The 57671-nt window shown below is 51.8% G+C and carries 54 protein-coding genes and 1 pseudogene (2 of these 55 only partly in view); 36 read left to right on the forward strand and 19 right to left on the reverse strand.

Translation table 11 applies throughout. The features are described from left to right. The 6 genes in view from BB497_12440 to BB497_12465 are tightly spaced (at most 48 nt apart) and all read left to right on the forward strand, a layout consistent with a single transcriptional unit that may run on beyond the window. Positions 1-585: the 3' end of a UDP-glucose 6-dehydrogenase gene (locus BB497_12440; GenBank protein ID AVI63448.1), read on the forward strand. It extends 714 nt beyond the left edge of the window; the window shows 585 of its 1299 coding nt (coding positions 715-1299); its start codon lies beyond the left edge, outside the window; it ends in the stop codon at positions 583-585. A gap of 2 nt (positions 586-587) precedes the next feature. Continuing rightward, positions 588-1421 (forward strand): hypothetical protein, encoded by an 834-nt coding sequence (locus tag BB497_12445; GenBank protein ID AVI63449.1) that lies wholly within the window; start codon positions 588-590, stop codon positions 1419-1421. Positions 1422-1463: 42 nt separating this feature from the next. Then, positions 1464-3320, forward strand: a complete 1857-nt coding sequence (locus tag BB497_12450) for a hypothetical protein (GenBank protein AVI63450.1) — start codon at positions 1464-1466, stop codon at positions 3318-3320. 48 nt (positions 3321-3368) lie between these two features. Then, positions 3369-7340 carry a hypothetical protein gene (locus BB497_12455; GenBank protein ID AVI64351.1) on the forward strand — a complete coding sequence of 1324 codons (3972 nt, stop codon included), beginning with the start codon at positions 3369-3371 and terminating at the stop codon, positions 7338-7340. A gap of 12 nt (positions 7341-7352) precedes the next feature. Next, positions 7353-7973 (forward strand): peptide-methionine (S)-S-oxide reductase, encoded by a 621-nt coding sequence (locus BB497_12460; protein ID AVI63451.1) that lies wholly within the window; start codon positions 7353-7355, stop codon positions 7971-7973. 17 nt (positions 7974-7990) lie between these two features. Continuing rightward, entirely contained in the window at positions 7991-8503 is a 513-nt protein-coding gene (locus tag BB497_12465) for a cytochrome C (GenBank protein ID AVI63452.1), read from the forward strand. 108 nt (positions 8504-8611) lie between these two features. Here BB497_12465 and BB497_12470 read toward each other — a convergent pair whose 3' ends face one another. Then, positions 8612-9259 carry a carbonic anhydrase gene (locus BB497_12470; GenBank protein AVI63453.1) on the reverse strand — a complete coding sequence of 216 codons (648 nt, stop codon included), beginning with the start codon at positions 9257-9259 and terminating at the stop codon, positions 8612-8614. A 160-nt stretch (positions 9260-9419) separates the two neighbouring features. Between BB497_12470 and BB497_12475 the strand changes: the two genes are divergently transcribed. From BB497_12475 to BB497_12490, 4 genes are all read left to right on the forward strand, one after another. Continuing rightward, a complete protein-coding gene (locus BB497_12475; protein AVI63454.1) occupies positions 9420-10796 on the forward strand; it encodes a glutathione-disulfide reductase in 1377 nt (458 codons plus the stop codon). Between the two features lie 234 nt (positions 10797-11030). Continuing rightward, on the forward strand, positions 11031-11609 hold the full coding sequence (locus tag BB497_12480; protein ID AVI63455.1) for a diaminobutyrate acetyltransferase: 579 nt from the start codon (positions 11031-11033) through the stop codon (positions 11607-11609). Between the two features lie 80 nt (positions 11610-11689). Continuing rightward, positions 11690-12958, forward strand: a complete 1269-nt coding sequence (locus tag BB497_12485; protein AVI63456.1) for a diaminobutyrate--2-oxoglutarate transaminase — start codon at positions 11690-11692, stop codon at positions 12956-12958. Positions 12959-13062: 104 nt separating this feature from the next. Then, positions 13063-13455 (forward strand): L-ectoine synthase, encoded by a 393-nt coding sequence (locus BB497_12490; protein ID AVI63457.1) that lies wholly within the window; start codon positions 13063-13065, stop codon positions 13453-13455. A gap of 86 nt (positions 13456-13541) precedes the next feature. On the opposite strand, the gene BB497_12495 is transcribed toward BB497_12490, so the two are convergent. Beyond that, on the reverse strand, positions 13542-14123 hold the full coding sequence (locus BB497_12495) for a hypothetical protein (GenBank protein AVI63458.1): 582 nt from the start codon (positions 14121-14123) through the stop codon (positions 13542-13544). A gap of 223 nt (positions 14124-14346) precedes the next feature. Here BB497_12495 and BB497_12500 point away from each other — a divergent pair, with 223 nt between their 5' ends. The 6 genes from BB497_12500 to BB497_12525 are packed head-to-tail and all read left to right on the forward strand — an operon-like array spanning position 14347 to position 19019. Beyond that, positions 14347-15183, forward strand: coding sequence for an ATP-dependent zinc protease (locus tag BB497_12500; protein AVI63459.1), 837 nt, complete (start codon positions 14347-14349; stop codon positions 15181-15183). Between the two features lie 38 nt (positions 15184-15221). Next, entirely contained in the window at positions 15222-16745 is a 1524-nt protein-coding gene (locus tag BB497_12505; protein AVI63460.1) for a gonadoliberin III, read from the forward strand. Continuing rightward, positions 16742-17740, forward strand: coding sequence for an alpha-L-glutamate ligase-like protein (locus tag BB497_12510; GenBank protein ID AVI63461.1), 999 nt, complete (start codon positions 16742-16744; stop codon positions 17738-17740). Before BB497_12505 ends, BB497_12510 begins: the two co-directional genes overlap by 4 nt. A gap of 30 nt (positions 17741-17770) precedes the next feature. Then, a complete protein-coding gene (locus tag BB497_12515; protein AVI63462.1) occupies positions 17771-18217 on the forward strand; it encodes a transcriptional repressor in 447 nt (148 codons plus the stop codon). 2 nt (positions 18218-18219) lie between these two features. Beyond that, the gene (locus tag BB497_12520; GenBank protein AVI63463.1) at positions 18220-18687 is read left to right on the forward strand and encodes a phosphoribosyl-AMP cyclohydrolase; all 468 of its coding nucleotides are present in this window, start codon (positions 18220-18222) and stop codon (positions 18685-18687) included. Continuing rightward, on the forward strand, positions 18687-19019 hold the full coding sequence (locus BB497_12525) for a membrane protein insertion efficiency factor YidD (protein AVI63464.1): 333 nt from the start codon (positions 18687-18689) through the stop codon (positions 19017-19019). The genes BB497_12520 and BB497_12525 overlap by 1 nt, the downstream gene beginning before the upstream one ends. A 45-nt stretch (positions 19020-19064) precedes the next feature. On the opposite strand, the gene BB497_12530 is transcribed toward BB497_12525, so the two are convergent. Both BB497_12530 and BB497_12535 read right to left on the reverse strand, forming a co-directional pair. Further along, on the reverse strand, positions 19065-19481 hold the full coding sequence (locus BB497_12530) for a Fe-S cluster assembly protein SufE (GenBank protein ID AVI63465.1): 417 nt from the start codon (positions 19479-19481) through the stop codon (positions 19065-19067). Between the two features lie 53 nt (positions 19482-19534). Beyond that, complete coding sequence (locus BB497_12535; GenBank protein AVI63466.1) at positions 19535-20689, reverse strand: integrase; 1155 nt, start codon at positions 20687-20689, stop codon at positions 19535-19537. 211 nt (positions 20690-20900) lie between these two features. Between BB497_12535 and BB497_12540 the strand changes: the two genes are divergently transcribed. After that, positions 20901-21935 carry a hypothetical protein gene (locus BB497_12540; protein ID AVI63467.1) on the forward strand — a complete coding sequence of 345 codons (1035 nt, stop codon included), beginning with the start codon at positions 20901-20903 and terminating at the stop codon, positions 21933-21935. A 53-nt stretch (positions 21936-21988) separates the two neighbouring features. Here BB497_12540 and BB497_12545 read toward each other — a convergent pair whose 3' ends face one another. Beyond that, the gene (locus BB497_12545; GenBank protein ID AVI63468.1) at positions 21989-22594 is read right to left on the reverse strand and encodes a Fe/S biogenesis protein NfuA; all 606 of its coding nucleotides are present in this window, start codon (positions 22592-22594) and stop codon (positions 21989-21991) included. A gap of 270 nt (positions 22595-22864) precedes the next feature. Here BB497_12545 and BB497_12550 point away from each other — a divergent pair, with 270 nt between their 5' ends. The 4 genes from BB497_12550 (at position 22865) to BB497_12565 (ending at position 30207) form a co-directional block, all read left to right on the forward strand. Next, positions 22865-26560, forward strand: a complete 3696-nt coding sequence (locus tag BB497_12550; protein AVI63469.1) for a methionine synthase — start codon at positions 22865-22867, stop codon at positions 26558-26560. Further along, complete coding sequence (locus BB497_12555; protein ID AVI63470.1) at positions 26560-27879, forward strand: MATE family efflux transporter; 1320 nt, start codon at positions 26560-26562, stop codon at positions 27877-27879. The genes BB497_12550 and BB497_12555 overlap by 1 nt, the downstream gene beginning before the upstream one ends. 137 nt (positions 27880-28016) lie before the next feature. Beyond that, positions 28017-29672 carry a sulfite reductase gene (locus tag BB497_12560; GenBank protein AVI63471.1) on the forward strand — a complete coding sequence of 552 codons (1656 nt, stop codon included), beginning with the start codon at positions 28017-28019 and terminating at the stop codon, positions 29670-29672. Next, the gene (locus BB497_12565; protein AVI63472.1) at positions 29662-30207 is read left to right on the forward strand and encodes a hypothetical protein; all 546 of its coding nucleotides are present in this window, start codon (positions 29662-29664) and stop codon (positions 30205-30207) included. The genes BB497_12560 and BB497_12565 overlap by 11 nt, the downstream gene beginning before the upstream one ends. Before the next feature lie 54 nt (positions 30208-30261). Here BB497_12565 and BB497_12570 read toward each other — a convergent pair whose 3' ends face one another. Further along, a complete protein-coding gene (locus tag BB497_12570) occupies positions 30262-30852 on the reverse strand; it encodes a DNA mismatch repair protein MutS (GenBank protein ID AVI63473.1) in 591 nt (196 codons plus the stop codon). 138 nt (positions 30853-30990) lie between these two features. Here BB497_12570 and BB497_12575 point away from each other — a divergent pair, with 138 nt between their 5' ends. Genes BB497_12575 through BB497_12585 form a run of 3 tightly spaced genes read left to right on the forward strand, consistent with a single transcriptional unit; the run spans position 30991 to position 32535 of the window. Beyond that, the gene (locus tag BB497_12575; GenBank protein ID AVI63474.1) at positions 30991-31461 is read left to right on the forward strand and encodes a hypothetical protein; all 471 of its coding nucleotides are present in this window, start codon (positions 30991-30993) and stop codon (positions 31459-31461) included. Positions 31462-31516: 55 nt separating this feature from the next. Continuing rightward, positions 31517-32143 carry an NAD(P)H:quinone oxidoreductase, type IV gene (locus tag BB497_12580; GenBank protein AVI63475.1) on the forward strand — a complete coding sequence of 209 codons (627 nt, stop codon included), beginning with the start codon at positions 31517-31519 and terminating at the stop codon, positions 32141-32143. Continuing rightward, on the forward strand, positions 32140-32535 hold the full coding sequence (locus BB497_12585) for a hypothetical protein (protein AVI63476.1): 396 nt from the start codon (positions 32140-32142) through the stop codon (positions 32533-32535). Before BB497_12580 ends, BB497_12585 begins: the two co-directional genes overlap by 4 nt. Positions 32536-32641: 106 nt before the next feature. Here the strand turns inward: BB497_12585 and BB497_12590 are convergent, their stop codons facing one another. Next, entirely contained in the window at positions 32642-33328 is a 687-nt protein-coding gene (locus tag BB497_12590; GenBank protein ID AVI63477.1) for a cytochrome B, read from the reverse strand. A 164-nt stretch (positions 33329-33492) separates the two neighbouring features. Here BB497_12590 and BB497_12595 point away from each other — a divergent pair, with 164 nt between their 5' ends. Next, the gene (locus BB497_12595; GenBank protein AVI63478.1) at positions 33493-34137 is read left to right on the forward strand and encodes a pyridoxamine 5'-phosphate oxidase; all 645 of its coding nucleotides are present in this window, start codon (positions 33493-33495) and stop codon (positions 34135-34137) included. 57 nt (positions 34138-34194) lie between these two features. Here BB497_12595 and BB497_12600 read toward each other — a convergent pair whose 3' ends face one another. Then, entirely contained in the window at positions 34195-36942 is a 2748-nt protein-coding gene (locus BB497_12600; GenBank protein AVI63479.1) for a CoA-binding protein, read from the reverse strand. A gap of 105 nt (positions 36943-37047) precedes the next feature. Here BB497_12600 and BB497_12605 point away from each other — a divergent pair, with 105 nt between their 5' ends. Continuing rightward, a complete protein-coding gene (locus BB497_12605; protein ID AVI63480.1) occupies positions 37048-37989 on the forward strand; it encodes a deacetylase in 942 nt (313 codons plus the stop codon). 99 nt (positions 37990-38088) lie between these two features. Further along, positions 38089-38721, forward strand: a complete 633-nt coding sequence (locus BB497_12610) for a transcriptional regulator (protein AVI63481.1) — start codon at positions 38089-38091, stop codon at positions 38719-38721. A 43-nt stretch (positions 38722-38764) separates the two neighbouring features. Here BB497_12610 and BB497_12615 read toward each other — a convergent pair whose 3' ends face one another. From BB497_12615 to BB497_12650, 8 genes are all read right to left on the reverse strand, one after another. Then, positions 38765-39115 carry a sulfur relay protein TusE gene (locus tag BB497_12615; protein AVI63482.1) on the reverse strand — a complete coding sequence of 117 codons (351 nt, stop codon included), beginning with the start codon at positions 39113-39115 and terminating at the stop codon, positions 38765-38767. Between the two features lies 1 nt (position 39116). Next, positions 39117-39404: a hypothetical protein gene (locus tag BB497_12620; GenBank protein AVI63483.1), complete on the reverse strand. Its 288-nt coding sequence runs from the start codon at positions 39402-39404 to the stop codon at positions 39117-39119. 13 nt (positions 39405-39417) lie between these two features. Next, entirely contained in the window at positions 39418-39783 is a 366-nt protein-coding gene (locus BB497_12625; GenBank protein ID AVI63484.1) for a tRNA 2-thiouridine(34) synthase TusC, read from the reverse strand. A 9-nt stretch (positions 39784-39792) separates the two neighbouring features. Next, the gene (locus BB497_12630; protein AVI63485.1) at positions 39793-40182 is read right to left on the reverse strand and encodes a tRNA 2-thiouridine(34) synthase TusD; all 390 of its coding nucleotides are present in this window, start codon (positions 40180-40182) and stop codon (positions 39793-39795) included. A 91-nt stretch (positions 40183-40273) separates the two neighbouring features. Then, a complete protein-coding gene (locus BB497_12635) occupies positions 40274-40954 on the reverse strand; it encodes a BAX inhibitor protein (protein AVI63486.1) in 681 nt (226 codons plus the stop codon). 878 nt (positions 40955-41832) lie between these two features. After that, positions 41833-42015 carry a hypothetical protein gene (locus tag BB497_12640; GenBank protein ID AVI63487.1) on the reverse strand — a complete coding sequence of 61 codons (183 nt, stop codon included), beginning with the start codon at positions 42013-42015 and terminating at the stop codon, positions 41833-41835. A gap of 377 nt (positions 42016-42392) precedes the next feature. Next, on the reverse strand, positions 42393-42926 hold the full coding sequence (locus BB497_12645; GenBank protein ID AVI63488.1) for a hypothetical protein: 534 nt from the start codon (positions 42924-42926) through the stop codon (positions 42393-42395). A gap of 287 nt (positions 42927-43213) precedes the next feature. Beyond that, positions 43214-44008 carry a hypothetical protein gene (locus tag BB497_12650; GenBank protein ID AVI63489.1) on the reverse strand — a complete coding sequence of 265 codons (795 nt, stop codon included), beginning with the start codon at positions 44006-44008 and terminating at the stop codon, positions 43214-43216. A 426-nt stretch (positions 44009-44434) separates the two neighbouring features. On the opposite strand from BB497_12650, the gene BB497_12655 reads away from it, so the two are divergent. The 9 genes and pseudogenes from BB497_12655 (at position 44435) to BB497_12695 (ending at position 54988) form a co-directional block, all read left to right on the forward strand. After that, the gene (locus tag BB497_12655) at positions 44435-46153 is read left to right on the forward strand and encodes a diguanylate cyclase (GenBank protein ID AVI64352.1); all 1719 of its coding nucleotides are present in this window, start codon (positions 44435-44437) and stop codon (positions 46151-46153) included. 585 nt (positions 46154-46738) lie between these two features. Beyond that, the gene (locus tag BB497_12660; GenBank protein ID AVI63490.1) at positions 46739-47005 is read left to right on the forward strand and encodes a hypothetical protein; all 267 of its coding nucleotides are present in this window, start codon (positions 46739-46741) and stop codon (positions 47003-47005) included. A 7-nt stretch (positions 47006-47012) separates the two neighbouring features. Then, a pseudogene (locus tag BB497_12665) lies at positions 47013-47905 on the forward strand (4-hydroxytetrahydrobiopterin dehydratase). Between the two features lie 262 nt (positions 47906-48167). Continuing rightward, the gene (locus BB497_12670) at positions 48168-49070 is read left to right on the forward strand and encodes a GTP cyclohydrolase (GenBank protein ID AVI64353.1); all 903 of its coding nucleotides are present in this window, start codon (positions 48168-48170) and stop codon (positions 49068-49070) included. Next, on the forward strand, positions 49046-49480 hold the full coding sequence (locus BB497_12675) for a phosphoribosyl-AMP cyclohydrolase (protein AVI63491.1): 435 nt from the start codon (positions 49046-49048) through the stop codon (positions 49478-49480). Before BB497_12670 ends, BB497_12675 begins: the two co-directional genes overlap by 25 nt. Before the next feature lie 48 nt (positions 49481-49528). Then, positions 49529-50923 carry a cysteine--tRNA ligase gene (locus BB497_12680; GenBank protein AVI63492.1) on the forward strand — a complete coding sequence of 465 codons (1395 nt, stop codon included), beginning with the start codon at positions 49529-49531 and terminating at the stop codon, positions 50921-50923. A gap of 60 nt (positions 50924-50983) precedes the next feature. Then, positions 50984-53005 (forward strand): threonine--tRNA ligase, encoded by a 2022-nt coding sequence (locus BB497_12685; GenBank protein ID AVI63493.1) that lies wholly within the window; start codon positions 50984-50986, stop codon positions 53003-53005. Then, positions 53002-54387, forward strand: a complete 1386-nt coding sequence (locus tag BB497_12690; protein AVI63494.1) for a dihydroorotase — start codon at positions 53002-53004, stop codon at positions 54385-54387. The genes BB497_12685 and BB497_12690 overlap by 4 nt, the downstream gene beginning before the upstream one ends. A 76-nt stretch (positions 54388-54463) precedes the next feature. After that, complete coding sequence (locus BB497_12695) at positions 54464-54988, forward strand: S-ribosylhomocysteine lyase (protein ID AVI63495.1); 525 nt, start codon at positions 54464-54466, stop codon at positions 54986-54988. Positions 54989-55041: 53 nt separating this feature from the next. Here BB497_12695 and BB497_12700 read toward each other — a convergent pair whose 3' ends face one another. The 3 genes from BB497_12700 to BB497_12710 all read right to left on the reverse strand — a co-directional run. Further along, positions 55042-55389 carry a hypothetical protein gene (locus tag BB497_12700; GenBank protein ID AVI63496.1) on the reverse strand — a complete coding sequence of 116 codons (348 nt, stop codon included), beginning with the start codon at positions 55387-55389 and terminating at the stop codon, positions 55042-55044. 886 nt (positions 55390-56275) lie between these two features. Then, a complete protein-coding gene (locus tag BB497_12705) occupies positions 56276-56854 on the reverse strand; it encodes a tellurite resistance protein (GenBank protein ID AVI63497.1) in 579 nt (192 codons plus the stop codon). Between the two features lie 3 nt (positions 56855-56857). Next, positions 56858-57671: the 3' portion of an HNH endonuclease gene (locus BB497_12710; protein AVI63498.1), read on the reverse strand. Its footprint extends 206 nt past the window's final position; only the last 814 of its 1020 coding nucleotides appear in the window; its start codon lies beyond the right edge, outside the window; the stop codon is at positions 56858-56860.

Consider the following 57671-nt stretch of genomic DNA (forward strand, 5'->3'; position numbering starts at 1 on the left):
TTGTACCCAGGCTGTGGTTTCGGTGGGCCTAATTTCTCCCGTGATTTGATGCGCCTAGCAGATGTTCAGTCGGCAAGTGGTAGATATTCAGCGCTGCTTGAGCAGGTAATGGATATTAACGAACAGAAAAAAGAGACGCTGTTCAGAAAACTATGGACTGCCTTTGAAGGCAATTTGGCGGGTAAAACGATCGCCATTTGGGGAGCTGCTTTTAAACCTGGTACTGCGCGTATTGATCATGCACCGGTACTAACTCTGCTTGAAGCTCTTTGGGCACAGGGTGTTAAGGTAAGGCTGCATGACCCCGCGGCTATCCCGGCTTTGTATGCGGCAGTGGGCGAACGTGACGATTTAACCACCTTCGAAGGGGATCCTTATGAAGCCTGTGAGAGCGCTGATGCACTGATGCTCGTCACAGAGTGGAAATCCTATTGGAACCCTGACTGGCATCGTTTAGCCTCATTACTAAGCGCTAAGTTAGTGCTCGATGGGCGTAATATCTACGACCCAGCCTTCGTAGCAAGCTGTGGCTTACGCTATAGAGGGATCGGGCGACGTGCCGACCCGACCACTTTTGAGGAATAACCATGCCTAATAGCTCTTCGTCCCAGCGCATTGTTCCCGATGTGGATCAAAGTTTGACCGCGCGACACTTGCGTCACCGCAGGGGGCCAAGGCTATGGCCATTGTGGCTGGTTATGATAGTGATCATTATTGCGTTGGGTGCAGCTGCCGTCAGCCTTTGGTACGAGCGTGAGCGCTTGTTAAGTGAGTTTAACCGCGTAAGCGGTGAAGTCTCTAACCTTCACGCTAGGCTAGACTCGGGTGACACGGACACCCAGGATACGATAACCTTTGTACAAGCACAGGTGGCAACGCTGTTCCAAGAACAGGAGCAGCTAGCAATGGTAGTGACTAATACGCGTGAAGAGCTCTATGGCTTGTTAACGGCTAATGAAGAACTTGTTTCAAACGATGCAGTGAGTTCGCTTTCGCAGTCACTTGAACAGTTTCGGGAACAGGCAAGCCTTCGTGATGGACAGCTAGCAGCTATTCGTGCGTCCCTAGATGCGCTGGAGCAGTCGGGCACTTCAGGTCGGCAAAACTTACTTGAAGAGGTCTCTCATCTGGAAGAGAACACAGCACAGCGCTTAGCAGCACTTGAGCGCCAGCTGGCGAGCGAAAGCGATGAACTAGAAGCTGAGTTTGCTCGCTGGCGTGAAGCAACTGATCAGCAGTTAAGTACGCTTTCCTCAACCATTGAGAATTTAAGCACTGCGGAGTCGCCGGCAGCGACCCAGGCATCTCTGGAAGAACTAGAGCAGCAGTGGTCACAGCGGATAATTACTTTAGAAAGCGACATTCGGCAAGTACGCCAAGCACAGCTTGCTTTTAGTGCGCAGATGGAAATGCTCCGGTAGAAAATGCCTACCGAATTGCTGATTTAGTTAGGGATGAAAGGTATGGGAAAACAACGGCGATGGCCTGTGGCCAAAAAGGCAGCTTGCTTAGTGATACTGCCACTCTTCACGTTGAGTCCCACCACATGGGCACTAAACGCAGCGATCAGTGGGGTGAGTAGCCCAGTTGAGAACAATATTGATGCTTATTTACAAAGTATTGATGAAGAACAGTACACCGATGTGCGCCTAAGCGGTGAAATTAGGCAGCGTACCCTTGAAGCCATGCGCGTTTTTGGTTACTACGAACCTGATATTACCGTTGAGCTGAACCAAACACCGATCTCGGTGCGTATTGAGCCCGGGCCCCAGGTAAAAATTGAAGTGCTTTCGATTAACGTTGAAGGCGATGCGCAGAACGACCCACCTTTTCAGGCCGCCCTAGATAATTTTCCATTGCGGGAAGGTGATGCCTTACGACATGCGCCATGGGATAGGCTGCGTAATCAGTTTTCGGGCCTAGCCATTGAGCGAGGCTATTTTGATTGGTCGTTTGCTGATCGCAGAATGGAAGTCAGACCTTACCTTGAAAGCGCTCGTCTCTACATGGATTTTAATAGCGGGCCTCGTTATCAATTTGGTGAGACGTCTATTGCCGGTAGTCACATCGAGCCTGAGCGTCTGCGTCAAATGCAGACATTTGAAACCGGCGCTCCTTACTTGGCTGAATCCCTAGCCCGCTATAACCAGCGTCTAGCGGAGACAGGGTGGTTTAGTTCCGTCAGCGTACGTCCCCGGCTAGAAACCGCTCAAGAGCTTACTATCGCGCCCTTTTCTGGCGGTGCTTCTTGGTGGAACGAAGCGACTGCGTCTCAGCCCCAGCGGCCTCGCCTCTCCAGTGCGGCATTAGCCAGCGCCTTGAGCCTCAACCGTCGCGATGAAGACGATACGCGCCTGCCCATTGATGTGAGCGTTGAACCCGCTGATCGCCATCAGTTTGAGGTCGGTATCGGCTTCGCGACGGATGTAGGGCCTCGGTTGCGCTTTGGCTGGCAACAGCCCTGGATTAATCGCTTCGGCCATAGCCTCAATCATGACCTCTATATTTCCGCACCTGAGCAGCGCTTCACGGGTGTCTACAATATCCCTCTGGAAGACCCCATACGCGATAACTATCGCCTTCAATACGGTGTGCGTAACCGAGACGATGGGGATACCCAATCGCTCGAGGGTACGGTTGAAGTAGCGCGACGCTGGGAGTTTGAAAATCGTTGGGTACAAACGCTGTACTTTCGTACCACGTATGAAGACTTCACCCAGGGCGGCATTTCAGATGATGTTTGGTTGTTTTACCCTGGCATCCAGTGGTCTCGAACACGGACTCAGCCCCAACGATTTCCGCTATGGGGCGACCGTCAGCAGCTTTCCATCGAATATTCTGATACCACATGGGGGTCCAGCGCTCACTTTGCCCGGCTGACGGGAGATACAGAGTGGATTCGCACCATTGGAAATGACAACCGATTCTCAGCACGCTTGAGTATCGGTGCTATAGAAACCGATGACTTTGATAAGCTGCCTCCCTCACTACGCTTCTTTGCTGGTGGTGACCGTAGCGTTCGGGGTTACTCTTTTGAGAGTTTATCGCCCAAAAACGAAGAAGGCCGTTTGCGTGGCGGGCAACAATTACTTACGTCAACGCTTGAGTATCAGCGGCGAGTGACAGGAGAGTGGTGGGGAGCAACCTTTGTGGACAGTGGTGACGCCTTCGATAACTGGGGGCCAGAAGATCTCAAAACCGGTGCTGGTGTAGGGGTGCGTTGGATATCACCCGTGGGCCCCATTCGCTTTGATGTCGCTCATCCCTTTGACAATGATGACGACTGGCGTGTGCACTTTTCCATTGGACCGGAATTCTAGGAGAGTATTTTGGCTAAGGTTGAAACACGGGGCCCTGCAAAGCGTCAGTTGCTCTCGCCTAAACGTCGCTTATGGTTAGCGGCGTGGAGCTTTATTCGCTTATTTATCGTTGTGCCCCTTTGGTTATTGGGTCTCGTAGCGCTGCTGCTGGGGGTTGCACTCTCACCTTGGGGCACCGGGCAGCTGTTTTCACAAGGCGAGCAACACGGTTATTTCACCTTTGAACAACAAGAAGGAGCGCTGCTGGATCGATTCACGCTCCAGGGCTTCCAGCTTGCTATCGGTGATACACGCATCCAAATTGATGACTTCGAGCTAGCCTGGGCGGATGACTGTGTCCTTTCGGGACGCTTGTGCTTAGAGACGCTGCGCCTTAAAGGGGCCGATATCCAGCTAAGCAGTGGCGCAGATACTTCGGACGAGGCTGATGATTACTCCTCCGGGCAAGCTCGCATTCAATTGCCATTTCCTATTGAACTGCGTTCCATTGAGATCAGTGACGTTCAAATTCAACTTGAGGATGGCACCCGGCTTAACTGGGATACATTTACCACTTCTGCCGTGGCGGAAGGAAATCAGCTGGCTATTGCACCTACAGCGCTGATACGGCCAACGCTTTATCTGCCTCCATCGCCTGGCGTGCAGCTTACCCAGGGCATCGAAACACCTCTGATGGCTGAAGGTATCGATGGCGCTATCGTTGCTGCACGCCCTATAGGCAATGGCACTTCCGCCGTGGCCCAAACTGCCCCATTGGTATCCGATGAGCGACTAACGCTGCCGGAAATTACTCTGCCCATAGACCTCCATCTTGAAGCCCTAACGGTGACTGATTTCAACTTGGAAGGCGCAGTTGACTACCATGTTGAGCGCCTACTATTAGAAGCTGAAACACAAAATAACCAGATAACGATCAATACCCTTGATGTTTTAACTCCCGACGCTCACGCATCGCTTACAGCTTCGGTCTCTTTAGAAGGGGATTATCCATTGGGGGCACGCTTAACAGCAGAGCTTTTCTTACCAGAGCTGTTCCCAGAGCTTGAGGGAGAAAAAATCGTGCTTGAGCTATCTGGGGATCTTGCTGAGCTTTATGCCGACTTAGCGGTAAGCGGAAAAGTGAATGTAAACCTAGGTGGCCAAGTAGACGTGCTGTCACCGACGGTACCTTTTGAGGCTCGCCTGCGCAGTGAAAATTTACAATGGCCGCTCACTGAAACCGAAGGGGAAGAGCAAGAGGTTTACTCAATCGACGCATTGGATCTTGCGATTACGGGTAGTTTAGAGGCTTATCAACTTTCACTGGCTTTTACCGCCGAAGGGCCTCAGGTGCCTTCCACAAAGGTAAGTATTTCTGGGGACGGAAACCTTACTTCCTTCCGCTGGGAGCCATTAACGCTGCGCATCGATGAGAGCTTACTACGTAGCGAAGGACAAATTAACTGGGCAACACCGCTCCAGATTGATTCACGGATCCGCTTAGAACAGTTTGATCCTTCTCATTTTGTTGATCAGCTGAATGGCAATTTGACGGGGGATATAGCCCTCAACGTTCGCCAGATAGACGACTTATGGGAAGTGAATATTCCTGAGCTGGCCATCGAAGGGGAGCTACAGGAGTACCCGCTGACATTGCAGGCAGCCTTAGAGGCGAATAGTAATCTTGAAGTTGATATTCAAGAGCTACTGTTTACTCAAGGAGAAAACCGCCTGACCGCCCAAGGTCAAGTCAGCCAAGAAGCGATGTCTTTAGACGCTGAAATCGCCCTGCGCCAGCTGCAAACCCTGCATCCAGACTTGGCAGGCACATTAACGGGGCGCGTGCAGGCAAGCGGCAGTTTTTCTCAGCCAGCGCTTATGGCGCGCCTGACTGGGGAAAGGCTACGCTTTGCCGAAAATCGGATAGAGCAGCTGTCACTTGCCGCAGACGTGACGGGGATTGACGATCCAAGCCTTGACGTCGATTTAGATTTACAACAGGTCAACGCGGGAGGGCAGTCGCTTTCTAGTGTAGCGCTGGCGTTAAGTGGTCGCCTTTCCGAGCATACGCTTACGATTAATGCGCAGGGAGAACCCAGCAGCCCACTTAGCCGAGCGCTGCTTGCCATTAATGGCCAATTTGACCAGCAAGCCCAGCAATATCAAGGGCGTTTAATACCGCTGGAAATCGATTCCGAGGCAGGTGATATTCGACTGGAAGCGCCGTTAGACGCGAGCTACAACCTAGCCAGTGGGCAGATACGGCTATCCCCTTTCTGCTTACGGCGAGAGCAAGGTGGGCTAGTGTGTTCCGAAGAAGCCATCGATGGGTCAGCTGAACAAGGACGCGCTGTACTTACTGTGCGCGAAGTGCCCATGGAAATGTTGGAGCCCTTCTTGCCCGAAGAGTGGAGTTTTGAGGGCGATACCACCGCTGATATGGTGGCCTCTTGGCGCCAAGGGGGAGCCCAATGGCAAGCTGATGTACAGCTGCTCAGTGAATTAGCAATTACTGCCGTTAATGATTATGGGCAACCTGTCCAACTGCCGGTCATCAACATAGATGCTCAGATAGACGCTAACCAAGCGAGAGCAGATGCCGATATAGCGCTGTCACTCTCAGAAGCGGGTGAGCTTTCTCTGAACCTATCGGTCAATGACCCTATGGGGCAGGGGGCGCTAAGAGGCGAGCTGCGTGCAAACAACGTCTCACTTGAGCCCTATCGCCCTATGGTGGCGGGAATGGACCGCTTAGAGGGCAACCTTAACGGGAGCGTACAAATAGGTGGCACCACCCGCCAACCAGATTTACAGGGGGAACTTGCCTTACGCAGCATTCGTGTTCATGGGCCAGATATCCCTATTGATATCCAAGATGGCGCCTTGGCAGTTACCTTTGACGGCGAACAGGGAGACATTGATGGCTTCTTAGCCGCCAAGCGCGGCCGACTCAATATCACAGGCGACGCGTACTGGCCCTCTGGTGACAATTGGCGCATTGGAGTTGATCTCAGCGCCACTCAAGAGCCATTGCTCGTGGAGCTACCTCAATTTGGGCGCCTGGAGGCGGCGCCGGATATCCGAATCAGGGTGACCCCAGAACTGTTACAAGTGCGAGGCAATGTCGATATACCCTGGGCACGTTTGAAGATAGGCGACCGAGCCCCCTCAGCGATTTCGCCAAGCGCCGATGAAGTCATCATTACCGAGCGCGATGACCGTGAAGCCGAACGCTTAGCTCAGGAGCGTGCAAGCAGTGATGGCCCCAGTGCCGCCGACGAGTTAGCTCAAACCGGCATGGCGCTAGATGTCCTAATTACGCTCACCCTTGGCCGCGACATGCTGTTTTCGGCCTATGGGCTTGAATCAGGGCTAGGCGGCACGCTGGAAATTCGCCAGGATAGCGGCGCGTTACAGTTATTTGGTGAGGTGAACTTGGTGGATGGACGTTTCCAGGCATTTGGGCAAGATCTGCTAATACGCCGTGGCCAGTTACTATTTAGTGGCCCTCCTGGCCTGCCGGTGTTGGACTTTGAGGCTGTCCGCAATCCTGATGTCACAGAAGACGAGGTTATTGCTGGCCTGCGTGTGACGGGAAATGCCGAAGAACCCAACGTATCAATTTTCTCCGAACCAGCAATGGATGAAACGCGCGCACTCTCTTATCTATTACGTGGACGTGCTCCCGACGCCTCCGGCGGCGGAATAGATAGCGCCTTAACGACGGCACTAATTGGTATGTCGCTTGGTCGTACAGGGGGAGCGGTTGGTTCTATTGGCGAAGCCTTTGGCATTGATGACTTAACGCTAGACACCACGGGTGCTGGCGACGAAAGCCAAGTGGCGGTAAGCGGGCAGCTAACCGACGATATTCGTATTAGCTATGGCGTCGGTATTTTCTCGCCTATTGCCGAGTTAACACTTCGCTATACGCTCTGGCGTAATTTATATGTGCAGGCGGTATCCGGGGCTAATCAAGCGGTGGACTTAATCTATACCTTCACCCGTTCTGGCGATCCCTACATTTACCCACGGGAATGAGAAGAGGGCATTATGGCGCTATTTTCTGACACAACATCGGCACTGCCTGGTCGCGACACGGCGATCGAAACCAGCCAAGTGCACACGATAAACGGCCACTCCCTTCATCCTCCTTTTCCGGAAGGTTATGAAGAAATCGTTCTCGGCATGGGGTGTTTTTGGGGGGTAGAGCGTTTATTTTGGCAGCAACCAGGGGTTTATGTGACGGCGGTGGGTTACGCGGGTGGCACGACCCCTAACCCCACGTATCAAGAAACCTGCACGGGCCGAACAGGGCATACTGAAGTTGTCCGGGTCATCTACGACCCAAAACAAGCGGCACTCGAAACCCTGCTGCAAATTTTCTGGGAGCAGCACGACCCCACTCAAGGTAACCGCCAGGGTAACGATGTGGGTAGCCAATACCGTTCGGCAATTTTCACCACCACCGATACGCAACTCAAGGCGGCTCAAGACAGCGCTGCTGCTTATCAGCAGGCACTTAATCGTTCCGGCAAAGGAGCAATTACCACTGAAATAAAGCCACTGGATACGTTTTATTACGCGGAGGCTTATCATCAGCAGTATTTGGATAAGAATCCAGGCGGTTATTGTGGTTTAAAAGGCACGGGTGTTACTTGCCCCATTGGATAAGTAGGAGCCAATCAATAATGCAATGTTTAGCCCGTTACGCGCTTCTCAGCGGCATAGCCACGGTGAGTATAATGTACTCTGCCGTGGCGCTCTCAGCCGACGAAGAAACTGCAACGCATTTGCCGCACACCGTGGAGGACTCTCCGTTTGCTAGCGAACGTGAAGCCGTTGCGTGGCGGCAGGATGAGCTCAAAGATTTAGAGCGCCTACTGCGCCAGCTCCGGTTCGATCTGGTTAATAATCAGGATGCACGCGGTGCAGCTCCTCGATTAGCTGAGCTGCAGGAGCGTGCAACCCAAGACTATTTTCTGCCTGCCTTTATCAAGGGAACCCATGGGCGCGGCTCTGATGCGCGCCCGGCTATATGGGAGGAGTGGGACGAATTTGCTGCCGGTTTTCAAGATCTAGAGCAAAAGGTGGCCGTGTTAGTAGAAGCCGCCGAGCAGGAAGATTATCGTGCAGCAACGCGAGCTTTTTCAGATGTGAGCCTGAGCTGTCGTAGCTGCCACCGCGCTTACCGTCACAATTAGCCGATGGTTTCATTTCTTAGTCAACCGGCTACTGAGTTTTTCAAAGACTGGTTTTCAAAGACGAGCCTTCAAAGGCTGGGTAAGCACGATTTAGAGGACCGTTAGAGGTCAGTCGCCAGATTGAAGGCGGTCAATACGATACAGCGTTTCTACCTGGTCAAGGCCGCTAATGGTGCATTTTAAATCTTTAACCCGACCATCACTCAACCCGTAGACCCAGCCATGCACTGAGATACGTTGTCCGCGCTGCCATGCAAGTTGGAGTATCTTAGTGCGGCATAGGCTATTAACCTGAGCCTTAACGTTCAATTCACACATGCGGTCGATCTGTTCCGCCATAGGCAGGTGTTTGAGCGCGTCACGGTGGTGGTTATACTGCTCTCTTACAGAGTGAAGCCAGTAATCAACCACACCGCATTCGCCACCTGTCACGGCCGCCTTAATACCACCACAACCATAGTGGCCCACAATCATAATATGGCTGACCTTCAGTACATCAACCGCATACTGCACCACGGAAAGCGCGTTCATATCGGTATGGTGGAGCAGGTTAGCTACATTCCGGTGGACAAACACTTCACCCGGTGGCAGTGAAATAATCTGGTTAGCGGGAACGCGGCTATCAGAACACCCTATCCATAAATAGTCAGGGTTCTGTTGATTGGAGAGGCGCTTGAAATACTCGGGATCCTCTTCGCACATGCGTTCCGCCCAGGCGCGATTGTTTTCGAGAAGTGTCGCAATAGGGTCAGACATTAAATCTCCATAGAATGACATCATCAGGTGGTAGGGCGCTGGACGTGTAATGACAGCGTTGTTTTACAAGAGTAGGAGGTTTTAACCTCCTGAGAATACAAGGTCAATCGCCAGTTTGCCTTTAGCGCGATTAACTAAGCGCCGTAGATAGGAGTCAACTATGTCAGCTGAGTATGAATATGATCTGTTTGTGATTGGAGCGGGGTCTGGTGGCGTCCGAGCTGCCCGTATGGCAGCTTCAACGGGCGCACGCGTCGGCATAGCAGAAGACCGCTATTTGGGCGGCACCTGTGTCAATGTGGGGTGTGTGCCTAAAAAGCTCTACGCCTATGCGTCACATTTTCAAGATAACTTTAGTGATGCTGAGGGCTTTGGGTGGCAAATGGCGGGGCCAGCCACTTTCAATTGGGCCACGTTGCGTGATAACAAAACCAGTGAAATAAGCCGCCTAAACGGCATTTATCAGCGGATGCTTGAAGGCGCTGGGGTAACCTTGTTCAACGCTCGCGCGAGGCTGGTCGATCCACACACCGTTTCGTTAGTTTCCCAAGGAAGCGAGACCCAGGTCACTGCCAAGCAGATTTTATTAGCGACTGGCGGCTGGCCATGGGTGCCTGATTTCCCGGGGTGTGAACACGCCATTAATTCTAATCAAGTGTTTGATTTGCAAAACTTTCCGAATCGCTTTTTAGTGCTGGGCGGCGGCTATATTGCAGTCGAGTTTGCCAGTATTTTTAATGGGTTAGGCAGTGAAACTCACTTAATTTATCGCGGTGAGCTTTTCTTAAAAGGATTCGACCAGGAAGTCCGTGAATTTACCTGCGAAGAGATGGCCAAAAAAGGGGTCAACCTACATTTTAATACCAACATTGAGAGAATTGAGCCCAATGGCACAGCGCTAAATGTGCACCTCACTACAGGAGAGGTGCTGGAAGTAGACGCTGTACTCGCAGCCACAGGGCGTAGGGCTAATACTGAAGGCTTAGGGCTAGAGACTGTGGGGATAACGCTAGATGCTAGTGGAAAAATACCCATCAATGAACGTTATGAAACCCAAGTCCGCTCTGTATTAGCACTGGGCGATTTAACCAATGGGCCTGAATTAACCCCTGTCGCCCTAGCCGAAGCCATGCAACTGGTGGATACGCACTTTAATAAGACCGAGCCCAAACCACTAGATTACGCCACTATTCCTACGGCGGTATTTTGCCATCCGAACATTGGTACCGTGGGGCTTTCAGAGGAAGCTGCGCGGGAAAAACATACCAAAATCCGCGTTTATCGCACTGACTTTAGGTCGATGAAGCACACGCTCTCTGGTAATACGGAGCGTGTGTTGATGAAGCTGATTGTCGATGATGAAACAGATGTCGTCGTAGGTGCACACATGGTGGGGGAAGACGCCGGGGAGCTAATTCAGGGTATAGCAATAGCGGTAAGAGCAGGGCTAACCAAGCGCGATTTTGATTGCACAGTGGGTATTCACCCAACAGGGGCTGAAGAATTTGTCACCATGAGAGAGCCTTCGCGCTATTAAGGTGATTTTTTCTAACCTATTTGGCGAGCTTAGGCTCGCCTTTTTCATCTGGCGCTGCCGAAACGTTGCTCTAAACTTCAACTAGGCATTGCATCAAAAGGCTCAGCTAAAGCGGTTTATGCATTGTCTATAACTAAAAATTATGGAAAATAGACCCGAGGATAATATGGCTTTTGAATTGCTCATAATCAGCTGTTATAATGAACGTCAAATTCGCTACAGCGAAGCATAACCATGAGTACGCCTATAAAGCCTTTTACACCCTCTGCCGACTTAGCACGGCCTACTGTTGCTGATGCGGTAGTCGGTCATGCAGAGACGCCACTGTTTATCCGTAAGCCCAACGCGGATGATGGATGGGGCGTCTTCGAGCTGATTAAAGCTTGCCCACCGCTGGATGTGAACTCAGCCTACGCCTACTTATTATTGGCAACCCAATTTCGTGATACTTGCGCAGTCGCCACTAATGAAGAGGGCGAGATTGTTGGCTTTGTTTCGGGCTATGTAAAAGACAATGCGCCGGATACCTATTTCCTATGGCAGGTAGCTGTAGGTGAAAAGGCACGGGGTACTGGGTTAGCACGCCGCTTGGTGGAAGCCATTATGTCCCGCCCTGAATTGGCAAATGTCCACCATCTGGAAACAACGATTACTCCCGACAACCAAGCCTCTTGGGGCTTGTTTCGTCGTCTTGCCGCACGCTGGCATGCCCCCCTCAATAGTCGTGAATACTTCTCTACCGAGCAACTGGGTGGGGAGCACGACCCGGAAAACCTAGTTCGTATAGGCCCGTTCCAAACCGAAGCGCTCTAACACATTGTTTTTCCTACCATATTGATCTGACTTGTTATAAGTTGGCTCGGCTCAACTATTCAAAAAAAGGAGGTCGCTAAATGCAGACCCAAACGCTTGAACGTTTAGAATCCAATGTACGTACTTATTCGCGCTCGTTTCCCGTGGTGTTTACCAAAGCACAAAATGCGCGTTTAACTGATGAGAATGGTCGCGAGTATATCGATTTTTTAGCGGGCGCCGGCACGCTGAACTACGGTCACAACAACCCCCATTTGAAACAGGCAATGATCGATTACCTCGCAACCGACGGGGTAGTGCACGGCCTGGATATGTGGACAGCTGCGAAGCGTGACTACTTAGAAACCCTTGAAGAGCTAATCCTTAAGCCTCGCGGGCTGGAATATAAAGTCCACTTGCCTGGTCCAACGGGTACTAACGCAGTAGAAGCGGCCATCCGTCTGGCCCGTGTTGCTAAAGGTCGCCATAACATTGTGACCTTTACCAACGGCTTCCACGGCGTCACCATGGGCGCACTGGCCACTACCGGGAATCGTAAATTCCGTGAAGCGACGGGGGGCATACCCACCCAAGGCGCAAGCTTCTTGCCATTCGATGGTTACATGGGCGAGCATGCGGATACTCTTGATTATTTTGAGAAACTACTCAACGATAAATCAGGCGGCTTAGATATCCCCGCAGGCGTCATCGTTGAAACCGTGCAAGGCGAGGGCGGTATCAACGTTGCGAGCCTAGAGTGGCTGAAACGCCTAGAAAGCATTTGCCATGCTCATGACATTTTGCTGATTGTGGACGATATTCAGGCGGGATGTGGACGTACAGGCAAATTCTTTAGCTTTGAGCACGCAGGCATTACGCCCGATATAGTCACTAATTCAAAGTCACTCTCCGGCTTTGGCATGCCGTTTGCTCATGTACTGATGCGCCCAGAATTGGATAAATGGAAGCCAGGCCAATATAACGGCACTTTCCGCGGTTTTAATCTTGCGATGGTGACAGCCACCGCAGCGATGAAAAAATATTGGTCAAATGATATGTTTGAGCGTGACGTTCAGCGCAAAGCGCGTATTGTTGAAGAGCGTTTTCAAAAACTGGCAGCGCTACTCAGTGAAAACGGCATGCCTGCTACCGAACGTGGCCGTGGCCTTATGCGCGGTATCGACGTTGTATCTGGCGACATTGCCGATAAGATTACCAGCAAAGCGTTTGAGCATGGCCTGATTATTGAGACGAGTGGCCAAGATGGTGAAGTAGTGAAATGCCTCTGCCCACTGACGATCACCGATAACGACCTGCTTGAAGCGCTGGATATCCTAGAAGCATCGGTGAAGGCTGTTATCAGCAAGTGAGTTAGCGTTTCGTGACTATGCTACGCACGAGTTTCTCGGCGTATGATACCGATTAAAGAGTAGGCGGCTGGCCAGCGCTAGACGCCTAGTAAAGGAGCATATCTATGATCGTTCGCAACATTGAAGAAGCACGCCAAACTGACCGCTTAGTGACCGCTGAAAACGGCAACTGGGACAGCACACGCTTGGTCTTGGCTAACGACGGTGGCAACTTCTCGTTTCACATTACCCGTATCTTCGAAGGCACTGAGACACACATTCACTACAAGCATCACTACGAGTCTGTGTACTGCATTGAAGGCGAAGGTGAGGTGGAGACCCTGGCCGATGGCAAAATTTGGCCTATTAAGCCAGGCGACATCTACATTCTGGACCAGCACGATGAACACTTGTTGCGTGCCCACAAAACCATGCATTTAGCCTGCGTATTTACGCCGCCTATCACTGGTAATGAAGTGCACCGGGACGATGGTTCTTACGCGCCTGCAGATGAGTAGTTAGCAGGCGCTTAGCGTACAATTACGAAAAAAGCAGCCTAGCTATTGAGCGGGCTGCTTTTTGTTGCTGGACGAGAGGTGTAGCGCTAACCATTAGACTCTTGGGTGGCCAAGTGCTCATTGGCATTGGGTTCAATATCGACCTTTTCAAAAACCAGGGTGATTTCTCCCAAGGTGAGGCCAAATTTGCGCATTGCGGTACGATTAATCACTCGGTTATCTGGCTGTAAATACATCCAATCATCCATCGTAAAGCGTATGCTGCGGCCGCCAACGTCGATAACCAAGGGGTAGCGCATATTAAAGGCATGACCATACTGACGAGCTTCTACCTCGCCATCGACATCGTTGGCAGTCCCTAGCCAGTGGTGTGGGCCAGTGCGCTCAAATACCCAAATGCGCCGATCGGTTTCACCATCGTCAAATAAAAAAGTCTCATCAAGGGTTAGGGTGTCATCTTCAAACGTCCCAGTGATATCGACAGTAAAACGACGCTGAACTTCACCTGAGTAGTCCTGTACCATACCCCAAGCGCGGGTGGTGCCCGTAAAGTATTCGGCGATATCGAAATGCGGTGTGGTACCCGCGTAGTCCTCAACATCCACGCTTGCACAGCCTGCAAGGAGAAAAAGAGAAGCCAAGAGAGGCAGCCATGCTCTACGTTTCATAAGTCTTTCCTGTATATAGTGGATGGCATGTACAATCATTGTAAGAGAATTTTTTCTACAAAAGTAGCCGTGTGTGGTAATAATCGATAACCACTCGAGTTCGCATAATATATATTATGTTAAATCGCATGAACATTAGATGTGAAAACCACTGCTATGTTGGACAACTGGTCTCCCTTCTCCTTATCATTCGTGCTCTTATTATCCAAGGATATCACTCGTTATGCGCCCAGGTGTTTTGTGGTTGTTGGCTGGTTTGTCGCTTACGTTTGCAGGCTGTGCCACCATCCAGCCTGATACTAATGAACCACCACCGCTGAGCGAAGCCTCATTCAATACCCGCATGCTTGAGCTAGAAAATGCTCTTTCACAGCAGTGTGATGCAACATCCTCGCTGCAAGAGCGTCAGCTTAATCAGCAGCAGGTGCTTACAGCCGATGTACGAGAGGTAGGAAGCCTGCTCCGCTTTTTGCGAGACGATATCGCGAACTTAGAGGCTCGAGGTGAAGAGCCCATCATTATCCGTGAAGAGTGCGAAGCTGCGGCTATTGAGGATACCAAGACCATGCTGGGCCGTAATGAGTGGGTAGGGTTACCCAGTATTGGCACTTATTTGAAAGCTAGGGTCGATTCCGGCGCTCATACGTCGTCGCTTTCCGCCTCTAATATCACTCGCTTTGAGCGAGACGGTGAAAACTGGGTGCGCTTTAAGCTTGCGCTAAACGAAGAAGATGTCGTTGTCGAACGTATTCGTGATGAGTGGATTGAAGCGCCTATCATACGTAGGGTGCGTATTGTTCAGGCTTCCGGCGAAGAGTCTCGTCCCGTTATTTCATTGTTAATGACGCTTGGCCCTCTCCGTGAAAACGTTGAATTTACTCTCAATGACCGCACGCATTTAGACTACCCAGTGCTACTGGGGCGTCGTTTTATGATGGATATTGCCACCATTGATGTTGCTCAAACCTATATTCACGAGCGACCTGAGTTTCCTGGCGGTGAGCCAGCCGAGCAAGCTGCTGATGATGAAGCGGCTGATCAAGACGATACCGAAGAGTAACCGCTCTCCCTTGCCGCTTTTCGCTGAAAGGAATCTCCATGTCACGGCTGCCATTTTATTTGATCGTAGGTTTTTTGCTAGTTGCGGGTATTGCTACCAGTATTCATCGGCACATCCAGTTTGAGATCCCCTGGTTTCCTGGTGAACAGCGCCAAGTATGGGAAATTGAAGCGGTTATTAATTTCAATGCGCAAAATGGGCCGGTTCAAGTCGACTTGGCTCTACCTACCCATCAGGCAGGTTTCCGCGTACTTACCGAAAACACCGCCTCCTCTGGTTATGGTTTAGCTTACCTGGCTGACGAGCTTGGCCGTCAGGCGCAATGGACGATTCGCGAGGCCGCCGGTAGCCAGCAGCTGTACTATTCGGTACAAATGCTGGTATCTCCCGATGCTCGCTCTCCCGTACAAACGCCTCCTGGCCTCTCTTCTCCGCCTCCGTGGGAGAGCCCATACGACACGGCGGCTAACCAGCTCATCGAGCGCGCTTGGGGACGCAGTGCCAACAACGCGACCTTTGCTAGGGAGCTGATACTCGACATTAATGGTACCCGGCAAGGCGAAAACGCTCGTTTGCTGCTTACCCAAGAACAGCCTTCTACCTTAGTGGTTCGCTTACTCAATCAAGCGGGTGTTCAAGCACGTGAAGTGAGTGGCTTACTACTTGAAGATGGGCGCAGACGTCAGCTATTAAGCAGCTGGATCCAAGTATTTGATGCATCCACCGAGCGCTGGGCGATATTTAACCCAACCACCGGTGAGCAAGGCAGGCCCGAAAACCTACTGCTATGGGAAACAGGCGGGCGTGCGGTGTTAGAAGTTCAAGGTGGCACCAACTCTCGGGTTAGTTTTTCGATGCTAACCCACCATCAGCCGGCATCGGCTGCGGTGCGCAACCACTATTCTGACGACACCCTACTGAACTTCTCTATTCACAGCTTGCCGCTGGAAGAGCAAGCGCTGTTCCAGACGATTATGCTCATACCGATAGGCGCACTGATGGTGGTCTTTCTGCGGGTACTGGTGGGTGTTAAAACATCGGGCACTTTTATGCCGGTACTTATTGCATTGGCCTTTATTCAAACCACTCTGCTGACCGGCTTAATCGGCTTTCTGTTAATCGTGGCTGTTGGCTTGATCATCCGCAACTACCTCTCTTACCTCAATTTGCTCCTTGTGGCGCGTGTGTCGGCGGTGATCATCACGGTCATCGCCATCATTTCTATCTTTACCGTATTGGCTTATCGCATGGGGTTAAGCGCTGGATTAACGGTTACTTTCTTCCCTATGATTATTTTGGCGTGGACCATCGAACGAATGTCCATTCTGTGGGAAGAAGAAGGCCCTAAACAGGTGTTGATCCAAGGTGGCGGCAGCCTGCTTACTGCTGTATTGGCTTACCTTGCCATGAATAACCCCTGGGTGCGTCACATCACGTTTAATTTCCTAGGCGTCCAGCTAATACTCATGGCTTTGATTCTACTGTTGGGTAATTACACTGGCTACCGGTTGTTTGAGCTACGGCGTTTCAAGCCAATTACAGATGACGAGAAACCCTCATGAGTTGGCTTAAAAACTGGACATGGCCAACTCGGTTGCGAGACAAAGGGATTATCGGCATGAATCGGCGTAACATTCGTTACATCGGTCGCTACAACTCCCGTCGTCTGTACCCGCTGGTGGACGATAAACTTAAAACTAAGCTGCTTGCTCGCCAGTACGGTATTACCACGCCAGAACTCATTGGCACAGTTACCACCCAGTTCGGCGTCAAGCACATTGGCGAAATGCTAACAGGACATAGTGGCTTTGTAATCAAACCTGCCAAAGGGAGTGGCGGGAAAGGCATTCTGGTAATCGAGAAAGTCGAAGACGGGGCTTTTATCAAACCCAGTGGGGTGGGTCAGTCGATTGAGGATATTGAACGCCACGTTTCCAATATTCTTTCCGGGCTTTACTCTTTGGGTGGATCGCCTGATGTGGCGGTCATTGAAACGCTAATCAACTTTGATGAAAGTCTGTTGGCTTACACCTATGAGGGTGTGCCTGATATTCGAGTCATCATTTTTAAAGGCTATCCGGTCATGGCGATGATGCGGCTCTCGACTGCGGCATCCGACGGTAAAGCTAATTTGCACCAAGGGGCGGTAGGCGTAGGGTTAAACATCGCCACCGGCTCAGCTATTCGGGGCGTTCAGTTTGACCGTCCTTGTTTCAGCCACCCTGATACAGGTCACGATTTGGCAAGTCTGGTGGTGCCGCAGTGGGATACGCTGCTCCATTTGGCGGCGGGTTGTTATGAAATGACCGGGCTTGGCTATCTAGGAACCGACATGGTGCTTGATCGCGCACATGGCCCCATGCTGCTGGAGCTCAATGCCCGCCCAGGCTTAGCCATCCAAATGACGAATGGTGAAGGATTACGCCGACGCCTTGACCTAATTGAGCGTCAGCCAGATGGGGTCTCAGTTGAAGAGCGAGTAGCGTTTGCTCAACATCACTTTGCCCGACAAAGCGAGCTGATTGAAAGCCCTGACAGCACTCCGGCTAGCGCGTAGACTACGCTAACGATGTTCAATGAGTTACCTATGACTGAAGCCAATTCGTTACTGTTGCAAGCAGAAACTCAGTGCCACACCCGAGGCGTACGATTTACGCCGATTCGCCGCCGTGTGCTTGAGCTAATTGCTGAGAATGGAGGCGGTTTAAAAGCCTATGACCTGCTGGACAAGCTCTCCACTGAACATGCTGCCGCACGGCCGCCCACGGTTTATCGTGCCCTTGAATTTTTGATCGACCAGGGGTTGGTCCACCGCATTGAGTCGCAAAATGCCTACGTTGCTTGCGCCTGCCCTGAGCATGCTCACGGTTTCCAGCTGCTTATTTGTCGACAGTGTGGCTACGTGGAAGAACTTCACTTAGATGCTATCAGCGATGAGCTGGCGACCTTGGCAAAACGCCAAGGCTTTAACGTTGAGCGCCAAACCATTGAGCTTCAAGGCCTTTGCCAACATTGCCGACAAGCGAGTGCCTAATTATGTCCCGTTTTAATCACTTAGAACCCAGCAGCCTGTTTAAAGCGCTGGAAGCTGCCACTCCCACAGATACGTTACCAGCTACGCAGACGTTGCTGGACGCGGCGCGCTTTAATAAAGATGGACTACTGCCCGCCATTGCCCAGCAACACGATACCGGCGAAGTACTGATGATGGCGTGGATGAACCGAGAAGCCCTGGAAGAGACATTGACGACCCAGCAAGTGTGTTACTACTCTCGCTCTCGTCAAAAACTGTGGCGTAAAGGAGAATCCTCTGGGCAGCAGCAGCGGCTGAAAAGTGCCGCGCTAGATTGCGATGGGGACACTCTACTTCTCCAGGTTGAACAAACAGGTCCCGCTTGCCACACCGGCCGCCGTAGCTGTTTTTACATAAGCATGGACAGGGAGCAGGCAACCATTAATAGCGAGCCATTGATCGACCCTGCCACTCTTTACGGCAAAAAGTGATGCGACGGTTCTTTACTGCGCTGAGCCAAGGCTTGGTGAAGTTAATGGGAGGGGCCATGGTAGGCTTAGTAAAAGTCTACCAATACACCATTAGCCCCCTACTTGGCCCGCGCTGCCGTTTTTGGCCAAGCTGTTCTTCTTACACCATTGAAGCCATTCAAGTGCATGGCCCCTTTAAGGGAGGCTGGATGGCGGCTAAACGTATCGTGAAGTGCCACCCGGGCAACCCTGGCGGCATGGACCCTGTGCCTGGCGGAAGAAGCGAACAGCTTTGCCAAGAAGATGACAGTTCAACACCCCCTACCCACCCCAAATGCAACCACCGGCACTAAAAGCAATAGCCAACAATATTAGTCAACAGCACTTAACGTGCCCTATCAGCCTTGTTTCGCTACCTGGTAAATGCGCTCCAGCATGGCGTGCAGACCGTTACTGCGCGTAGGGGATAAGTGTTTATCCAGGCCAAGGTCTTTCATAAAATGGGGTTCAGTATGGTTAATTTCCTCTGCGCTTCGTTCGCTATAAATCCTCAGCAGCACCGCAATTAAGCCCGATACAATCGCAGCATCAGACGTGGCTTTAAAGATTAGTTTGCCGCCCTCCTCCTCGTGGCGCATCCAAACATTGGATTGGCACCCCTGAATCTTAAACTCGTCTGTTTTGCACGCTTCTGGAAAATCAGGAAGTTGTTTTCCCATATCGATAATGTATTGATAGCGATCCATCCAGTTATCAAACATTTCAAACTCTTCGACCAGCTCTTGCTGGGCTAACTCGGCGCCGGAAGTACTCATGGCGTTTCCCTTTGGGTTAAGTGTCACAGAATGCGATCTATTATACCGGGTCATTACGCTCTTTTGGGATCGTTTCCCCCTAAACGGTGCCGCTGCTGTTCTTGATGCCACTCTGCTTCTTCGCTGTGGAGGTAACGCGTGGTGGTTTCTATTCGAGCGTGACGAGCGCTTTCTGCTAAATAGCGAAGGCTAATACCGGATTGAGCTTGGTGGGTGATCGATGTATGGCGTAGCCAATGGGGAGTTGCTTGGCGAAGAGTGCTGATATAGGCAGGTTTACCACCCTGCTCTTCTAACGCATCGGCTGCATCGAAAAATGTTTTGCGTATCAGTCGGTAGAGCTGGTTATCACTAATACCACGCCGCTTATCTAGTGCACGAATTAGCGACGTTGCTTCATAGTGCTCGGGTAGACCATCCATACCTAGTGCTTCTCGCCACTCGCGCAAACAATCGAGCATGTCACTAGGCAGTGGGATACGCGCTACCTTATTGCCTTTACCTACGACTACCCACCACCAGCGCCCTTCACTCTGCTGAAAATCGCCCATTTGCGCACCCGACATTTCGCTAATACGTGGTGCCAGCAGATAAGCAAAACCAAATATAAAGCGACGGCGGGCATGCTCATATCGTGCGCGCTCACTTTGCTGCTCTTTAGGGGCATTGATCCACCCCCATAACCACTCCCATAACTCGCGCTCTAAATAGCGCTCAATTCGCTGGATTTGGTTGTTGAGTCGGCGTGACTTATCGCGCATCAATACAAACGGATTATGCGTCACCCACCCCGCCTCAACTAGCCAGCTAAACATCCCCTGCAAAATGACTAGGCTTTGACGGCGGCTCGCTGGAGAAAGCCCACCTCGAAAGGGTCGCCATTGCGGGTGATATCGTGGCTTGGCTGGCCCTACCCATTGGGCAGTAGGCTGCGGATTTTCAAGAAACCGTTCAAATTGGCGCAGCGTTTCGCGATTGATATCTTGCAGCTGTTGATGGTGACTTCCTAGCCAGAGCAGCAGGCGTTCTGCCTCACGTCGGTAACACTTCCATGTTTGAGGACTGTCTTGATACTCCGCAAGCCAGGCAGCTACCGCTTCGGCATCATTTTTCGCATCGATACGCCCTAGCTGGCTGATCAAAGGTAATCGACTGTTTTGCAAGCCTTTTTCTTCAGGCAGCAATGTGCTGGCCACACGATGGGGCATGTTTACGTCCTTATCAGCCTTTATAGCGAGCAGATGGATATTCAATGGGCTAAGTGTGGGCTTACGTGCACATAAATTCAAGATAATACGGGTAATCTTGAATTTATACTGATTATAATAAATATTATTACGTTTTATGTATTACGTAATAATTGAAGTTTTAACCAATTCCGGCGAAAATAACGTTTTACTTTTAATAGAGATAAACACCATGGCGCGCAGTGGCATTCAGTACAGTGACGTTCAGCAAGCGATTGATACGCTGCTTGCCCGTGGCGATGCGCCTAGCGTTCAACGTATTCGCGAGGTGCTGGGTACCGGCAGTTTTACGACAATTAGCGAGCATTTTCGGCGATGGCGTATTGAGCGAGAGCAAAATCGCGACGTGCCGCCTCCCAAAGGCGTGCCAGAAGTAGTAGTGAGTGTGGCAAGCGAGCTATGGCTAGAGGCGCAAAATGTCGCCAATCAAGCCCTTGCTCACTACCGAGAAGAGGCTAACCGTCAGGTAGAAACTGCTCAAAAGCAGGCAGCAGAAGCAGCACAACATGCCGCCAACGCCGAGCAGCGGGAAAACGCCCTAGCTGAACATCTTCGCCACACCGAACAGCGGCTAGAAGCCGTAAACCGTGAATTTGCTGCGAGCCAAGCAAAAGAGAACCAGTGGCAGCTGCAGGCAGAAAAAGCAGACCGACAAACGGAGGGGTATCGTCAACAGCTTGCCGAAGCAGAGCAAAACCTTGCCGTACTTAAGACGCATTTTGCCGATGAGCAACAAAAACAGCAGGCCACTTGGCAAGAACGGCTAGCACGGGAAGAACAGCGCAACGAGGCCGCGGAAGGGAAATTAATGGCGCTACTGGATACATTACGACAGGAACGCGCCCAAGAAGAAAAGGCGCTACAAAAGCGCTTACAGCACTGGGAGCAGCGGGCTAACACCCTAGACAAAGAACTGCAGATCAAAAAAGCTGAATTGCAACAGCAACAGTTAGAGAGCAGCACTCAGCAGCAGCGTATTGCTGAACTGGAGTGTGACAATGCAGCACGTGAAGAGCAGTGCGCCAAACTGCAGGGCGAAATAGATAAAGCCCTCTTGGCATTAACACGGCAGCAGCAGCAAACTGCTCAAGACGATGAGTGGCAGCAGCAGCTTTGGCAGCGGATGGAAGACCTGCAGGCACAACTAACTGCCCTACCCGAAACGCTGGCTCCTAAGGCTCAAGAGAGTCATGAGTCAAACAAGTAGGGCAATAAAAAACCCCAGCAGATATCTGCTGGGGTCTTGAGCTACGATCTCGATTAGCGATAATAGGCATTAGAGGTATCGGTGTGATCGGTCACATCACGAATACCCGCAAGCTCAGGGATGCGCTCCATTAAAGTCTTTTCAACGCCGTCTTTAAGCGTTAAATCCACCGCTGCGCAGCCCTGGCAACCCCCACCAAAAGCAAGAATGGCAACTCTGTCTTCCGTCAGCTCCACAAGTTTAATTTCACCACCGTGGGCTGCTAGTCCAGGGTTAATTTCACTGTAAAGCGTGTAGTTAATGCGATCTTCCAAGGGGCTATCGGCATTCACTTTAGGCATTTTTGCGTTGGGCGCTTTAATCGTTAACTGGCCACCCATACGGTCTGCATTGAAATCGACCACCGCTTCTTCCAGGAAGACCAAGCTATTTTTATCGAGAAAAACATTAATTTTCTCAAGCTCTATCTTCATGTCGGTGGGCTCTTCTTCACCTGGACGGCAGTACGCTAAACACGTTTCAGCATAGGGCGTGCCCGGCTGAGTAATAAAAATACGTACTGCAATTCCCTCAACGTTCTGCTTTTCAAGCAGTTCTGCGAGGTAATCTTGTGCGCTTTCGGTAATATCAATACCGGGAGCTTCGATAGTCGTGGTCATGAGGGGTGTTGTCCTCCCGTGGTAGTGGCGCGGCCACTTCACATGTCGTTTGTACCTATGGTAAGCAAAACTGGCCTCTGACACAATCTTGAGTGTTTTAGTCGGCTATTACCACGTCTATGAACGCGCCTAATAAAGATGCTGCAATAACTTCACGCCCGCACTTGCTGCCCTATGGTTTGCCCTTTGCTATGATAAGCGCCGCTCACACTATGACGACGACTATAAAAATATCCTTTTCGACTGAGACGCTGGAGTTTCCCCCCTGCCATGGCTGCTAGTGATTTGACTGCCTCCCTCACCCAACGCCTTACCCAACGCATCCTGATTCTTGATGGCGGTATGGGCACCATGCTGCAGAATGCTGAACTCAGCGAGGAGGATTTTCGCGGTGACCGGTTCAGTGACTGGCCGTCTGACCTAAAAGGTAACAATGATTTATTAGCGCTTACCTGTCCCGATGTCGTTGCGCGTATTCATCGCGACTATTTGGAAGCGGGCGCTGATATTCTTGAAACTAATACGTTTAACAGCACCCGTTTGTCTCAGGCCGATTATGGCATGGAAGAGCTGGTACCAGAACTCAACCGTGAGTCGGCACGTTTGGCTCGGGAAGTATGCGATGCAGTAGCCGCCGAAACTGACATCCCGCGCTACGTCGCGGGCGTGCTTGGCCCAACATCGCGCACTGCCTCCCTCTCGCCGGATGTTAACGACCCCGCTAAACGTAATGTCACTTTTGATGAGCTGCGTGAAAACTATTACGAAGCGGCCAGCTGTTTAATTGAGGGTGGCGCCGATCTCATCATGATCGAAACCATCTTCGATACGCTCAACGCCAAAGCGGCCATCTATGCGCTTGAGGAACTCTTCGATGATTTAGGCCGTCGCCTGCCGGTGATGATTTCTGGCACGATTACCGACGCTTCTGGCCGCACGCTTTCTGGCCAAACGACCGAAGCGTTCTGGAATTCTGTTCGCCATGCCCAGCCGCTTTCCGTAGGGTTGAACTGCGCCCTGGGCGCCGAAGAGCTGCGTCCTTACATTGAAGAGCTTTCTACTAAAGCCAATACCTTTGTTTCTGCCCACCCCAACGCTGGCCTGCCTAATGAGTTTGGTGAATATGACCAAACGCCGGAAGAGATGGCCGCGATAGTCAGCGAGTTCGCTGCAAGCGGGCTGGTTAACATCATCGGTGGTTGCTGTGGGTCAACGCCTGAACATATCCGTGCTATTGCTGACGCCGTGCGCCCCATGACGCCCCGCCAAGTGCCCAAGCGTGACCACGCTTGCCGCCTATCGGGGCTAGAGCCTTTTAACATCCAAGCGGATTCGCTGTTTGTAAACGTGGGTGAGCGGACCAACGTCACTGGCTCCGCACGCTTTAAACGCTTGATCGTTGAAGAGGATTTCACTACCGCCCTAGAGGTAGCGCTTGAGCAGGTGGAGAACGGCGCACAGATCATCGACATCAACATGGATGAAGGCATGCTGGAGTCCCAGGAAGCCATGGTGCGCTTTCTGAACTTAATTGCCGGTGAGCCTGATATTGCTCGTGTGCCGATTATGATCGACTCCTCTAAATGGGACATCATCGAAGCGGGCCTAAAGTGCGTTCAAGGTAAGGCGGTTGTAAACTCGATCTCGCTGAAAGAGGGCGAAGCCGCGTTCCGCGAACAAGCCACTAAATGCCGCCGCTTCGGTGCAGCGATTGTCGTCATGGCGTTTGACGAAGAGGGCCAAGCGGATACCTTTGCCCGCAAAACTGAGATCTGTGAGCGCGCCTACCGCCTGCTAGTTGATGACATTGGCTTCCCCGCAGAAGACATCATTTTCGATCCCAATATTTTCGCCATTGCCACCGGCATTGACGAGCACAATAACTACGCAGTCGATTTTATTGAGGCGACACAGTGGATACGTGACAACCTGCCCCATGCGATGATTTCCGGTGGTGTGTCTAACGTCTCGTTCTCTTTCCGGGGCAATAACCCGGTACGTGAAGCCATCCACTCGGTATTTCTATACCACGCTATTCGCGCTGGCCTTAGCATGGGGATTGTCAACGCAGGGCAGCTTGCGGTCTATGATGACTTGCCCGCTGAGCTTCGCGATGCTGTAGAAGATGTGGTACTCAACCGTCGAAGCGACGGCACCGAGCGATTACTTGAGCTTGCCGATAAGTACAAGGGCGACGGCAGCAGCGCTGCTAAAAAGGAGGACCTGGAGTGGCGCAGCGGGCCAGTCAACAAGCGCATTGAACATGCACTGGTAAAAGGTGTTACCGCGTTTATTGAAGAAGATACCGAGCAAGCCCGTGCCGAAGCGGCCCGCCCCATCGAGGTCATTGAAGGCCCGTTAATGGATGGCATGAACGTGGTGGGCGACCTCTTTGGCGCGGGCAAAATGTTCTTGCCCCAGGTGGTTAAGTCAGCGCGGGTTATGAAGCAGGCCGTTGCCTACTTGATTCCTTATATCGAAGCCGAGAAAAGTGAAGAGACCCAGGCCAAGGGTAAAATTGTTATGGCCACGGTCAAAGGCGATGTTCATGACATCGGCAAAAATATCGTTGGTGTGGTGTTGCAGTGTAATAACTATGAAGTTATCGATCTTGGTGTGATGGTACCCACTGAAAAAATCCTGCAAGCCGCTATTGATCACAATGCCGACATCATTGGCCTTTCCGGCTTAATCACGCCCTCGCTTGATGAAATGGTGCACGTTGCCAAAGAAATGCAGCGCCGCGGGATGAGCCTGCCGCTATTAATTGGCGGGGCGACCACCTCCAAAGCGCATACGGCGGTTAAAATTGAGCCACAATATGAGCATCCAGTGATCTACGTCACCGATGCCTCCCGCGCAGTGGGCGTTGCTGGCAAGCTGCTAGCACCTAATTTAAAGCCCGCCTACGTGGCAGAGATCCGTGAAGAGTATGAAAAAGTGCGCGAGCGTAACGCCAAGCGTCGCCCGAAAGCGGCGGACTTGGACTACACCCAAGCGCGTAAGCGACGCTTTCGCACCGATTGGAACACCCTCACGCCGGCTAAACCTAATACCCTTGGTTTAATCACCTTTGATGACTACGATCTAGAAGAACTGGTAGAGCGGATCGATTGGACACCGTTCTTTATGAGCTGGCAGCTCGCCGGGAAGTACCCCAAAATTCTCGAAGACGACATTGTGGGCGAAGCGGCGCGTAACCTCTTTGCCGACGCAAAGGTTATGTTGCGTAAACTCATCGACGAAAAGCGCGTTCAAGCCCGAGGGGTTATCGGCTTGTGGCCAGCAAATAGCGTAGATGATGATGTCATCGAAGTGTACGCCGATGAAAGTCGCACCGAGGTGGTGGAACACTTGCATCATATTCGTCAACAAACTACCAAAGGCCGCGACGGCATTTGTTATAGCCTTGCAGACTTTATCGCACCCAAAGAGAGCGGCAAAGCCGACTGGATTGGTGGCTTCGCCGTCACAACTGGCCACGGTGTGGATGAGCTTTCCAAAGCCTACGAAGCGGCGGGTGACGACTATAACGCCATTTTAGTCCAGGCACTGACCGACCGGCTGGCTGAAGCCTTTGCTGAACGCATGCACGAGCGGGTGCGTAAAGAGTTTTGGGGCTACGTGCCGGAAGAATCGCTAGATAACGATGCGCTGATTGCCGAGAAGTATCAGGGTATCCGCCCTGCTCCAGGCTACCCGGCCTGCCCGGATCATACCGAAAAAGCCACGCTCTTCCGCCTGCTTAATGCGCCGGAAAACACTGGGCTTACGCTCACGGAAAACTTCGCTATGTGGCCTGCCGCCGCGGTTTCCGGCTGGTATTTCGCCCATCCGCAGTCAAAGTACTTCTCTACCGGAAAAATCACCCGCGACCAAGTTGAGGCTATCGCCGAACGTAAACAGATGCCGTTAGCAGAGATGGAGCGCTGGCTATCCCCTGTACTCTCTTACGACCCTAGCTAATGTCACCTGTGGTACGCCGCCAAAGTAGGGTTATGCGCTTAGCCTTACCTATTATGCTGGGCATGCTTTCCCAAAGCATGCTCAACTTGGTTGATGCTGCGCTGGTAGGGCATTTAGGCCAAGAGGCATTAGCAGGCGTCGGGATCGGCGGCTATACCATGTTTATGATGACGGCGTTGGTCTTTGGCCTCTCTTCCAGCGTACAGTCACAAACCGCACAAGACCTAGGGGCGGGTAAAAAGGCCGTATCTCGTTCGTTAGGCGCTGGGCTTCTTCTTGGTGCTTTGGTGGGAATCCCGCTGTCTTGTATAGCTTGGTGGCAAGCACCGGCACTTATCACGCTACTGTCGCCCGCGGATGATGTATCGCGCATTGCGGTGGAGTACTTCCGCTGGCGGGTTATTGGATTGACAGCCATTGCGCTAACGCTGTGCTTTCGCGGATATTGGAACGGCCTACAACATACGCACCTTTATTTACGCATTATTGTGATCGTGCACGTGTTTAATGTACTGGTCAGTGCTGGGCTCATTTATGGTATTGCTGGCTTGCCCAAGCTGGGTGCCAATGGCGCTGGCATTGGCACCACGCTTTCGTTGCTGCTCGGCCTAGTCATATGGGCCAGTGTCACGGTCAAAAAAAACCGACCCTGGGGTTATCGACTGCCTTCTTTAGGTGCCGTTCGGTCAACGCTTTATCTCGCTTTCCCCCACTCTATGCAACAACTCTGGTTCGCAGCAGGCTACGTTGTACTGTTTTGGCTATTAGGTAGGATAGGGACAGAGAGCGTCGCGGTGGGCCATGTGTTAGTGAATTTATCACTGTTGCTGATTTTGCCGGGCGTTGGGGTGGGCATAGCGGCGATGAGCCTGGTTGGGGAAGCACTGGGTCGCGATGACCAGCAGGCTGCCCACCGCTGGGGTATCGATGCGCTCAGCGTTGCCGGTATGCTGCTGACCGTTTTGGCACTCCCCATGCTGCTGTTTCCTACGACTGTGCTAGCCATTTTCTTTACTGATCATGGGTTGATACAGCTCGGCACCCTACCGCTACAAATTACCGGCTTTATGATTGTGCTAGATGCTGCCGCGCTCGTACTGGCCCAGGCATTAATGGGCGCTGGCGCCCAGCGCACAGTAATGCTGCTGACTTTAAGCATGCAGTGGTTAGTATTTCTACCGCTGGCTTGGTGGGTAGGCATTGGAATGGAGTATGGATTGCTCGGGGTATGGCTTGTGCAGCTATTTTATCGCCTACTAAATTCAGGCAGCTTCTTATGGGTATGGCAGCGTCGACGCTGGTTAGCTCAAACATGTTGACCCAAGCATTCAAATATCATTTGGCGATAAAAAGATAATTATATATTCTTTTGTAGAATATGATCTCCGCGTTAAGGTGGCGGCACATTGCCGTCCGTTTCGACGTGACCACTTCGCTTTTAGCAGGATCGTGCCACATGTACCGTTATGATATTCATGACCAAACCTTGGTTGACGAGCGCGTTGCTCAGTTTCGTGACCAAATGGAACGCTACCAGGCTGGGCGTTTGGGAGAAGAAGAGTTTCGCCCACTGAGGCTGCAAAACGGCCTATATATCCAAAAGCATGCGCCCATGCTGCGCATCGCCATTCCTTACGGCATGCTGGCAGGCAACCAACTGCGTGCGCTGGCGGACATCACCCGACGCTATGACCGGGGCTATGGCCACTTCACGACTCGGCAAAACCTACAACTAAACTGGCCAGCGCTGGAAGACGTGCCTGATATTTTGGGTGAACTCGCCAACGTACAAATGCATGCCATTCAGACCAGCGGTAATTGTATTCGTAATACGACGAGCGATCAGTTTGCTGGCATCGCGGGCGATGAGGTTGAAGACCCACGCCCTTGGTGTGAGTTAATCCGCCAGTGGTCGACGCTGCACCCTGAATTCGCCTACCTGCCCCGCAAATTTAAAATAGCGGTAAGCGGCGCTGCGCAAGACCGTGCCGCTATTCAGGTTCACGATATTGGCCTGCGCCTATGGCATAACGCCGATGGCGAGCTGCGCATTAAAGTGTTGGCAGGCGGTGGCCTTGGCCGCACCCCAATGATTGCCGACGTGGTGCGCGAGGATCTCCCCTGGCAGCACCTGTTAACGTACCTTGAAGCCTGTGTGCGTGTTTACAACCAGTTTGGTCGCCGCGATAACAAGTTCAAGGCACGCATTAAGATTCTGGTTAAAGCGCTAGGCATTGAAGAGTTCCGCCGCCGCGTTGATGAAGAGTGGGCCCACCTTAAAGATGGCCCTCAGACGCTAAATCAGGCAGCGGTTGATGCCGCCAAACGTCATTTCCCTGAACCAGAGCGCCGCCCGGTCGCCGAGAGCGCTGTCGCAGACTTTGAAAAGCTGCGTAGTGAGAATCGCAGCCTCGCCCGCTTTGTGACCAATAACGTCACTGACCACAAAGTACCTGGCTATAAAGCGGTAACGCTTTCCCTGAAGCGTCGTGAACATGCCCCCGGTGATGTGACTGCCGACCAAATGGACGCCGTGGCCGACTTGGCAGATCGTTATAGCTTTGGCGAAGTGCGAGTAACCCATGAGCAGAATTTGGTACTCTCAGATGTACCTGTAGATGAGTTGGAAGCGCTTTGGAAAGAGCTTGATGCTCTGGGCATGGCTAATCCAACGGTGGGTACGCTTAACGACATTATCTGCTGCCCTGGCGGCGACTACTGTGGTTTGGCGAACGCGGTCTCCATTCCAATTGCGCAAGCGCTACAAGAACGCTTCGAGGATTTGGATTTCCTTTACGACCTAGGCCCGCTGGATCTTAATATTTCTGGCTGCATGAACGCCTGCGGCCACCACCATGTCGGGCATATCGGCATTTTGGGGGTCGATAAAAAAGGCGAAGAGTATTACCAAATCTCGATTGGTGGTAACTCAACTGACGATGCGTCACTGGGCAAAATTCTCGGCCCTTCTTTCTTCCGTGAAGACGTGCCCAGCGTGGTCGAGAAGGTCTTGGACGTTTATGTCGCTGAGCGTTATGAAGACGAGCGATTCTTGGACACGTACCGCCGCATTGGCTTGAAACCGTTTAAGGAGCGCGTTTATGCCCAGTAACAGTAATACTCAGAATGACGCAACAGCGTTTGCGCCGGTGCATGTTGACCACCTGATTGCTGATGGTGAACTCGCCCCTGAGAACGCCTGGTGTGTCTCTTACGACGATGAAGCCCTCCCTGAGCAGCGTCCGGCGTTTGTACCCTTAGCGCTATGGCAGGCAAATCAAGATGATATAGAGCTAGCGCCGTTGCTTGCCAGCAACACTGAGTTAACCGCTGAACTTGTTCAGCAATTCAGCACCACTGATACTGTTGCGGTTGATTTCCCAGCATTTACTGATGGCCGCGGCTATACCATCGCACGTTTGCTGCGTGAGCGTTATGGCTATACCGGTGAGATTCGCGCGGTAGGCGATGTACTAGTCGATCAGTTGGACTACATGCGCCGCTGCGGCTTTACCGCCATGGCTTTACGTGACGACCAGCACCCTGATGATGCTATTCGTGCGCTCAATGCGTTCAGCGTGCGCTACCAAACCGATGTAGAAGAGCGTCAGGCACTGTTTGAGCGCCGCTTAACCGCTGGCGAATAAGAAACCGCTATTCAAAAAAACCGACAAAGGCATTTTGCCTTTGTCGGCTTCCCATCACCCCCGCCGTTTTTGCTGGCGCTCACGGTTATTGGCCTTGGCACGGTCACTTTTGCGTAGCATGACCCAGGTGGCGCCAAGCCCACCTTCCGAAGGCTGGGCAGAGACATAGGCCTGAACTTCCTCAAACTGGCATAACCATTTAGCTAGGTAAGAGCGCAGTACGTTGGCGGGGCTATCTAATTCGCGGCCTCTTCCGTGCACAATCAGCACAGAGCGAAGATCGTGTGCATAGGCGTCTTGAACAAAAGGAAAAAGCATCCTCCGGCACTCAGCCAGAGGGCGTCTCAATAGATGTAGTTGCGCCTGAACGCTGTAGCCTCCGTGCTTTAGTTTATCGACCACGCCTTGCTGTATCCCCTCCCGGCGATACTCAATGGGGTCAAATGGCGGCAGAAGATCGACAAAGTCGTCCGATAAAAAATTGCGCTCATCCAGTTGCTCTTCAGCACTTTCACGCCGAGCTAGCTGAGCCTCAGAGGGACGCTGTCGCTGGAAGCCCGTATCTGCTCTATTCCGCTTGGGAAGAGGCTTCACATCACCAATAAACTCACGGAAGTCCGTTTCATCACGAAGCGGCTGGTTCATAGCAGGCTCCTCCGGTAGGGTCGAATGCCTAAAGCATCTTCTGTTTATCCTAGCAAATCCGTAGGAATTGCTTAAGACTTGTGTTCATTTAGTTGGCGAGCCAAGCTTTATTTTTAGCGCACCTAATTAGGAAATAGCATGCCTTTAGTTAAACAGTTGTTGATAGTAAGTTTGGTATTGGTAATAAGCATTGCCGGCTGGTTATGGTTAACCATGCTTAGCCCTTGGTTTTATGATCGCCCTGACCATGTGGCTGATATTGAACAACGCTCACATCAGGTGTTTGTCTACGGCACGCTACGCTACGTGCCTGTTCGTTGGGTGGTAATGCGCGCATCGGGAAACCCACGGCAAGCGGTTCTTGAGGGCTTCGAGCGCAATAATTTGGATTTAGCCCCTAATAAAAATGAACGGGTTGAAGGCTTGCTACTTGAGGTTACACCAGCGCAGCTGGCCCGTTTAGATCGCTATGAGCGTTTGGGCATACGCTATGAGCGCATAAAACAAACCTTAGCCGATGGATCAACTGCCTGGGTGTATGTCCGGCTGCCAACCCTTAGCCAATTATTTTCGAACTCTCCTGACTATCAGGTAGCTCTGGTACCATAGAGGGAAACGCAGCGCCTTCTATGACTCGCTGCCCTTCTCACACTTAGGAAATGTTATGAGTGATTCCACGCCATTTGTGCTGATTCTTTACTATTCACGCTCTGGAGCCACAGCAGATATGGCGCGCCAGATAGCTGCAGGTGTTGAGAGCATATCAGGCATAGAGGCACGACTACGCACGGTGCCGCCTGTTTCCACCACTTGTGAAGCCGTGGACCCAGAGATTCCTGAAGAAGGTGCGGTATATGCGGAGCTGGATGATCTGCGCCACTGCAGCGGATTGGCGTTAGGCAGCCCCACGCGCTTTGGCAATATGGCAGCGCCCCTTAAATACTTTTTGGATAACACCAGCAGTCTCTGGATGAACGGCGCACTAATCGACAAACCCGCCAGTGCCTTCACATCATCATCCAGTTTGCATGGTGGCCAAGAGAGTACGCTTCTGACCATGCTGGTACCTTTACTCCACCATGGCATGGTCTACGCAGGTGTTCCCTACAGTGAGACTGCATTGATTAATACCCAGACAGGCGGCACACCCTACGGTGCAAGCCATGTGGCAGGCGTGCGCAGCGATAGACCAGTGGATGAGCACGAACGAACGCTGTGCGTTGCTCAAGGAAAACGGCTTGCGCGACTGGCATTAGCACTTAATCAAATGCGCGGAGGAAGTGCCTCATGAGGCAGTGGCTAGAGGAGCTTGAAACACGCCATGGGCTCGCTAAATTGACTCATCAGTCGCGACAACTTGTGCTTATCAGCTTTGTTGTCCTATTACTGCTGGTGATTTACCGAGGTTTTTTTATCCAAGAAGATACGTTTAATTGGCGCCCGGTGGTGGCTTTCGTGCTGCCACTGGTGCTGTTTTTACCCTCAATTATTGGACAACGCGCGCGTGGGCATGCATGGCTTGCGTTTGTGAGCCTGCTCTATTTTACACAGGGGGTAATGCTGGCCACCCTGCCAGGACAAGGGCTTCGTGGTGTGTTAGAAGCACTCGTTTCACTCGCCCTTTTTACCGGCTGCATGGCTTATGCACGCTTTCGCAGCCGTCAGCAGCGCCTAGAGAAGTAGGCTGTTATGGTCTTGGCCTTGGCGCTTGCGCTGCTACCAAGGCCATCGCCCCCCCTTCCACATGCCTTGCCCCCGTGTCTACTACCCCTTTTCTTTCAAGACCCTACTAATAGAACCACAGCCAACCAGTGACACCTACCGCAATCAGGAGCGCTGCCCCCGCTTGTACCCGACGAACGCGAATTCTTGCCGACACTAAGTCAACGGGTGGCTGCTGGAAGCGTTTAGCTCCTGTCACCATCGCCGATACCAAGCCCTCTCCAAGCAGTTTATGGGCAACCAATGCCGCCACATGCAAACCAATTAATATGAGTAAAAAGTCGCTGTTGAGAGCATGCAAACTCGCAATCTCTCGACTAATATCACGGCCTACAAAGCTATAAAGCGGCCCCTGAAAAAAAATATCGTCGCTTAAAAAAAGACCGCTCACTGACTGAAAAGCTAATGATAACAGCAACAAAATCACCATCCAGCCACCCAGCGGGTTATGACTGGCATAAGGGGAAGCGCGGCGGATCAGAAGGGCTTTCGCATAAACAGCCGTCTTACTAGGAGGGTATAAAAAAGTACTAAAACGCGCATAAAAACTGCCCACAAAGCCCCAAATAACACGAAAGACCAGCAAGCCTATAATGATGTAACCTGCTTGCGCATGTACTTCGATGGGGAATAAAAAAGGAGCCCCATCTGTTTTGGTGGTGTAGTACGAAAAAGCGACTGCCACTAGCAGTCCCCAATGAAATAAGCGTACTAGCCCATCCCATACCAATACGCGCTGTGTATTACGGAGCATTTAGAGTCCTCTATTGTCATGCTGAGAGAGTTTCTCATTAATCCGCAGCGGCTCCTAGAACAAAACATCTGATGCACCGCTTTCTGATCAATACTTGAGCTTTAACGGCAGACCAGCGAACATGGAAAGCAAAGTTCAACTTTACCGCAAGGGAGCACCATTCAATGACGCGTAACATAGCCGATATTAGGCGTGATTATGAAGGCGGCCGCCTAGATGAGGCGCAAGCCCCCGACAACCCATTCGTACTATTCGACGAATGGTTCAGCCTCGCCCTAGAAAACGAGGGGAAAGACGGCAACGCCATGACCCTTTCAACGGTGGATAGCCAAGGGCGTCCCCATGCACGAGTAGTGTTACTGAAAGGTTTTGATGAACGCGGCATGGTATTCTTTACCAACTATCATAGCCATAAAGGCAGCGAATTAAGCAATGTGCCTTTCGCAGCCTTGACGTTTTGGTGGCCATCGCTATCACGCCAGGTACGTATTGAAGGGCCGGTCGAACAAGTGGCAGCAGACGAGTCCGATGAGTACTTCTCAAGCCGACCACGGGGCAGCCAATTAGGTGCTTGGATTGCCACCCAAAGTGTGGTGATACCTGATCGCAACTGGATCGTAGAGCGCCAAAAACGCTTTGAACAAGCGTACGATGGACAAGACATTCCTCGACCCATTCATTGGGGCGGGTATCGAGTCACACCTGAAATGATTGAATTCTGGCAGGGACAACCCAGCCGCCTTCATGACCGACTGCGTTTCGAGCGGCGTGACGGTGGCGCTTGGAGTCGTTTCCGCCTCGCCCCTTAGCAACTAACACAGATAGCTCTTAACCAGGCCTACATGTTTACTGTAGGCCTGAGGCTATTAGTCAGGCTGGCTCTCCAATCGGTGCAACTGCCACTCACTTTCAGGTTCGTTTAAGCGCAACACGGCATCAACCACCTGCTCTTCCATATTGTATCGACACTTGAAGCCCAAGTGCTTCATCAAAGCCCGCATCGGATGGTTATCAACCATTATCTTCCCAATCATCTCAAGGGTGCCAATGCTGGTGCAGTAGTCGATCATTTTCTTCATCAGAAGGCTACCAATCCCCAGCCCCTGCAAGTCATCGCGAATAATCACCGAGAATTCTGTACGAATATTATCCGGATCATTCCACACTCGCACGACACCTAACATCTCTTTGCTACCGTCATCATGCTGATGCTCGGCAATAAAGGCCATTTGTCGATCGTAGTTAATATGCGAAAGGATCGATAAATCTCGCTGGGTCAGGTTAGATTTATGATGAAAATAGCGAAAGCGAATGCTCTCTTCTGACAGCTGCCGATGGAACGTTGTGATCAATGGCGCATCTTCCGCTCGAATTGGCCTAACCTCTACCTGCCAACCATTTTTCAGCGTTACCCACTCACGAAGTTCTTCTGGGTAAGGCATGATGGCAAAACGAGCGGGCGGTCCAAGATCCATGGCAAAATCTACGGCCAGCATACCATCACGGTTTAACAGCAAGGGGTTAAGCTCTAGGCCGCGTAAATCACCTAAATCAGACGCCATTTGTGACAGTTTCACCAGCAGCTGGCATAAGTGCTGAATGTCCCGTTCAGGATCCGCCGAGTGCTCACGAATCAATGAGGCAGCATGTGTTCTACCCACCACATCGGCAGCCAAGCTCATATTAAGGGGAGGCAAGGCTATTTGACGGTCTGCCAAAACATTGACTTTGTAACCGCCTATACCGAAGACGATAAGCGGCCCAAAAACGGGATCACGGGTAATACCCGCGCAGATCTGCATCGAGTGTTTACCCCGCTGCATCGGCTGCAAACAGTATTCACGGATAGCGTACTCAGGAAATTTTTCGCGCACCTTGTCGCCTAGCTGACGCACGCCCTCCGCTACTTGCTCAGGGGTTTCTAAATCCTGCATTAAGCCGGCAGATATTTTGTGAGGGTGCTTGCGGTAGCGATAAGGTCGACAGTTACCCTCGTGGATGACTTTTAGTGCTTTGGCCCCCGGAAAGTTGTCTGATAATGCCAAAGCATCATCTGGGCTGGATAGGTAAACGCTAGGGGCCGCAGGTATGCCATATGCTTCCAGCACCTGGGCTGTTTCAGAATGAGTAAGCGTTTGTCTACCCTGCTCTTTGGCTTGAGTAATGAGGGCGCGACACTCCGCACGAATGGCCGGGCTGGTAGAGAACGGTAAGCTAGGAGGTATTTCTTGAAGAAGCGCCTGCACTCGCTGGTAATCCACCATATGCATAAACGCCTTAACCGCTTTTTCTGGCGATGTGTAGGTGGGGATACCTGCCACGTTACATTCGTGGCGAGCATTTAAAGCCTCTTTTAGCCCCATCCAACTAGTTAAAAGATTACGTTTAAAAGACTTGCGGTTATCAATCAATGCGTTAGCAGTAACAACCGAAGGCGCTAAACGAGTAGGTGCATGTACCACTAACACGGCATCGACATTAGCATCGTTGGTAACGATGCTCAGCGCTTCAACAAAGCGCTCAGGTGTCGCGTTACCGCCTAAATCCACAGGATTTTCGCCAGGCTTACTCATATCTACGTGGCTTTTATGCAGTGCCGCCTGCGTTTCCTCAGTGAATTCAGCCAGCTTTCCACCCGCGCTAATCAGCTTATCAATAGCGAGCATGGCGGGGCCTAACCCATTAGATACGACTGCCAACCGATCACCGCGCAGCGGTTTCATTCGTGATAGGGTCTCAAGAGCATCTAACAGTTCATCTGAGTCGTTTACCCTCACCACGCCTGCACGGGCAAAAGCGGCGTCAAACACCACGTCACGATTGGCAATGCCTGGGGTCGGCGCCATGCCTGAAATATCTGATTGGGGAGTACGACCACTTTTAATGGCCAGCACAAGCCGGTTACGTGAGGCATCGCGCACTGAGGTCATAAAATGCTGGGCATCAGTGACACGCTCAAGGTGTAAGAGAATTGCCTGAGCAGGCGAAAACTGATTAACGTAATCGATCAAGTCCGGCAACAGAACATCGACACTGTCTCCGACCGTGATTAAATGAGAAAACCCTACGTCTCGCCCCGCTGCCCAGTCAATCATGGCATTGGCTAGCATACCCGACTGCCCCAAGTAAGCTACTCTACCGGCTTTTACAGGCTGGCTTGCATAAGATGCGTTGAGCTTTTTGCCAGGCACAATGAGCCCCATACATTCAGGCCCCAGCACCCGTATTCCAGACTCTCTAGCTGCTTGCAGCATCCGCTGACGAATAGAGCCTTTATTGCCTTTCTCACGATCTAAGTAGGCACCACCAGAAAGCACAAGTGCTGCTTTAACGCCGAAATGGCCGAGTTTTTTGATTAAATTCGCAACGCCTTCTATTGGCGAGCAAATAACGGCTAAGTCAGGAACTTCAGGTAACTCACTGACGTTACGTACACAATCGGCGCCAAAGACAGAGTTGTAACCTTTCAGGTTGACTGCCCAAATTTTTCCTTTAAAGCCACTTTCTTGAAGGTTATTGAGCACCAAACCGCCCAGTGAAGCTGGTTTCTCAGAGGCACCAAACACCGCTATCGTTCGAGGTTCAAAAAAATGATGTAAGAAGCGTGTGCTCACAGACATGTCTCCCTGGGGTGGATAAGCACTGTGTACGACTTATTGAGACTGTCGCGCAAGCACCCGTGGCGATTATGGTAGTTATAATATTAACGGAGCGCTTGCATGATTACTGCCTACCTTACCCATCCTGACTGTTCATTGCACCATATGGGTCCTGAACATCCTGAAAGCCCATTGCGGCTGGAAGCCATACGGGCACGTTTATCTCTTGCTGGCCTACTTCAGCAAACCATGCAGGCTGATGCACTGGGTGCTAGCGAAGAAGCACTCGCAAGAGTGCACCCCTTAAGGCATTTACGGGCGTTAGAAAAGTGCGTGCCATCTGAGGGTATTATCACCCTGGACAGTGACACCATGATGAACCCTGACAGTTTACACGCGGCGCGTGTGGCTGCTGGCGCGGTGGTGCGCGGCGTGGATCAAGTCTTTAAACGCCAAGCTGATAATGTGTTTTGTGCTGTCCGCCCTCCTGGGCACCATGCAGAAGCATCTGATGCGATGGGCTTCTGTTTTTATAATAACGTAGCAGTAGGTGCTGCTCATGCGCGCGCTAAATATGGTGCTAAACGCATTGCCATTCTTGATTTTGATGTTCACCAATGCAATGGCACCATTGATATTTTTAAGAACGATCCGGAAGTATTGATTTGCACCAGCTTTCAGTATCCGTTTTACCCGTGGCGCTACCTGCGCAGCGAATGGCAGAATGTGATCAATACCCCCCTCGAAGTAGGCACCGATAGTGTCGAATTTAGGCGTGTGGTTGAACGGCGCTGGCTACCTGCGCTGCATGCTTTCAAACCAGACTTGGTGATGCTGTCGGCAGGGTTTGATGCCCATAGAGACGATCCTATGGGTGATGTTTGCCTTGAGGACGAAGATTTTTACTGGGTAACTCACTTAGCCATGGAAATTGCCGCTCTTTATGCGGAAAACCGTGTAGTGTCTGTATTAGAAGGTGGGTACAACCTTAAAACGCTTGCGAGTGGCGTTGAAGCACATTTAAAAGCACTGCTGGGTTTACCTTTCAGCACTGCGCCCTAACACTGCATTACCCGATTCATAAGAGCAGCGCCTGTCAGCGTAGTGCAAATAGTATGTGGTACTATGCGGTTTTATTGACGTCTTCTCAACGTGACTTTTATGACCGCGACTTCTGAAGAGCATGCAGCGCTGCGCATTGCATCTGGGCGAAAACCCTTTGTTGAACCCTTGCGTCTTGGAGAGCGGCTCAAGCAAATTCGCCTTGCTAATCAATGGACACTAGAAGATGTAAGCCAGCGCACGGGGCTGGCTCGCTCAACGCTCTCGAAAATCGAGAACGATCAGGTCTCGCCCACTTTTAGCGTGGTTCAAAAGCTCATTACAGGCTTGAACATTGACCTACCCCAATTGTTTACACCACCAAAGCGTGAGCGTTACACCATGGGGCGCAGAGACCTCACACGTAAAGGTAAAGGCCAACTGCACCCTACTCCTACATACGAACATGAACTGCTAGGACACCAGCTGGCTCAAAAGCGCATGATCCCGTTTAAAACCATCGTTCGTGCGCGCAATTTTGAAGAGTATCAGCAATGGGTACGTCACGACGGGGAAGAGTTTCTGATGGTTTTACACGGCGATATTATCCTCTACTCCGAATTTTACGCGCCCTTGGTATTAGCCGAAGGTGACAGCATCTATTTTGATAGCGATATGGGGCATGCGCTGGTGTCTACTAGCACCGATGATGCGATAGTGCTATCGGTATGCACCCACGGGGATATTGTTTAACAATATTTAGAACTTCTTGGGCTGCACCACACCCATTTTTCTCTTATAAGCAGTTAGTTGGCTTAGGTAAGCCAGCCAAGCGCGCAATGCGTTTAGCTGGACTCCCGGGAAACAACATCATCAGATAAACCGAGCGCCCTTTTTCATCGCCTAGCGCCTGCTGTACTGCTTTTACGAGTGGACGCATAGCCGGTGCCATTTCATACCGCGCATAGAAATCACGCACAACACTGATAATCTCCCAATGCTCGACGCTTAACTCAACATCCTCAGCATCGGCTAATAAACGCGCTACCTGCTCATCCCACTGCTCATGATCAACAAGAAATCCCTCTGGGTCGATTTTGACTTTTTTTTCCGCATCAAGATAACGGTATAAAGGTTGATCTGCCATATTAGTACCACGTGACAATTTGTTCATTCTGCTCAGTCAGTACAATAAACTCATCCATTTCAACCATGGGCAACCCGTTTGTGACTGCTACCTGATGAAGCCCACGGGCAGATAAGTCTTCTGCTAACAAAAAAATAGATGAGACTCCTGAATGCCACCCGTCCCAATTAGGGTACAAAGCTGCCTGCACGGCTTCTTCAATCAATAGCAGCACGTCATCTCCACTAGCAGCCTGCAACATTTGCTGGGCCGCATCGCTGTGAGGTGCTTTATTTAGGATATGTAACATTTTCGCCGTCTTCTTAAAAATTTAAAATATGAGAATACCGATTGAATAAACTGGGCAGCTCTTCTGACGGCAACAACGTCACCTTCTCAACCAACATGCTAGCGTTAATATTCAAGGTTTTAAGGGATTCAACAGGTATAAACAGTTGATTAATATCGTACATCTCCAGCATATCAATCGTCGGTAGCGTGGCTTTTTGCCCAGGCGCCCCTACCGTTTGATCTTTTAAGAGCGCAAAAACCCCTTGCCCCATAAAAAGCAAACTCACCTGCTGGCCAAAGGCAGCAGCTACTAATGCTGTATCCAGGCCTTCACGAAGTGAATTAGAGCTATGCGGGGCATGACGAATAACGATTAGCCGCTCATTTGGTGCCGTCATGCGCTTCCCCTATGCAAAGGTAATAAATCGATCACATCGCTGCTGCAATGCCAGCAACTGCCCTAACCCCGTTAGTTCAAATGGCGCTTCCAGATTATGGTTTAGCAGGCCATGGCGTTGCGCTTCTGCCGTACTCATCACTCCACGTCGAAGAGCTGCCGCAATACACACATCTAACGCTACGTTATGATCACGATGTAGTGCTATCCATGCTTCACGCATATTGAGCTCGTCCTGGGGAGGTGACATTAGCTGCGAGGTATTGTGCACGCCGTCCTGGTAGAAAAAAACACCCGCAATACGATGGCCTTTACTAAGGACTGCGCGGGCAAAGCGCAGCGCTGAATGCGGCGCTGCGCTGGTATAAGGCGCCCCCATGACTAACAAACCGTACTCCATCGCGACCTCATCTGGTTGTCACACAAAAAAGACCCTACTAGGTAGGGCCTATAAAAAGATTATTACTGGCAGTTCGAGGCTGCCGGGACGGTCAGTCGTTGCTCATAATGCCAAGAATAGCGAGCAGGCTGACGAACAGATTGTAGATAGATACATACAGCGTGACGGTTGCGAGAATATAGTTAGTCTCACCGGCACGGTGCACGATCTCACTGGTTTGGTAAAGAATCGCCGCTGAAGCAAACAATACGAAACCAGCGGAAACCATTAGCGAGAGGGCGGGAATATTGAAAATTAAGCCTGCCACCATTGCCAAGATGAGGACGATAGCGCCCGCCATCAGGAAGTTGCCTAAGAAGCTAAAGTCTTTCTTAGTGGTGAGTGCTACCGCAGAAAGGCCAATGAACGTCAGACCGGTCATTGCCAGCGCGTTCATAATCAAAGCACCGCCATTAGGCAGGGTTAAGTAAGCTGAGATAATTGGCCCAAGGGTAAACCCCATAAAGCCTGTGAACGCGAAGGTTGACAATAAACCAGCGGCCGAATTAGCCGTTTTGTGCACCAAAAACATCAGACCGTAGGCACCGATGAAGAACACAAAAATGTTCATTCGCTCAATACCCATCGCAACTGAAGCGCCAGCCATCACTGCCGAAAATAGCAACGTCATGGCAAGCAAGGCGTAAGTACTACGTAGCACCTTGTTTGATTGAGCACCGCTAACCGCACTACCCGTTTGCGATCTTGCCGCGTGAGAATCGTTAAAAGCCATCGTTCTTGCTCCCTAATGATAATACTAACAACGGACAAGGATGCCGTTACCAAGTTCCAGACGCAAGTATTTGTCTTCCACGCTACCTTGCTTAATACGCCCACTCCTTAATAGACATTGACGATACTTACCTTTCATCGGTCAATTAGACACGATAAATGCGCCAAGAAATCCCTACTTTCGTTTGCCTTCTTGGCTTTTCTATTCCGACCTAACCTGCCTAGAACTTACCTCTACTGAGAAAGGTATTGCCTATGAAGTAGATGGGGAAGCTTTCGAGGGCTGCTTTGTTTTAGCAGGTGACGAGGCCAAAGGCAGCGTTTTAATCTGGAATAGCCTAGATAATTACAAGCGCCAGCAAGGCTGGTATGCCGGTAGTCGAGAGAAACGATCAGCATACCGACGGACGTTCATGGGAAACATTTATCCAGTGGTTGAGGTACTGACCGATTCTTGAATTTTTTAACAGTGCCCGAGGGACACTAGCACGCAACGCGTCTAAATCTCTCGACCAACGTTACTATTCATTCACATTAACTTTGCTCAGTTTCTTCCTCGACATCATCTTCCCTGAGGGGTGTAGCTGCAGGTGTCACTGCTTGTCGAGCATCTTGAGCATTGTACAAACGAGCATCAAGCATGTTCAAAACCGCCAACTGCGCAAATAATACTGCAAAGCAGAGCACAAGACCTTTCAACATGGCGATTTTCCTTAGTGGGCTAACAAAATCTACGCATAGGCGGATAATAGCCCAACCCCCACAGAAATCAACGACCAAATGAAAAGCGTTTTTTCTTAGCTCTTAGCCCCTAACTTAGTCAGCTTCTCTCTTTACTCCACCTGACACTACCCCAGTAAAAACAGAAGTCGGTGGATATTATTTTTTCACCGTAACTTTTTGTAAATCCTCAACATTTATCTCATCAGGCAAGTCTGCTTCATTGGCGGGTATCCACACTGGGGACACGTCGCTATCTTCTCGGCCATCATCAAAGATATGCCCTGATATACGATAAACAACTCGCTCCTCGCGGTCATCCCATGCATAAATACGATCCATTTCACCCTCCCCAACCTTTAATGACCATGTTCATCATTAATGACCTTAAAATAATCAAGGTCAATAAATACCATTAAGAGTGTTGCGCCCTGCTCCCTACTTTGATTAAAACGCTCTTGTAACTGCTCCTCTAGCCACCCTCGATTTGCCAAATTGGTAAGGGCATCTGTAAGGCTGCGTACTCCTAGATCGTTCTGGCGCTTGCGTAATGTCGCCAACTCTTCTTACTGTTGGCCTGACCGACCGTTCAGGAGCAATGTTTGCCCAAATAGACGTTGTTGGGCTTCTGCTAATAACGCTTCGTTATCAGAGTGATGTTACGGCCTCCGTGATGGCCGCATCTTCTGCTCCCTGGGGCAAGTCGCGGAAAAACACGATCAAGTTTTAATGTATTCACCGGAAAGCGTTACCCCAACACATGTCTTTTGACGTCGAGAAACTTCGAACTCATGCTGAAAACGATGGCGAAACAGCGAACGATTAGGCAACGTGGCGAGCGAATCATAATACTGTAATCGCTCGATCTCCTCTTCCGACGCTTTTTGCTCAGAAAGATCATGAAACATTGCAATAAAATTGCGGGTCTTTCCCTCTTCATCCACCAGGCGGTCAATACTCATTAATTTAGGAAATACAGCACCATCCTCACTGCGATCCCATATCTCGCCTTCCCAGTGTAATTCTTTATTTAAAGCGGCCCACATCTTACGGTCGAACTCGGGGCCATGCCGACCTGACTTGGAAATCGATGGTTTTTTACCGATGACATTCTTGAGCTTGTATCCCGTTATTTTCTCATAGGCTGGATTGGCATAGAGAATGCGATTATCAGCATCAGTGATAGCGACTGAATTACAGAATAATTGCGATAGATAAGGTTTTTTTGCAAACAAGTGGAGTTCGACTTGCATAATGCGAGCCAGTTAACTATGGAGTGGGAAAGAGCATCGAGTGAGTGGGAGGCTAGTTCTGGAACACATCGCACGCTTCTTTAAAGACTAAGCGTCCGTATTGCGATGGGAAGCTGCAGATCTTTTGAAGCATGCAGTTTATCGCCATCGCTAATACCTGCACCGTAGAGTTCAATCAGGTGTCGAGCGGCAGGGCTCGGGAACAGCGCCATGCCTAACGCACAACCAAGACGCCCCCGAAATTCCGGGGGCGTTGGTGTGGCTAGGCTCTCAATTTACCAAGAGTGTCAGTCGCTCTCATTGAGGATCGCTTCCGGGAAGTGGCGACGCAACATCCGGTTCTGAAAGTCGTCCACGAAGCGGCTGTTGATAATGATAATGAACCGCTCGAAAGGTGCCTCACTGTCGAGCTGTTCGATCCCGTCGACACTGTGGAATAACCGGTCATCGCGCAGATGAAGGATATCACCCGGATTTAGGGTGATATCCACCAAGGGCTGCATGCCAGCCTTGTCTGCGTAGAGATGGTTTTCGGCACCCGCCACGTTTTCACGGCTGAGGACCAGAATGCTGAGGGCCTTGCAGCCATCAGCATGAATTCCCTGCCCCTGAAGGGGGTCGACGCTGCCTTCCCCGCGAACCCCAGTGATCTGCATGAGAATGGGTTCGTGCGCACCGATACTCCAAAGCTTTGCCCACGCACGGACGAAAGCCTTTACATCGGGGCGTGCTAAAAACTCCTCCGTCAGCGGATCATAGTACCGCAGGCGATCCGCCATGCTCTCAGCATCGTTAAAGGCACCTCCCTGGGCCATGGGACACTGGCCCATGTCCTCTACACCTCCCTGATCATTCAAGGCGAGCCATGACATCCGCTTCCAGCGAAGGTTGACATAAGGGTCGCGCGACAGGTCAGCGACAAACCCCTGCCAAGCGGCCAGATCGATTCGCTCACGAATATCAGTTTGTGCCCAATCCTGATGCCTCAGCGCTTCAGCCACTCCCGGATTCCAATAATCGGCGAGTGAATCGGCAGGCATGGAGGTGAGGTCTAAAACATGCTTGAGATTATCGAGTTTCATGTAGGTATTCTCCTGCTTACTGGGCGGAATTGCCCGGCGTGGCCGTGGTCAACACCCCGACCAACAGGAAGAAAATGAGAATATCTGCTGGGATATGTCAAAATAATGTATTAAAAAAGAATGATTATATTGAAACAAGAATCAGACCGTTGAGGGCGTATATGAGTAGAATATCTCCTACCAATAGGTGTAGGGTAATCATTACAAAGTGCCTAATGCTGGCATGGTGAGGATTCTTGCTAGTGTTTTATTAGCGTTTTTCTTTAGGTGGTTTCCATGAATATCCGCGACTCCCGACATCACAAAGATTCGGAACGCCTGAAGAGGAACCGCAGGAAATTTTCCGATACGCTCGTGACAAATGGGCCTAATACATCCTCAACGGCCGGCACCGATGCGCACGACGCCGACAAACAAGAAGCCGAGATAGTACGCCGTCAGTATTTGGAAAGTGAGCAACGATTCCGCGCCCTGCTGGAGAGCCTGCCGAAAGTAGCGGTTCAGGGGTATGACCGCGATCGGCGAGTGATTTACTGGAATGAGGGTAGCACCCGTCTCTATGGCTATACCGCTGAGGAAGCCCAGGGGCAGTTACTGGAAGATCTGATTATTCCTGCCTTCATGCGTGATGAAGTGATCCAGGCACATAGCGCCTGGATCGAAGAAGGCGTCGCCATCCCCGCCAGCGAGCTTGAGCTCAAACACAAAACCGGTGAACTGGTATCGGTTTTTTCACAGCATCTGATGCTCAATGAACATACCGATTCCCCCCTGTTATTCTGCGTGGATGTCGATCTTTCTAGCCAAAAGCGCGCCCATCGCGATCTAGAATTCGCCACCCGTTTCGACAGGCTCACCCATCTCCCGAACCGCCAATCCTTTGAGACCGACCTGGGCAGCCTTTTGGATGCTTGTCGACGCCAGGGCCATGGTCTCCTCACCCTCTACCTAGACATCGATCACTTCGTCGAAATTAATGATGCCCTTGGCTATGATCAGGGCGATCGCCTGCTCATTGAGCTGACGCGGCGACTGAAAGAGTGTCAGCGCGTCACTGATCTGGTGTCCCGTGTCTCTAGCGATGAATTCGTGCTGGCTTTTCCCGGCGTCCACTTGGCCCCCGATGCCAGACGGATCGTTCGCCACATCCAAAATGTCTTTCGCGAGCCTTTCGTCTTGGATGAACGGGAGCGCCAGGTCACGGCCTGCCTGGGTGTGGCGCTATTTCCCGAGAATGGCGAATCGTCACGTGAATTGATCCGCAATGCCGATGTGGCCAAGAATCGTGCCAAACTGGAGGGCCGGGGTGCGGTACGTTTCTTCCAACAGAAACTCCATGATGAGCTGGTTCGCCAGCACTATCTCTTGGCGCGACTTGAGGAAGCTCTGGATAACGGTGAATTTTCCCTCCATTACCAGCCCCAGGTTTCGGCAGCCAGTGGGCGAATAGAGAATCTTGAAGCCTTGCTACGCTGGCAGCCTGCCGATGGCCCGACCATTTCGCCTGGCGAATTTATCCCGCTGGCCGAGCGTTCCGGTTTGATTCATCGCCTGGGCGACTGGGTCATCGAAGAGGCTTGCCGCCAGCAGGTGGAATGGCGTGCCAAGGGATTTCATGAGCACCGCATCGACATCAATGTCTCGGGGCGTCAACTGGTGCGTCCCGATGCCCTCAAGCGATTCGAGGGTTCGCTGCAACGACACGGTTTAGCCGCACGGGATATCGGCATCGAATTGACCGAGAATGTCCTGATTGAAGCCGACGAGACCGTCATTGAGGACTTACGGCGCCTCTATCATCGCGGTTTTCACATTGCTCTTGATGACTTCGGAACCGGCTACTCCTCCCTGAGCTACCTCAAGCACTTTCCCGTCACCGCCCTGAAAATCGACCGCTCCTTCATCCAAGACGCCCCTACACAGCCGAAGGATCGGGCCATCATGGAGGGTGCCATCCTCATCGGTCACCGGTTGGGATTGGAGGTGGTGGCCGAGGGTGTCGAGAACGCTGAACAGTTGTCACTGCTTCGCGACATGCATTGCGACCTCATCCAAGGGTTCTTCTTCTTCCGTCCGATGCCTGCCAAGGAGATCGACCGCCTGCTGAGCGGTTTTATGCCTAGTCACGAAGGGCTGTCGAGCTGAGCCTCGTCGTGAAGTTGTTTGAGATCAAGGGCATCAACAAAAGCCTCAATGGCTCGAACTGGATTATCTTCAGAGACAAAATCATCCAGGAGCTCCGGAAATAAGGTAGCTTGGGATCGGGATTCACCTGCGACAAACCGTTTCATCGTTACCTCCCACGATCTGTCATGGGTAGAGTATAGCGACAGCTACGTTTTCACACAGCCTCGGCCAAAAGCGGTCTTTTAGCACCTGCGTATATAAAAGTCAGCGACTTTCATCAGCCGACATTTTAGAACGAAATTTTCGGGGAAAACTGCTCATTTTGCATCACCCTAAAAAACACTTTAGGAAAGTGAGACATGAGCGCATTGCTGGTAGCTCACAGGAAACCCTGGAAAAAAGCGCGCTCAAGCAGTGGATTCAGTTAGCGCAACTCAACTGCGCAGAGACGGCTTTTATTCCCCTCTCGTCAACACCGGCTAATCCATCTTTCCACCCGGCAATATGCTCGCATTGTAAACATTAGATCCTCGATCGGCTTAGATCCCTCAGCATATGGCACCCATACGTTGAGGAAAACCAAAGTGTAGCGCTGGCCCTGCTGTGGAACATTTCGATCTTTGCTGGCGTCGTCTCGATCGCCTTGCTGATGGCCATCAGCGTCTCGTTGCTGAGTGGCAAAGGCTATGCCATGGACACCTTGCTCGGCGTGATGGCTCACTCCGTTTGGTCGCCGTCACCTTTGTTGCGGGAGTGCGAATCGACCTGCATGCCTATCTGTTTGGCGACATTCTCGCCGTGGGTAAAACCGACCTTGTGATTATCTGGTTCGGCGCCATTTTGGTCATTGGCCTGATGCTATGGCGCTAGCAGGCGCATTTCCGAACCGCTACCGGTCGCGGAAACTTTCACCTTTGAAGGTGAAGATGGCCAGAGTCTTTCCCAAGTCGCCCGCCTGGATACCATGGTCACCGTGGTCGATGGTGCTAATTTTCTGGAACAGTACCGCGAAGCCCAAAGCCTGGCAGAGGCTGGTGAAAGCTTGGGTGAGAACGACGAGCGCAACGTCGCTGACCTGTTGGTCGACCAGATCGAATTCTGTGATGTGCTGCTGGTCAGCAAGACCGACCTGATCAACGAAAACGAGTTGGCGGCGCTGAACGCCATTCTGCATTCGCTTAATCCCGAGGCCGAGATCGTGCCTATTGCCCGGGGCCAGGTGCCACTGGAAAAAGTGCTGGATACGGGAAGTTTCAGCTTTGAACGGGCGCAGCTGGCACCCGGCTGGCTCAAAGAAATGCACGGTGAACACGTACCGCCGGAAACAGAAGAATATAGCATTGCACGCTTTGCCTACCATGCCCGCCGCCCTTTCGACCCGCAGAAGTTTCACGACCTGCTTCATGCCGACTGGTTTGGCGAAGGGTTATTGCGCTCCAAGGGCTTTTTTTTTGGCTGGCCACCCGCCCGCAGTTTGCCGGGCAATGGAGCCAGGCTGGCGGTATTGCCCACTATGCCCCGGCAGGCATGTTCTGGAAGGCCATCCCCGAAGCCAATTGGCCGGATGACCGCGAATACTGTGGTTACATCATGGAAAAATGGCAGAAGCCCTTCGGCGATATGCGTCAGGAACTGGTCTTTATCGGCCAGAACATGGATAAAACACGCATGATAGAAGCGCTGGACAACTGCCTGCTCAGCGAGGAACAAGTGCTCGACGGCATGGAAGCCTGGCGCCAACTCCCCAACCCCTTCCCCGCATGGGAATAAGTATTTGGTAGCCACTGACATTGTCGGCATCTTGTACTAGCAAACACAATATCTGCTTAAATACAGCATTTTAGAGTCTGTTGACGTTTCATTGCGAACCGCGTTGATACGTCAACAGGCCCAAGACAAGCACTTTTGATGATGCTGTTTCACAACGCCTTTTGATAGGGTGTTTCTTGGGGAACGCCACTATTAATGTTATGTTATAACATAACTATTAATTGGAGCGTCACGAATGAATTTCCCTTTGAAGAAAGGGCCCATGCGCCTGAATAATCACCTTGATGATGTTGCCAGTTCAACGTCGTCACATTGCGGCACGTTAAGTTGGGTCGGCATGGAGGGGATTGCCCTACCGCTGCAAGTAGCAGGGCAAATGATCGCTGCTAGAGCTTCAGCAGGTGTTAGTCTGGATGATCCTGAGGCACGTGGAATTCACATGTCACGCCTTTATCTGGCACTGGCCGAGCTGGAACATCAAGAACTGTCACTGGCCAATATCCGTTCAGTACTAGATACCTTTCTAAATAGCCATCTAGGCCTTTCAGAGCGAGCGTTTATTGATCTCAATGGTGAAGCGCTATTGAGACGCCCAGCTTTGATCAGCCCACTGTCAGGGTGGAAAACTTACCCCTTTGCGTTGCGCTGTCGGCGCAATGCCACCGGCTTGCAATCAATACTTGAAGTCAGCGTTGGCTATTCATCTACCTGCCCCTGCTCCGCTGCTCTGTCGAGGCAATTAATCCAACAGGCGTTTGAAGAAGACTTCAACGATATACCGGTCGATCGCGAAGCAGTCCATGCGTGGTTGGGTAGCGACCAAGCCATCCTAGCAACACCGCATAGCCAACGCAGTCATGCCCATCTTACGCTGCGCTTGACCCCCGACATTGACGAAATGCCGTTCCTTGCTGTCATTGACAGGATTGAAAAGACCCTGGGTACTGCCCTGCAGACCGCTGTTAAGCGTATTGACGAACAGGCATTTTCTTTGGCCAATGGCCAAAATCTAATGTTCTGCGAGGACGCCGCCCGGCGATTGCATAACATGCTGAGCAACCAACCGACTATCGAAGGCTTTTCCCTACGCGTGGTGCATGCTGAAAGCCTCCACGCCCATGATGCTGTGGCCCGCAGTGAATGGAACTGGGAGACCCAACCATGAGTATCTGGTTAACCCTGGAAAATGCCGAGCGTGGTGAACGCCGGCCACTAGCAGCGGTGATCGACGCCATTCCATGGAACACCGACGGATTGATCACCGCCATCGCCCAGCAGCACGACAGCGGTGAGGTACTCATGCTGGCCTGGATGAACCGCGAGGCGTTACTCGAAACGCTAACGACTGGCCAAGTGTGCTACTGGTCACGCTCACGGCAGACCCTGTGGCGCAAGGGTGAGAGCTCCGGTCATCGCCAACGGCTGGTCGAGGCACGACTAGACTGCGACGGCGACGCAGTGCTGATACGAGTTGATCAGCAAGGGTCCGCTTGCCATACGGGGCGCCCCAACTGCTTCTACAACGCCATTCGCAACGAGACGGTTGAGGTCATTACCGCGCCGTTGAGCCATTGATATATAAGCCGTCAAACGACTAACAGGGCATGACGCCACAGGAGCCAGATGCAACTTTTCAACACCCTGACGCGCCGCCGTGAGTCTCTGCGCACTGAGCAACCGGATCGCGTAACGCTCTATGTCTGCGGCCCCACCGTTTATAACTATGCGCATATTGGTAATGCGCGCCCGGCAGTCGTGTTTGACCTGTTATCACGAATCCTGCGCCACGATTATGAACGGGTCATTTACGCGCGTAACTTCACCGATGTGGACGACAAAATTAACGCGGCTGCCCAGGCGGCGGGCGTGCCAATCGGCACGGTCACGGAACGCTACATCGCTGCCTATCACGAGGACATGCAGGCGCTGGGGGTACTATCACCAGACCTAGAGCCCCGAGTCACTGAGCATATCGCTGATATCGTCTCGCTGATTAAGACACTTATCGAGCGTGGGCACGCCTATGAAGCGCAAGGACATGTGCTGTTCCACGTCTGCTCTTACCCAGAATATGGCGAACTATCCCGCCGCCAACCAGACGATATGCTCGCAGGTGCTCGAGTAGAGGTCGCCCCTTATAAACGCGACCCGATGGACTTTGTATTGTGGAAGCCCTCTTCCTCCGAGCAACCAGGCTGGGAAAGCCCTTGGGGTCGAGGACGACCCGGCTGGCACGTGGAGTGTACGGCCATGATAGGCAAACACCTCGGCCACACTATCGACATACATGGCGGCGGCCAGGATCTGATTTTTCCCCATCATGAAAATGAGATTGCCCAGGGCACCTGCGCCCACGGTGCCCGCTACTGCCATACCTGGGTACACAACAGTTTTGTGACCGTCGATGGTCAGAAGATGTCCAAATCCCTCGGTAACGTGCTGCTAGTGCGCGACCTGCTGGCCGAGGCTCCTGGCGAAGCAATTCGCTTGGCGCTGCTCTCTACCCACTACCGCCGTCCGTTGGACTGGAATGCCGAACGTTTAACCCGTGCGCGGCGTACGCTAACCCACCATTACCAAGCCCTGGCCGAGGTGGAAACGCTCGATGTTGGTAGCAATATCCAACCTGATAACGCTCTGCTCGACGCGCTGCGCCGTGACCTCAACGTTGCTGAAGCGCTCGCCCGCTTACAGCAGCTAGTTGAAGCCTTAAAAAACGCTGAGAACGATACCCAGCGCGCTGATGCCAAGGGGCGTGTGTTGGCATCCGCCAAGCTACTTGGCCTACTTCAGCAGCTACCCAGCAAAGCCCTGAAAGCGCTTTCGCCCGAGCGCTCAGGCTTGTCGGTCGCGCGTATCGACGCGTTGATCGCCGAACGTGAAGATGCTCGTCAGCAACGCGATTTCAACCGCGCCGACAGCCTGCGGGACGAGCTTCTCGAACTTGGCATCGAAATTCGCGATACGCCGAATGGCGCACACTGGCAGCCACGAGAAGACATCGCTGACAAGCATTAACGCCTGTCACCAGCAAATCGAATATTCACGCCACAACCATTTACTACGAGTAGTCACATCATGACCGATACGCCCGTCACTGCCCCCGACAAACATCTCACTATCACCTTGCCGGATAAGCGCCAGCTAACGCTGGCGTCGCCTACCTGCGTGGCTGAGATTGCGGCAGCTATTGGTCCCGGCCTGGCTCGCCAGGCGCTGGCAGGCCGCATCAATGGGCAATTGGTAGACGCCTGTGACCCCATCACCAGTGATGCTCACATACAGGTCATCACTCCCAACGACCCCGAAGGGCTGGAGATCATCCGCCACTCCTGCGCCCACTTGGTCGGGCATGCCGTTAAGCAGCTTTACCCAAGCGCCGAGATGGTTATTGGGCCCGTTATTGATGACGGCTTCTATTACGACATCGCCTATGAGCGCCCCTTTACACCTGAAGACTTGCAAGCCATCGAAACGCGTATGAAAGCTCTGATCGGCCAAGAGTACGATGTCGTCAAACAACGCGTACCCCGCGACGAAGCCCTGGGTATCTTCCGCGAGCGCGGTGAGCGCTACAAGCAGCAGCTAATCGACGAAATGCCTAATGAACAGAGCCTTGGTCTCTACATTCATCAGGAGTACGTGGATATGTGCCGTGGCCCCCACGTACCCAATACGCGTTTCCTAAAACACTTCCAACTGACCAAACTCTCCGGCGCCTACTGGCGGGGCGATGCCCGCAATGCCCAGCTGCAGCGCGTCTACGGTACTGCCTGGGCTGATCGCAAGGCACTTAAGGCCTACCTTAAACGCCTGGAAGAAGCAGAAAAGCGTGACCACCGCCGCCTGGGGCGCCAGCTAGGGCTATTTCACTTTCAAGATGAAGCCCCCGGCGCCGTTTTCTGGCACCCCGACGGCTGGACAGTGCTACAGACACTGATTGCCTATATGCGCCGCCGCCAGCAAAACAGCGGTTATATCGAGGTCAACACCCCCGATATGATGGACCGTAGCTTGTGGGAGACCTCCGGCCACTGGCAGAACTACCAGGAGCACATGTTCACCACCCAGACCGAGGATGGCCGCTCGCTAGCGCTCAAACCCATGAACTGCCCGGGCAGTGTGCTGCTTTTTCGCCACGGTCTAAAAAGCTACCGCGACCTCCCCATTCGCATGGGAGAGTTCGGCAAGGTGCATCGCTACGAACCATCGGGTTCGCTACATGGGCTGCTGCGAGTGCGCCACTTCACCCAAGATGATGCCCACATTTACTGCACTCCCGAGCAAATGAACGACGAGTGCCGGCGGGTGGTAGCGCTAGTACTCGACATTTACCGCGAATTCGGCTTCAAAGACGTACGCCTGAAACTTTCCACTCGACCAGAAAACCGCATGGGAAGCGAGGCCGTATGGGATCGCCTTGAAGGTGCGCTGACTGCATCCCTGGAAGCGATGGGTCTGGACTACGAACTCAACCCTGGCGAAGGTGCGTTCTACGGCCCCAAACTGGAGTTCGTGCTGCGCGACGCCATCGGTCGCGACTGGCAGTGCGGCACCTTGCAGGTGGATATGAACCTGCCTGAGCGTTTTGGGCTCGACTATATCGACGAGCATGGCCAACGCCAACGCCCGGTGATGCTGCACCGCGCACTGTTTGGCTCATTAGAGCGCTTTCTCGGCATTCTTATCGAGCACCATGCGGGGAAACTGCCCGCATGGCTGGCACCGCAGCAAGCTGTCATTATGTCGATCACCGAATCCCAGGCCAACTATGCCAACACCCTAGCGGAAGCGCTGTGTGGTGCGGGGATTCGTGCCAAAGCTGATGTACGCAATGAAAAGATCGGCTACAAAATCCGCGAACAGACGCTTCAGCGAATTCCTTTTTTGCTGATCGTCGGCGGCCGTGAGACAGAAGAAGGCAACGTCACCCTACGCCATCGTGATGGCACTGATCTCGGCACTTTACCCGTAGATGAGGCGATCGCTCAATTAACAGAGCACAGCCGTGCCCCCGACATTGATGCCCAGCGCCGCGAGCAAGCCAGTCGCTTACAAAGCTTGCACTCACCGGCATCCACAGAGGAGACCTCGGCATGACTACCACTGACGACATCAGTTCGCGGCTAACCCGCCGCCACGCTGACCTGCTGGTGCTCAACGGCCAGGTGGTCACACCGGCTGGCATCGAACGCCTGGATATCGCCTGCTTGGGCGGGCGTATCGTTGCGTTGGGGGAACTACGCGCTTGCTGGACGGCTGTCAACATCCTGGAGGCCGTGGGCCTGCACGTCCTGCCTGGGGTTATCGACACCCAAGTGCATTTCCGTGAACCCGGGCAAACTCACAAGGAGACCATCGAAGCAGGCACACGCGGTGCGGTGCTTGGCGGTGTTACTGGGATTTTTGAGATGCCCAACACAACGCCGCTCACCCTTACACCAGGGGATCTACAGGCCAAGTTCGACCTTGCTCAAGGCCGCGCCTGGTGCGACTACGCTTTTTATATAGGCGGCTCGGCGGTCAATGCCGAGCGCTTAGCCGAACTTGAACGGCTAACCGGCTGCGCTGGTGTCAAAGTCTTTATGGGCAGCTCGTTCGGCGACCTGCTGGCCGATGACGATGCCGTTTTACGGCGTATTTTGCGTCACGGCCAACGGCGTATGGCCGTGCATGCCGAAGATGAAGCCCGGCTTCGCGATCGCCGCGCCCTGGTCGACGCCAGCGGCGACGTGTGCGACCACCCACACTGGCGTGATCCTGAAAGCGCGCTGATGGCGACTAAACGCATTGTAGAGATGGCCAATGAGGTCGGGCGACGACTTCACGTACTGCATGTATCCACTGCCGACGAAATGGCCTATCTCGCTCACCACAAGCACCGCGTCAGCGTCGAAGTCACCCCTCACCACCTGACACTCTGCGCACCAGAGTGCTACCAGCGCTTGGGCAGCTTGGCGCAGATGAACCCACCGGTACGCGATGGCACTCACCGTCAGGCACTTTGGCAAGCCATTCGCGACGGCGTAGTCGACGTGATCGGCAGCGACCACGCCCCGCATACCCGAAGCGAAAAATCCAAGCCCTACCCCAACTCTCCCAGCGGCATGACCGGTGTGCAGACCTTGGTGCCGATTATGCTCGATCACGTCAGCAAAGGGCGTTTGAGCCTGCAGCGGCTAGCCGATCTCACCAGCGCAGGGCCAGCTCGGCTATTTGGTATTGAAGGAAAAGGGCGCATTGCACTAGGCTATGATGCTGACCTTACTCTGGTCGACCTAAATACCGAGCGCCTGATCACTAATGAGTGGATCGCTAGCGTTAGCCGTTGGACGCCTTACCACGACAAACCAGTCACCGGCTGGCCGATAGCCACCGTGGTGCGCGGCCAAGCGGTGGTACGTGATGGCGCCCTAATAGGCAGCCCCCAAGGGCAACCCATGGCATTTTTAGACGTGCCTAATTCTCACGCTGGAACATAGACGCAAAAATAGTTTCAAAGGCAAGCACAGGCCCCTTTAAGGGGGCACATAAGTTAATCAGCCAGGAGTCAACACCATGCCTTTACTCGATAGTTTTACCGTTGACCACACGATAATGAATGCCCCAGCCGTGCGAGTTGCCAAAACCATGAACTCGCCCTCCGGCGATACCATCACCGTGTTCGATTTGCGCTTTAGCAAGCCCAATGAAGACATGATGGGTGAAAAAGGGATCCACACCCTAGAGCACTTATTTGCCGGTTTTATGCGCAATCACTTAAACAGTGACAGTGTCGAAATTATTGATATTTCGCCGATGGGCTGCCGTACGGGGTTTTATATGAGCTTGCTGGGAAGCCCAAGCGAAGAAAGCGTGGGCAATGCGTGGCTGGCCGCCATGCGCGATGTCTTAGCGGTGAAGCGAATGGAGGAGATTCCAGAGCTCAACGAGTTTCAGTGCGGCACCTTCGTTATGCACTCGCTAAACGATGCTCAACAGATCGCTCAGAGCATTATTGATCAAGGTATTGGGATCAATAAAAACGATGACATTGCCCTCAGTCCTGAGCGGCTAGAAGCATTGGGTAATGACGTTAAATAACAGCCTAAGGCGGACAACAGCTTAAGCTGTTGTCCAGTGCGTCCTTTTTGGTTTTAACGAATAACCGTCACAGGGCCGTGATCGTCACAGTGATCACCGTGAGGATGATGTAAGTGGCCATCGACTAAGTAGTCTACATGGTCGCCATGGGGAATGGCTTCGTGGCCGCAATCTGGGCCGTGTACGTGGTCCGCATCATGACCTGCACATTGATGATTAGGTGTGCACGCATCAGGGTTTTTGTCCGACACTTCAATCGCATGCTCATCAACATGATCGCCATGAGAGTGGTGCAGTTGACCATCGTGCAAGTAATCAACATGGCCATCATGCTCAATTTGCGTATGGCCGCAATTCGGGCCGTGCTCATGCGGGTGGTTTTGATGAATATTGCAGCTCATCGTTGTCTCCTTGGATAGCATAGCCAAATAAAGATGATAGTAGGTATTACACGGATGCTTCGACCTCTTCATCGGCATGGGCCAGCGCGTTTTCAATCAACTCAACAACATGCTGATCGGCCAAGCGATAGTCAAGATGCCTCGCATCGCGGCGTCGGACTGTATCCGGCTCCTCAATCAAAAGCTTCGCTGAAGGATTCAACATCGGTGGATAATCCTTGCCCATGGCAACGGTAGCGCCTTACGCAGTACCTCTACCTGACCCCAAATGTTGCGCGCCTTCTGGAACCGTCGTTCCAGCCATTTAATCCAACAGCGCTCCACTCAATATCGGAATGCCTACAGTGATTTGAGGTGTTAATTTTTGTTAGACTGTATATCTAAAATTCGCGCCTGCTGCACTACCCGGAATGTCCGTTTTGGGTCGTTACCAACTAGCGGCTACCATTCAAAACTCTTCAGAGGACAGTATCTGAAAGAATAAAGGATGCCAGTTCCCCCTTACGAGCTGTATCAGTGAAGTTTTTGAGGGAATTGAGCCATGGAAGCGAGTATCATAAAAACGACTTACGAAGAGAGAGCGTCCAGAGAAGTCTATTTCTATTCTGTGAGAGCCAAAATCAAAGTATGGGCCGAGGTATGGGCTGGCTAAATTTCAGACACAAAAAAGCCGCTGAAATCAGCGGCTTAATCGTAATATATGGCGGAGGGACAGTCCGCTTACGTCCATTTAAAAACAATAGCTTAAATAGATTTTTATTTTTACCCAACACCCCACCCAACATAAAAAAAGGCGCTTGGATGCGCTTCTATGCTACGTGATGCAATGATTTTCAAGCCTAGAAACTAATCACGATACCTACAGAAATTGCCATCACCACTGATATCACCTCTTCCTTATAATGACATTCAGCCAAAACTCGTCTTCCCGTAAGGAGCGGCGGTCTGCTGTCTTCCAAAGCTTAACCACATCTACTTTAAGTGGAGATACCACAAAGGATGTGAAACGCTCCTCGTTTAAATCAATGAAATGCCGCCCGTCCTTGTCACGCTCCTGACTGCCCCACTTAAACGAGCAATACATCACACCACTGGATTTGAGAGAGCTTACAAGACGCTCCACAGCGTCAGGCAATTGATCGGCAGTCAGGTGAAGTAGCGAAGCACACGCCCAAACCGCATCAAAGTACTCCTGCCATGTTATTTCATGGAATGGTAAGCAGTGCGCACGTTGCCCGATATGCGTAGAAGCAAGATCACAAAGGGTTTGAGATGCATCAATGGCTGTGACCACATAACCTTGATCCTTAAAGTTTTTGGCATCTCGCCCTGAACCACAGCCCGCATCCAAGATACGACCACCTGGGGGCACATAAGGTAGAAATTCCTTATACAGTGGCGACATATCCACGTTGACCGTGGATGCAAAAAACGCTGCCGCATGCTGATCGTAGAAATTATTCATATTTTAAAACATTGGATCATCTAGTGGCTCAGGCTCCCATGTGTGTATTAGGATCGATTTTGCTTGGTTATAGCAGCTTTGAAGAAACCTGCGTCGTGCAGGTTCATCTTTTCCGGTCTGCAGAATAAGCGTTTCTCTAAGTGGGTGATGGCTTGTAATTAGATATTCATTGCGTTGGTGCAAGCGTGCCAGCAAATTCAGTGATGGCAATCTAGCTAATTTTCCGCCACTACCACGATTGCACTCCTGGCTTGATAAAACCAAATTCCAGACCCCATCAAGGTTGGGAATGATGCTCTTGTCTTTCAGTGTGTGTGGGAAAAAGTGATCTACATCCGCCCTTTCGGCATTCCCCGAACAAATGCTAATTTTTTTAAACGAGTAGAAACACCGCCCTTTTTGATAACCGTTGAGCGCATCCCTGCAAGAGGTAATATTGACGCGCCTATGCACCTGGTTAGTAAAAAGCAATTCATTTTGAGCATCATGCTGAACAGTGATGAGGTTCCGAGATAGATTCATCGACCAAGCGCTTTCTACCAATCGCCAACGTGCTTCGGTCTCGTCGTAAAGCGAACCTGGCTGCTGCTCTCTAAACAAAGAATAAAAATTATCCGTCAAGCGAATACCACTATTTTGGCGTCGCTCGTCTATGAAAAAACGCTGAGGCAAATCGCCACTGTTTACGTTATGAAAGGCATCGATCACGTTTGTAAAGCCGAGCTTTACAGTCGTATTTATTAAAGAAACTTTGGTGGTCTCTCCATGATTAAATTTTCGGCATTCATCCAGAAACCGGCTGCTCGATGAGGTGGCC

Origin of the sequence: Halomonas sp. GFAJ-1 (genome assembly GCA_002966495.1) — a bacterium.
Taxonomy (GTDB): Bacteria; Pseudomonadota; Gammaproteobacteria; order Pseudomonadales; family Halomonadaceae; genus Vreelandella.

Excerpts from the sequence above, each read along its gene's own strand:
- BB497_12605 (AVI63480.1), top strand. The coding sequence starts at position 37,048 with ATGATTACTGCCTACCTTACCCATCCTGACTGTTCATTGCACCATATG.
- BB497_12585 (AVI63476.1), top strand. The coding sequence starts at position 32,140 with ATGAGGCAGTGGCTAGAGGAGCTTGAAACACGCCATGGGCTCGCTAAA.
- BB497_12505 (AVI63460.1), top strand. The coding sequence starts at position 15,222 with ATGTCACGGCTGCCATTTTATTTGATCGTAGGTTTTTTGCTAGTTGCG.
- BB497_12445 (AVI63449.1), top strand. The coding sequence starts at position 588 with ATGCCTAATAGCTCTTCGTCCCAGCGCATTGTTCCCGATGTGGATCAA.
- BB497_12500 (AVI63459.1), top strand. The coding sequence starts at position 14,347 with ATGCGCCCAGGTGTTTTGTGGTTGTTGGCTGGTTTGTCGCTTACGTTT.
- BB497_12555 (AVI63470.1), top strand. The coding sequence starts at position 26,560 with ATGTCACCTGTGGTACGCCGCCAAAGTAGGGTTATGCGCTTAGCCTTA.
- BB497_12565 (AVI63472.1), top strand. The coding sequence starts at position 29,662 with ATGCCCAGTAACAGTAATACTCAGAATGACGCAACAGCGTTTGCGCCG.
- BB497_12595 (AVI63478.1), top strand. The coding sequence starts at position 33,493 with ATGACGCGTAACATAGCCGATATTAGGCGTGATTATGAAGGCGGCCGC.
- BB497_12675 (AVI63491.1), top strand. The coding sequence starts at position 49,046 with ATGGAACTGGGAGACCCAACCATGAGTATCTGGTTAACCCTGGAAAAT.
- BB497_12620 (AVI63483.1), bottom strand. The coding sequence starts at position 39,404 with ATGTTACATATCCTAAATAAAGCACCTCACAGCGATGCGGCCCAGCAA.
- BB497_12470 (AVI63453.1), bottom strand. The coding sequence starts at position 9,259 with ATGTCTGACCCTATTGCGACACTTCTCGAAAACAATCGCGCCTGGGCG.
- BB497_12465 (AVI63452.1), top strand. The coding sequence starts at position 7,991 with ATGCAATGTTTAGCCCGTTACGCGCTTCTCAGCGGCATAGCCACGGTG.
- BB497_12450 (AVI63450.1), top strand. The coding sequence starts at position 1,464 with ATGGGAAAACAACGGCGATGGCCTGTGGCCAAAAAGGCAGCTTGCTTA.
- BB497_12510 (AVI63461.1), top strand. The coding sequence starts at position 16,742 with ATGAGTTGGCTTAAAAACTGGACATGGCCAACTCGGTTGCGAGACAAA.
- BB497_12460 (AVI63451.1), top strand. The coding sequence starts at position 7,353 with ATGGCGCTATTTTCTGACACAACATCGGCACTGCCTGGTCGCGACACG.
- BB497_12525 (AVI63464.1), top strand. The coding sequence starts at position 18,687 with ATGCGACGGTTCTTTACTGCGCTGAGCCAAGGCTTGGTGAAGTTAATG.
- BB497_12680 (AVI63492.1), top strand. The coding sequence starts at position 49,529 with ATGCAACTTTTCAACACCCTGACGCGCCGCCGTGAGTCTCTGCGCACT.
- BB497_12700 (AVI63496.1), bottom strand. The coding sequence starts at position 55,389 with ATGAGCTGCAATATTCATCAAAACCACCCGCATGAGCACGGCCCGAAT.
- BB497_12575 (AVI63474.1), top strand. The coding sequence starts at position 30,991 with ATGCCTTTAGTTAAACAGTTGTTGATAGTAAGTTTGGTATTGGTAATA.
- BB497_12610 (AVI63481.1), top strand. The coding sequence starts at position 38,089 with ATGACCGCGACTTCTGAAGAGCATGCAGCGCTGCGCATTGCATCTGGG.
- BB497_12640 (AVI63487.1), bottom strand. The coding sequence starts at position 42,015 with ATGGATCGTATTTATGCATGGGATGACCGCGAGGAGCGAGTTGTTTAT.
- BB497_12635 (AVI63486.1), bottom strand. The coding sequence starts at position 40,954 with ATGGCTTTTAACGATTCTCACGCGGCAAGATCGCAAACGGGTAGTGCG.
- BB497_12625 (AVI63484.1), bottom strand. The coding sequence starts at position 39,783 with ATGACGGCACCAAATGAGCGGCTAATCGTTATTCGTCATGCCCCGCAT.
- BB497_12685 (AVI63493.1), top strand. The coding sequence starts at position 50,984 with ATGACCGATACGCCCGTCACTGCCCCCGACAAACATCTCACTATCACC.
- BB497_12650 (AVI63489.1), bottom strand. The coding sequence starts at position 44,008 with ATGAAACTCGATAATCTCAAGCATGTTTTAGACCTCACCTCCATGCCT.
- BB497_12590 (AVI63477.1), bottom strand. The coding sequence starts at position 33,328 with ATGCTCCGTAATACACAGCGCGTATTGGTATGGGATGGGCTAGTACGC.
- BB497_12540 (AVI63467.1), top strand. The coding sequence starts at position 20,901 with ATGGCGCGCAGTGGCATTCAGTACAGTGACGTTCAGCAAGCGATTGAT.
- BB497_12495 (AVI63458.1), bottom strand. The coding sequence starts at position 14,123 with ATGAAACGTAGAGCATGGCTGCCTCTCTTGGCTTCTCTTTTTCTCCTT.
- BB497_12545 (AVI63468.1), bottom strand. The coding sequence starts at position 22,594 with ATGACCACGACTATCGAAGCTCCCGGTATTGATATTACCGAAAGCGCA.
- BB497_12475 (AVI63454.1), top strand. The coding sequence starts at position 9,420 with ATGTCAGCTGAGTATGAATATGATCTGTTTGTGATTGGAGCGGGGTCT.
- BB497_12485 (AVI63456.1), top strand. The coding sequence starts at position 11,690 with ATGCAGACCCAAACGCTTGAACGTTTAGAATCCAATGTACGTACTTAT.
- BB497_12580 (AVI63475.1), top strand. The coding sequence starts at position 31,517 with ATGAGTGATTCCACGCCATTTGTGCTGATTCTTTACTATTCACGCTCT.
- BB497_12535 (AVI63466.1), bottom strand. The coding sequence starts at position 20,689 with ATGCCCCATCGTGTGGCCAGCACATTGCTGCCTGAAGAAAAAGGCTTG.
- BB497_12560 (AVI63471.1), top strand. The coding sequence starts at position 28,017 with ATGTACCGTTATGATATTCATGACCAAACCTTGGTTGACGAGCGCGTT.
- BB497_12705 (AVI63497.1), bottom strand. The coding sequence starts at position 56,854 with ATGAATAATTTCTACGATCAGCATGCGGCAGCGTTTTTTGCATCCACG.
- BB497_12645 (AVI63488.1), bottom strand. The coding sequence starts at position 42,926 with ATGCAAGTCGAACTCCACTTGTTTGCAAAAAAACCTTATCTATCGCAA.
- BB497_12480 (AVI63455.1), top strand. The coding sequence starts at position 11,031 with ATGAGTACGCCTATAAAGCCTTTTACACCCTCTGCCGACTTAGCACGG.
- BB497_12515 (AVI63462.1), top strand. The coding sequence starts at position 17,771 with ATGACTGAAGCCAATTCGTTACTGTTGCAAGCAGAAACTCAGTGCCAC.
- BB497_12690 (AVI63494.1), top strand. The coding sequence starts at position 53,002 with ATGACTACCACTGACGACATCAGTTCGCGGCTAACCCGCCGCCACGCT.
- BB497_12670 (AVI64353.1), top strand. The coding sequence starts at position 48,168 with ATGCGCCTGAATAATCACCTTGATGATGTTGCCAGTTCAACGTCGTCA.
- BB497_12530 (AVI63465.1), bottom strand. The coding sequence starts at position 19,481 with ATGAGTACTTCCGGCGCCGAGTTAGCCCAGCAAGAGCTGGTCGAAGAG.
- BB497_12570 (AVI63473.1), bottom strand. The coding sequence starts at position 30,852 with ATGAACCAGCCGCTTCGTGATGAAACGGACTTCCGTGAGTTTATTGGT.
- BB497_12695 (AVI63495.1), top strand. The coding sequence starts at position 54,464 with ATGCCTTTACTCGATAGTTTTACCGTTGACCACACGATAATGAATGCC.
- BB497_12550 (AVI63469.1), top strand. The coding sequence starts at position 22,865 with ATGGCTGCTAGTGATTTGACTGCCTCCCTCACCCAACGCCTTACCCAA.
- BB497_12615 (AVI63482.1), bottom strand. The coding sequence starts at position 39,115 with ATGGCAGATCAACCTTTATACCGTTATCTTGATGCGGAAAAAAAAGTC.
- BB497_12520 (AVI63463.1), top strand. The coding sequence starts at position 18,220 with ATGTCCCGTTTTAATCACTTAGAACCCAGCAGCCTGTTTAAAGCGCTG.
- BB497_12490 (AVI63457.1), top strand. The coding sequence starts at position 13,063 with ATGATCGTTCGCAACATTGAAGAAGCACGCCAAACTGACCGCTTAGTG.
- BB497_12630 (AVI63485.1), bottom strand. The coding sequence starts at position 40,182 with ATGGAGTACGGTTTGTTAGTCATGGGGGCGCCTTATACCAGCGCAGCG.